The organism is Cryobacterium sp. TMT2-18-2, assembly GCF_004402245.1.
In the GTDB taxonomy this organism is placed as follows: Bacteria; Actinomycetota; Actinomycetes; order Actinomycetales; family Microbacteriaceae; genus Cryobacterium; species Cryobacterium sandaracinum.
Genome location: NZ_SOFU01000037.1, coordinates 57481 through 114150, shown reverse-complemented (window position 1 = coordinate 114150; position 56670 = coordinate 57481). Strand labels below are relative to the sequence as shown.

Genomic DNA, 56670 nt, shown 5'->3' with positions numbered 1-56670 from the left:
CGAAAGAATGTACGTGAAGTTGTAACAGCCGGCAGATTTGCGATGGAGGCCCCCTTATTAGGGCAACTCTAACAGGGCATTCTCGGGTGCGAACGACGAGGAACGGGTCAACGCCCTTCGTTCACGCCTCTGACCCGGTCAATAAGATCTTTCCACGGCCCAGAGACCTGCTGCTCGCCGAGCACGACCTCGTGGGGTGCGCAACGGATGCGGTAGACGTAGCGGTCCGGCTGCGGAGCAGTCGCGGACACCTCGTCCCAGGGCAGCCCACGGAGAAGTTCCGTCCAGGCGGACCGATCGGGTTGTTCCTCCACCTGGACCTCCCAGGTGGTGCGGATGCCGGCGAAGCCACCGCTGCGCGAAACGACGACCTTCATGGGGCCGACATTACTCCGGCCGAGGGGCAGGAACGACGGTGGCGCGACGGACGCCGGTTCCTGGTCTCGTGCCGGACCGGGGCCGGGATCCGGTGCCGAGCCCGCCGCCGAGGCCGACGGCGGTCCAGCCGGCGATCACGGCCTCGTGTTCTCGGGACCCGGCGCCGTGGCGCGTGACCGCCGCCCGCGAGGTCGCCCGCGCGAACCCGGCGAAGTCCACGGTGCGGCCCAGCGTGCCAGAGGTGAGGGTGTCGAACCAGATCTGGCCGGCCGTCTCCCAGGCGTTTCCGCCGAGAGCTGTGGCCACGAGGTAGAACGCCCGGTTCGGAATGCCCGAATTCAGGTGCACCCCGCCGTTGTCGTCCTCGGTTTCGATGTAGCCGGTCATGTCCGCGGGCTGGGGGTCCTTGCCGAGTACATCGTCGTTGTAGGCGGTGCCGGGAGCCTTCAGCGAGCGCAGCGCGACCCCCTGCACCTGGTCGGTGAAGAGACCTTCGCCGATCAGCCAGCCGGCCTCGGCAGTTGACTGGCCCAGGGAGTGCTGCTCCACCAGTGAGCCGAACACGTCCGACAGGGACTCGTTGATCGCACCTGATTGCCCCTCGTAGGTGAGGTTGGCCGTGAATTGGGTCACTCCGTGCGTGAGCTCATGCCCGATCACCGTCAGCGACGAGGTGAAACGGTTGAAGACCAGGCCGTCGCCATCGCCGAACACCATACGCTCGCCGTCCCAGAACGCGTTGTCGTAGTTGCGGCCGTAGTGCACGGTCGCCTCCAGCGACACACCGCGGTCATCGATCGAGTCGCGCTCGAACACGTTCCAGAACAGGGAATGCGTGTCTCCGAGCCCCGCCCAGGCCTCATTGACCGCGAGATCGGCCCCGGCGGGCTGGCCCTCGCGGCGGACCAGCCGGCCCGGCAGTCGTTCCAGGCCGCCGGCATCCGACACGGCCCGGTCCACGTGCCCGCGAACCCGAGCGGCCGCACCGCCGCGCACACCGGAGTGGACCGACGACGAGGGCGTCGGATGCGCCGCCGCGCGCAATTCCCGGATCGGCACGTCCCGCATCAGAGACCGTCTGGCTGCCTCGGCCGCGGTCGCGAGCCGGGGATCGTCGACCCGCGCCAGCCGCACCAGCAGATACGGCGGCACGATAGTGCACCGGGAGAAGCCGTGCGATGAGCCTGTCATGGGTCGAGTGTGGCACTCGGCGGTGACGCGCACCACAGAAATTCTTGATCAGCCCGTGTGCCGCGACCCTGAGACCCGAGCGAAGGCCCGCGGCGGCATCCGGAACGTGGGCCGGGTGCCGCCGCGGGGGTCTGGTGTCATCAGCAGCCGACCCGCTGCCTGAAAATTGAGGAACGCCGGTCGAGCACCATTAATAGCACCGTGCGCGCCGAGCGAGAAGGTGCCGGTGAGAGGGCTTCCGTAGACTCTCAGCATGCGCTTCGGAATCGTCATACTCCCGCAGGATTCGTGGCCGGAGGCCCGCCGTCGCTGGCAGGGCGCTGAGCAGCTCGGCTTCGACCACGCCTGGACCTACGACCACCTGTCCTGGCGGTCGTTGGCCGACCAGCCCTGGCATGCGACCGTCCCGACGCTGACTGCCGCGGCGGTCGTCACCACGCGGATCCGGCTGGGTACCTTCGTCTCGTCACCGAACTTCCGGCATCCGGTGACCTTCGCCAAGGAGATCGCCACCCTCGACGACATTGCCGGCGGGCGATTCCTGCTCGGGGTGGGCTCCGGCGGAACCGGGTTCGACGCCACCGTGCTCGGGCAGCCCGAGTACACCCCGAAGCAGCGGTCCGAGCGCTTCGCCGCGTTCGTCACGGCCCTCGACCGGCTGCTGCGCCATGAGGAACCGGGCAGCGGCGGCATCAGCTTCGAGGGGGAGTGGGCGAGGGCGGTCGGCGCGCGAATGGTCGGTGTGCCTGCCCAGAAGCCGCGGGTTCCGTTCGTCATCGCCGCGAACGGGCCCAAAGGGCTGCGCCTCGTCACGACGTTCGGTTCCGGCTGGGTGACGACGGGAGCGGACGGCGTCGTGGGCGAGGACTGGTGGGCGGCGGTAGCCGGCCTGACGCACCGGCTGGAGGACACGGCAGTCGTCGCGGGCAGGGAGCCGGCCACCATCGACCGGTACCTGTCCCTCGACAGCGGCGGCAGCTACTCCCTGCAGAGCATCGGAGCGTTCGAGGATGCCGTAGGTCGGGCCGGCGAACTCGGCTTCACCGACGTGATCAGCCACTGGCCGCGAGCGGCCGGCATCTACGCCGGAACGGAAGCCGTTCTGCACCGGGCCGCGGCCGTGATCAGCCGGCAGCGCGTCTAGTTCGGAAACTAATCTGAGAAGAACCGACCCCGCAGAGCCGGCCCAAATGAGCTAAAATAAACGATCCGCACCGGGCATCCCCCCTCCATTCTGGAACCGGGTCCCGGTCTCGCTTCAGGCCTCGTCGGCGAGGTGCTGACACAATCTCCGATCCGCGCCTGCCCAATCACGATGGCGGCGGTCCATGCTCCCGATTCAGAAGGCACGACGTGACCGCACCATTCTCCCCACCGGGCCGCCCCGACGCTCGAGTCCCGGACCATTCCCGCCACCGCATCGGCGGCAAGATCGTTCCGGCCCCCCGGGTCTTCTTCCCGGCCCTGATCATCATCCTGGCCATCGTCGTGATCGCCATTGCCTTCCCCACCCGCACGGGCGACACCCTCGCCCTGCTGCAGGGCTGGGTCGTGGCCGGCCTGGGCCCGTATTACATCATCATCGTCGCCGCGTTCGTGGTTTTCGCCACATGGATGGGCATGAGCCGGTTCGGTGACATCAAGCTCGGCCAGGACGACGACGTGCCCGAGTTCGGGCTGATGTCCTGGTTCTCGATGCTCTTCGCCGCCGGCATGGGCATCGGCCTCGTATTCTGGGGCACTGCCGAGCCGCTCACCCACTTCACCAGCCCGAAGCCCGGCGTCACGGGCAGCAGCCAGGACCTGGCCGCGGCGGCCATGTCGCAGACGTTTCTGCACTGGGGCTTTCACGCCTGGGCCATCTACGCCGTGGTCGGGCTGTCGCTGGCCTACGCCATCCACCGCAAGGGACGCCCCGTCTCGATCCGCTGGGCCCTGGAACCGCTCCTGGGCGACCGGGTGCGCGGTCGCCTCGGCGACGCCATCGACGTGATCGCGATCGTCGGTACCCTCTTCGGTGTCGCCACCTCCCTCGGGCTGGGCGTCAAGCAGATCGCCGCCGGCCTCCGCCACCTGGGCGTTGTAAAAGAGGTCGACAACACCTTGCTCGTGGTGCTTATCGTCCTGATCACCCTGATCGCAACGGCCTCCGTCGTCAGCGGAGTGGGCAAGGGCATCAAGTGGCTGTCGAATATCAACCTCGGCATGGCCGGGCTATTGCTCGTGGCCGTGCTGCTTCTCGGCCCCACGCTCTACCTGCTGCGCGTCTTCGTCGAATCGATCGGGGGCTACCTGCAGGGCGTCGTCGGGCTCACGTTCGATGCGGGTTCTTTCACCGGCCAGGCCGGCCTCGACTGGCAGGGTGCGTGGACCGTCTTCTACTGGGGCTGGTGGATCTCGTGGGCGCCGTTCGTCGGCGTCTTCATCGCCCGGATCTCCCGCGGCCGCACGGTGCGCGAGTTCGTGGCGGGCGTCCTGCTGGTGCCGACCCTGGTGACCTTCGCCTGGTTCGCGGTCATGGGCGGTAGCGCCATCAAGCAGGCCTTCGGCGGCGATGGTGGCGGACTGTTCGACCCGGAGGTCGGCATCATCCCCGAGAATGTGCTCTTCGACTTCCTCTCCGGCCTGCCGGGCGGCGGCATTCTGTCGGTGATCGCCGTGATCGTGGTGGCCATCTTCTTTATCACCTCGGCGGACTCCGGTTCGCTTGTCATCGACATGCTCGCCTCCGGCGGAGACACCAACCCGCCCAAGTGGAGCCGCATCCTCTGGGCCGGTCTCGGCGGACTCGTCGCGATCGCACTCCTGCTGGCCGGTGGGCTCGCGGCCCTGCAGACCGGAGCCATCCTGACTGCCATCCCGGTCAGCGTGGTCATGATCGGCATGTGTGTGGCCACCTACAAGGCGTTCCAGGAGGAGCATCAGGTGCTGGTGCGCCTCGAACGCCGCCAGCGCCGGGAAGAGCTGTCCCGGCGGATCAAGAAGAACGTCACCGAGCACCTGGAAGAGAACTTCGACGATCACTTCGGCGACCAGATGGACGAGCGGATCACCGCCGCCCTCTCCGAGGGAGAGCAGCGCCGGTGGAAGCTGTGGCGTCGCAAGCATCCGGTGGAGCACGCCCGCGCGGAGTCGGACGACGCCGCGCAGGCGGAGCGGCCCGAGCCGACGCCGGTCGTGCTGGTCGATCCGGCGGCTGCCGACCCGATCGGTACCGACCCGACGGCGCCATAGACCCTGGACGTCGATGCGGAAGCCGTGCTTGATAACGGTATCGATCATGCCCAGAGTGCGCAGGGAGATCACCGTGCCGACCCCGAGCATGGCCGCTCCGTGAAGACGGTGACGCGGGACGGCATCCTCAACGGGTTGGTCAGCGTCGGGATGCCGCGCACGGCCGCCGAGCTGACCCTGCTCGACCAGCGCGGCAGCGAACTGCGCATGGACCGCTCTCTGCTGCTGCGCTGCGACAAACCCGACTTTGAACCGGCTGCGGCGGATGAAAGGGCCGGAGTACCGGCCGAATCGGTTGAGAGGCACTCGGCCTGGACGGCCCGTATACCGATGCTGCACAGGTGCCTATGGTGTCAGCATGCGCGCCGACGACCCCTCATCCCCGTCCCTGCAAACCCTACTGACCAGTCGGCTCGGCCGGTGGGCCATCCGCTCCACCCAGATCATCGTCGTGGTCGTGCTGGCCGCCGGCGCCGTCTCCGCTCTGGTGCAGGTGAAACTCGTGGTCATCCCCGTTCTCGTGGCGCTCATCCTGGCATCGGCGCTGGCACCGCTGGTCGGCTGGCTGCGCACGCGGGGCCTCCCGGTCATTCTCGCGACCTGGATCACCCTGCTGGCAGGGGCACTCATCCTCGGCGGCATCGTCACGCTCATCGTCTTCGCGGTGCGCAACCAGTGGGGTGCGCTGGTGGTGGCGGCCAGCGACGGGCTCGACGAACTCCAGGGGCTGCTGGTCGAGGGCCCGATTGCGCTCGACTCTGAGCAGTTCAACGCGGTGCGTGATGCGATCGTGGGTTTCGTCACGAGCGCACAATTCGGCACGGGGGCGCTCGCCGGGGTGTCCGCCGCGGTGGAGCTGGTCACCGGAGCCCTGCTCGTGCTGGTGATCCTGTTCTTCTTCCTCAAAGACGGCGGCCAGATCTGGAACTTTTTCCTACGTTTCCTGCACGGCGAGAGCCTCGAGCGCGCCCACCGGATCGGAGACGTCACCCCGACGGTTCTCGGCCAGTACGTGCGGGGAACGGCGATCATCGCCCTCTTCGACGCCGTTCTGATCGGCGTCGGGCTGGCCATCCTGCAAGTTCCGCTGGCCCTGCCGCTGGCTGTGATCGTGTTCCTCACCGCGTTCATCCCGCTGATCGGGGCGACCATCGCGGGCATCCTGGCTGCCCTCGTGGCGTTGGTGGCCAATGGGCCGCTCGTGGCGCTGATCGTTGTGGCCATCGTGATCGTGGTCAACCAGATCGAGGGTGACCTGCTCAACCCCGTGGTGATGGCGGGGGCGTTGAAACTGCATCCGTTGGTGATCCTCGTCGCTTTGACCGCGGGCACCATCCTCGGTGGTCTCGCCGGGGCCGTTCTGGCGGTCCCGCTCGTCGCGGTGGGCTGGGCGATGATCAAGGTTTGGGACAGGCCGGATCAGTCGATCACCCAGCGGGCGAAGTTCTCCATCCGGCACCGGCCTCAGCCGGCGAAGCCCGCCTAGGCCGGCCCCATTGTCGGCTCGGGGTGGCGAGCCTACGATAATCGGCATCTGACCGGGGAGGCACAGGTGGCGATTTCACCGCTGAGAGCAGCCGACGACCGAGCCTTCGCCGCCATCGTCAACGCGAGGAAGGCCTGAGGCGATGCCCGCTCTCATCTTCGACTGCGACGGCGTGCTGGCTGACACCGAACGCGCCGGCCACCTGCCGGCCTTCAACCAGACCTTCGAGGAATTCTCGGTGCCCGTGCAGTGGAGCGACTCCGATTACGTCCAAAAGGTGACGATCGGGGGAGGAAAGGAGCGGATGCGCAGCATCCTCACCCCGGAGGTCGCCGGCGTGCTCGGTCTGCCGGCGGACGACCCCGCGGCCCTCGACTCGGCCGTCGCCGGCTGGCACCGGCGCAAGAGCGCGATCTACACCGAGCGGGTGGCGAGCGGCGCGCTGACGGCCCGCCCGGGCATCCGTCGACTCGCCGCCCAGGCCGCGGGCGCCGGCTGGATCCTCGCCGTGGCCTCCACCTCGCCCGAGAAATCCGTGCGTGCCGTGCTCACGCACACAATCGGGCCCGAGCTGGCCGCGCAGTTCCGGGTCTTCGCCGGCGACATCGTGGACCGGAAGAAGCCGGCCCCGGACATCTACCTGCATGCCCTACGGGAACTCGGGATCGCCGCCGCCGACGCCGTGGTCGTCGAGGACAGTGCGAACGGCCTCCGGTCGGCGCTCGCCGCGGGCCTCCGCACCGTGATCACGATCAGCGGTTACACCGCGGACGAGGATTTCACCGGGGCGGCCCTGGTGGTGTCGTCGCTCGGGGACCCCGGCGGCCCCACCACCGTGACGCTGCGCGACCCGCTGGGTCTGGAGCCGGAATTCTTCGTCGACCTGTCCGATTTCGCCACCATCCTCAGTACCCCCGACCACCCGGCCCCCGACCCGGAGAGCTGATGACCCGCTCAGCCCTGTTCGACACCGAATGCGGTGTCTACAGCATCGCCCGCACGGCCGCCGCGGTGTCGGGCACGGAGGAGCGGACCGGTGCCGATGTGGTGGCGATGCTCCGGGCCGCAACCGAGGGGATCAAGGCCCGCGGCCAGTCCGACCTCGGAGACAAGACCCTACTCGACGCCGCGCGAAGCTGACCACCGCGAATGGATGAGCGACGAGATGCGCGACGGGGTCGTGCTGCTCCGACCGACCTCCCGGACTCTGCTAAACTCGGACGGTTGCCGTTTGACGGCCGCGGATCAAGAGAGCCCAGGCATTCGGCCCCGGGCACCGCGCAGTGAGAGAAAGGGGATCCCATCTATGGCACTCGAAGCTAATGCAAAGAAGGCGATCATCGAAAAGTACGCTACCCACCCAGGCGACACCGGGTCCCCCGAAGTTCAGATTGCCATGCTCACGCAGCGCATCCTGGACCTCACGGAGCACCTGAAAGAGCACAAGCACGACCACCACTCGCGTCGTGGTCTGCTTCTCATGGTTGGTCAGCGCCGTCGTCTGCTCGGTTACCTGTCGGATGTCGACATCACTCGGTACCGCACGCTGATCGGCAGCCTCGGACTGCGCCGCTAAGGCATTTTTCGAAGACACCGCGATCTTCTTACAAACGGGCCGTCACCTTCCGGGTGGCGGCCCGTTTCGTGTGTCCGGGGCGGGGGACCGGGAATATCTCCGGACCCGGCGCGGTTTTCCCCACCGATGTCTACCTCCGCGCTGAGCCTGTCCGTGCTCGATTTGATCCCCGTCCGCACCTCGCAGAGCTCCGCTGAGGCGGTCGCGGCAGCCGTGCACCTCGCCCAGAGCGCGGACCGGCTCGGCTACACCCGATACTGGGTCGCGGAGCACCACAACATGCAGGCGGTCGCGTCGACGAACCCACCCGTGCTGATCGGTATCCTCGCGGCGCAGACCGAACGCATCCGGGTCGGCTCCGGGGGCGTCATGCTGCCCAACCACTCTCCGCTCGTGATCGCCGAGCAGTTCGGCATCCTCGAGGCGGCCTTCCCCGGGCGCATCGACCTGGGGCTGGGCCGTGCGCCCGGCAGCGACCCGATGATCACCGCACTGCTGCGTTCGAGCGGAGCCGTGAGCGAGGTCGACGCGTTTCCGCGCAACATCGCCGACATCGCGGCGCTGCTGCACCCCGACGGAGCCTCGCTCAGCCTCACCTCCGGTCAGGACTACACCCTGCACGCGACTCCCGCCGCCACCGGGATGCCCGAAATCTGGCTGCTTGGCTCCAGCGACTACTCGGCCCGGCTCGCCGCCCGGCAGGGCATGCCCTACGTGTTCGCCAACCACTTCGCCGGCGACGGCACCACAGCGGCCCTCGAGCTGTACCGTCGCGGGTTCACCCCCAGCGAGACCCTCGACGCCCCCCGCACCATCCTCACCCTGAACGTGTCGGTCGCCGAGACCGGGGACGAGGCCCTCGCGCTTGCCCTGCCGCAGATGCAGCAGATGGCGCGCCTGCGCTCGGGCCTGCCGCTCGGCCCGCTCGCGACGGTCGAAGAGGCCGCCGCCGCACCGATGGCGCCGGCGCTGCTCCAGATGATCGAACGGATGGCCGCGGCCTGGATCATCGACGAGCCCGGCGCCGCGGCCGCGCGCATCCGTGTCCTCGCGGCACAGTTCGGGGTCGATGAGGTCATGCTGCAGCCGATCGCCTCCGCTCACACGGGCGCCGACGCGGCGACCTCACCCGGACGTGCGCGCACGCTGGAACTGCTCGCCGCCGAGCTCTTCACCGGAGAGCAACTCGCGACCGAGGAACTCGCGGCGGTCTAGACGAGTGCGCCCTCACAGCCGTGGGCGGGATGGCGTCGCGGGCGGGGGTTCGGGGACTCACTCGGCAGAGGCGAGGCCCGTTCAGGCGTCCGGTTCCGTCATGTCGACCACGTGCGACTTGACGTGGGCCTTCAGCGCCTCGATGCCCTTGAGGGCCTCCGCCTTGGAATGATAGCTTTCGGAGGTCGCGATCACTTCGCCGTTGTTGGCCTTCAGCCGAAACTGATATCCGCCGGATCGTTCCGCGTAGAGTTCATATTTCCCGGACATCACACACTCTTTTCTTCTTCATCGAAAAACGTCGACGGACGCATTGCCGTTGGAAAAACCCTACCGCCCCCGTTGGCGCCCGAAACCCTCAACCCAGACCGAGCAGCCGGAGCCCGGCGGCCGTTGCCGCGCCCACGATGACCACCGCCAGGAACGGGGCCTTGAACCAGAGCGCAATCGCCGCGGCGACGAGAGCCCCGAGCCGGGCGTCGACGACGAGGTCCTGGCCGGTGGCCACGGTGTTCGCGACCGTCAGGGAAGCCAGCAGGCCGATCGTGAGGCTGCCGGCGACGCGGGCGATGCGCGCGTTGGTGACCCACTTCTGCGGCACGAGATAGCCGAGCAGCTTCGTGAGGAACGCCGCCGCGCAGGCCACGAGGATCCAGAACCAGACGCTCATCGGGGAGCCTGCGCATCCGTCGAACCGGGTGCGTCGGGTGGACCGGGATAGGGGTCGACGTCGGGCTCGAGACCCTCGCCGGCCGGCCCGTGCCGAAAACCGAACCAGCCGATGGCCCCGGCGACGACAGCCGCCACGAGGATGGGCGCGCCCGGAAAAACGAACGGCACGGTCAGTACGGTGGCCAGCGCGCAGACCGCGGCGATCGCCCCGGCCTCCTTCGACCGCAGCCGCGGCCAGAGCAGCCCGAGGAACGCCGCGACCGCCGCACCGTCGAGGCCCCACTGTTTCGGGTCGCCCACGGCGTCGCCCGCGAGCGCCCCGATCAGGGTGAATATGTTCCACAGCACGAAGATGCCGAGACCGGCGACCCAGAACCCCCGCTTCTGCTCCACGAGCACGGTCTGTCCGGTGCTCGTGGCAAGCGATTCGTCGATGGTGACCTGGGCGGCGGCGAAGCGGCGCCAGCCACGAGGGTGCAGCAGGGCGTTCAACTGCATCCCATACACCGCGTTACGGATGCCGAGGAGCGCCGCCGCGCCGGCGGCTGCCGCACCGCTGCCGCCGCCGGCGATCACCCCGATGAACGCGAACTGGGAGCCTCCGGAGAACAGGAGCAGACTCAGCGCCGAGGTCTGCCAGATGTCGAGCCCCGACGACACCGACAGGGCGCCGAACGAGATGCCGTAGAGGCCGGTGGCCACCGCGATCGACAGGCCGACCCGCGCCCCGGGGGAGTGGCGGAGGGCGGTGGGCACCGTCCAATGCTAGGGGGTGCGGCCCCTGGGTCTGCGGGGTCCGGCGTCGGGAAAGCCCGGCGGGGGCCTAGCATTGACCGGTACCCAACGGAACGGAAGCACCCAGTTATGAGCGTCTGGCGCACCAAAAGCATTGAGGCCTCCATGGCCGACTCCCTCGAGAAGGGGCACAGCCTCAAGCGCACGCTGGGCACCTGGGACCTCATGATCATGGGCGTCGCGGTTGCCGTCGGTGCCGGGATCTTCTCGGTCGGTGCGAAGGCGGCCGGCAGCTACGCCGGGCCATCCGTCACCCTGGCGTTCCTCCTCGCCGCGGTCACCTGCGCGCTCGCCATCATGTGTTACGCGGAGTTCGCCTCGGCGGTTCCCGTGGCCGGCTCGGCGTACACCTTCACCTATGCGACCCTCGGCGAGCTGCTCGCCTGGATCATCGGCTGGGACCTGATCCTCGAGATGCTGACCGCCGCGGCCGTGATCGCCAAGTACTGGGGCATCTACCTGAGCGAGGTCTTCGAACTCTGGAACTGGGATGTCCCGGCCACGATCGCGGTCTTCGGACTGCAGGTCAGCTGGGGCGCATTCGTGATCGTCGCGATCTTCACCACTCTGCTGGTGCTGGGCACCAAGCTGTCGGCGCGAGTCGCCAGCATCTTCACCATCCTCAAGGTGGCGATCGTGGTGTTCGTGATCGTCGTGGGTGCCTTCTTCATCAACCCGAAGAACTACACGCCGTTCATCCCCGAGGCCGTGCCCTCCGCGGGCGGCGACGGCGACGTCTGGATGCAGTCCCTTTTCTCGTTCATGACCGGCGCCCAGCCGGCCCAGTACGGACTGTTCGGCCTGCTCGCCGGCGCCTCGTTGGTCTTCTTCGCGTTCATCGGCTTCGACGTGGTTGCCACCAGCGCCGAGGAGGTCAAAAACCCGCAGACGACCCTGCCGCGCGGCATCTTCGCCGGCCTGGCCATCGTCACGGTGCTGTACCTCGGCGTCAGCCTCGTGCTCACCGGCATGGTGCCGTACACCGTTCTCGCCGACGACCCCAATGCCTCACTCGCGACGGCGTTCATCTCGGTCGGCGCCGGCTGGGCTGCCCAGGTCATCTCGGTCGGCATCCTGGTGGGGCTCACCACCGTGATCATGGTGCTGCTCCTCGGCCTCTCCCGCGTGCTCTTCGCCATGAGCCGGGACGGCCTGCTGCCGCGCGGCCTGAGTGTCACCTCGTCCAAGCGCGGCACCCCCGCCCGGGTGCAGATCATCTCCGGCGCCGCGGTCGCCCTGATCGCCGGGTTCACCGACGTGGGCGTGCTCGAGGAAATGATCAACATCGGCACGCTGTCGGCCTTCGTGCTGGTCAGCATCGCCGTGGTCGTGCTGCGCAAGAAGCGCCCCGACCTGCCCCGGGCCTTCAAGGTGCCGTTCTCGCCCTTCCTGCCGATCCTGTCGGCCGCGCTCTGCTTCTGGCTGATGCTCAACCTCACAACGCTCACCTGGGTGCGCTTCGCGGTCTGGCTCGCGATCGGCATCGCGGTGTATTTCCTCTACGGCCGCCGTCACTCCGTCGTCGGTATCGAGGCCAAGCGCGTCTTCGACGAAACCCTCCGCGACGAGCTCCTCGCCGAGGAGAAGGCAGCGCTGGGCAAGTAGCGCGCTTTCGCGGTCCGGGGGCCGTCACTGGGGTGACCCCCAGCATCCATCGGGAAGGATGGAGCCATGCTGCACCGCCATCCCGTCCTGTCCCTGGTCACGCTCGCCTATCTGGCGTTCGTGGGCTGGGTGACGCTCGGGCCGCAGCCGCTCGACAGTGGGAACAATGAGCTGCTGCTCCGGGCGCTCCGATTCTTCGACCGGCACGACTCCACCGACTGGATCACCTACGGGCGGGTCGAATTCGCGGCCAACATCGCCATGTTCATCCCGATCGGCGTGTTTCTGCTGCTCCTGTTCGGACGCCGGTTCTGGTGGCTGGCGATCGTCGTGGCCGTCCTGCTCACCGGGTCAATCGAGTTTACGCAGCAGTTCCTGCCGACCCGGGTCCCGGATGCGCGCGATCTGGTCGCGAACGGGAGCGGCGCCGTGCTCGGTGTCATCGTCGGCCTCGTCCTCACGGCGTTCACACTGGTGCGCCGTGAGGAGCCCCGGTCGAAGCGGGTTGCGCCGACCTACAGCCGGTAGAGGCGCGCCTCCCAGGGACGCAGCCCCGGGTTCGACGACGGTGCGGCGGCATCCGTTGTGGCCGGATAGTTGGCCAGAATCAGATCGGCGCCGGAGACGTCCAACGGAAGCAGATCGGTGAATGGGGCATCGGATGCGTTCGCGACGACGAGCAGCGTCTCGTCACCCCGGCTGCGAGTGAAGGCGTAGAGCGCGTCGTGGTCGGGTTCGAGCAGGGTGAAATCGCCGAGGGCGACCACCTCGCTCTCATGCCGCAGCGCAATCAGACGCTGGTAGAAGCGGAACACACTCCGCTCGCTGGCGAGGTCGGCGGCCACGTTCACCGTGACGCTGTTCGGGTTCACGGCCAACCACGGGGTGCCGGTGCTGAAACCGGCCTGCGGCGAGGCATCCCACTGCATGGGCGTGCGCGCGTTGTCGCGGCCCATGGTCTGCACTCCGGCGAGCACGGTGCCGGGGTCCAAATCGAACTCCCCCACGGCCTCTCGGTAGTGATTGAGGGATTCGAGGTCACGGTAGTCGTCGATGGAGTCGAACCGCACGTTGGTCATGCCGATCTCCTCGCCCTGGTAGATGTAGGGCGTGCCGCGGTGCAGGTGCAACACCAGGGCCCACAGCGTCGCCGACTCGTAGCGCAAGGAGGTGTCGTTGCCGAAGCGCGACACCAATCGGGGCTGGTCGTGGTTGTTCAGGTAGAGGCTGTTCCAACCGGTCTCGGCCAGACCCTCCTGCCAGCGGGACAGGCTCTTCTTCAGCGCCGTCAGGCTGCGAGGCAGCACGTCGAACTTGTGCTCGCCCTGGTCGAGGCCCACATGCTCGAACTGGAAGATCATGTCAACCTCGCGCCGGGCCGGGTCGGTGAACAGCAGGGCGTCGTCGGTGCTCACGCCCGGCATCTCGCCGACGGTGAGGTGCCGCCCTCCGCGGCCGTCGAAGACCTCGCGGTGCATCTCCTGCAGGAACTCATGGATCTGCGCCCCCATCGGCGAGCCGCCGCCGGTGGCCGGAGCCGGTCCGTCGATCAGCTCGACCCTTTTGGCGATGAAGTTGATCACGTCCATCCGGAAGCCGTCGACGCCGCGGTCCAGCCACCAGTTCATCATCGCGTAGACGGCCTGACGCACCTCGGGGTTCTCCCAGTTGAGGTCGGGCTGCTGCTTGGCGAACAGGTGCAGGTAGTACTCGTCGGTGGCGGGATCGAGCGTCCAGGCCGGGCCGCTGAAGGCGCTGCCCCAGCCGTTCGGCGGGCCGCCGTCGGCCTGGGGCTGCCGCCACCAGTACCAGTCGCGCTTCGGGTTCGTCAGCGACGAGCGTGATTCCTGGAACCAGGCGTGCTCGTCGCTGGTGTGGTTCACCACCAGGTCCATCACGATCTTTATGCCGCGCTCGTGGGCCTCGGCCAGCAGCAGGTCGAACTCCGCCAAGCTGCCGAAGACCGGTTCGATGTCCTGGTAGTCGCTGATGTCGTAACCGTTGTCATGCTGTGGTGACGGGTAGATGGGGGAGAGCCAGACCGCGTCCACGCCGAGCTCGGCGAGGTAGTCGAGCTTCGAACGGATGCCGCCGAGGTCGCCGATCCCGTCGCCGTCCGAGTCCGCGAAGCTGCGCGGATACACCTGATAGACGACGGCACTGGTCCACCAGGAGGCGCCCGTCGCGGGGGTGGTCGTCCCAGACGTGGGTGCGGGTGTCGTCATTTGATCGATCCTCTCATTACGCCGGAGATAACCCAGCGCTGGGCAAAAATGTACACAATCAGCAGCGGGGCCATGGCCATCAGGTATGAGGCGAACGCGGCCGAGTAGTTGGTGTTGAACTGGCCCTGGAACACGAATTGGGAGAGTTGCAGGGTGCGTGCCGCCGGGTCGGAGAGCACGACGAGAGGCAGGATGAAGTCATTCCACGCCCAGACGCAGGTAAGGATGCCGACGGTCGCGTTCATCGGGGTCAACAAGGGGAAGATGATCTGCCAGTACACCCGCCAGGTGGTCGCCCCGTCGGTGTAGGCCGCCTCCTCCAGCTCGATCGGGATCGATTTGATGAACGCGACGTAAATGAAGACGTTGAGCGAGAGCCCGAACACCGCGTAGAGCAAGATCAACCCGACCTGGTTGTCCAGACCGAACAGGGCTGTCTCTTTCACGACCGGGAGCATGATGATCGGGAACGGGATGAAAATGGCGGACAGCAGGTAGAAGTAGACGCCCGTGAAGAACGGCTTGTGCAGGTTGCGGGCGATGGCGTACGCCACCAGCGAGTTCGTCAGCAGGGTGAGGATGACGGCGCCGACGGTGATCAGGGCCGTGTTCATCAGCGCTTGCGGGAATTTGGTCAGCGTCCAGGCATCGGCGAAGTTCTCCCAGTGGACGCTGGTGGGGAGCGCGAACCCGGTGCCGCCGAGCTGGTCGGGGGACTTCAGCGCGGTGATCACGGCGAAGTAGAGCGGCACCAGTACGGTGATCGCGCAGACCGCGATCAGCGCGGTGGCCCACCAGTTGATCCGGGTGCGGTTGGTGTTGATGCGCGGGACACCGCGCGGGTCACGGGCCGCCCGGGGGGATGCGGGTTCGATCGTGGCGGGGGAGTCGATGGTGATAGCCATTAGAAGTCGGCCTCCTTGCGCTGAAGAACTCGGAACTGCAGGAACGAGACGAGCATGATCACGATGACGAACAGCACCGCGTTGGCGGACTGGTAGGCGAACTCGCCGCCTTGGAAACCGCCCCGGAAGATGAGTAGGGTGATCGATTCGGTCGAGGTGCCCGGCCCGCCGGCGGTGAGGGCGACGATGTGGTCGAAGGTCTGCAGGAACCCCTTCAGGCTCAGCACCATGTTGATGGTGAAAAAGGCGCTGATCATGGGGAACGTGATCGACCGGAATTGCCGTCCCGGCGTGGCCCCGTCGATGGCGGATGCCTCGTAGAGCTCTTGAGGGATCGTCTGCAGACCGGCCAGGTAGAGGATGATCGCGAACGCGCAGGCCTGCCAGACCGCGAGGGCGACGATGGCCGTCCACGCCCAGTCCGGGTTGGTGAGGATGTTGTCACGGAACACCGGGACGTTCGACAGGATCCGGGGGAGCGAGTTGGCGAAGAAATACTGGAAGACGTACCCGACGACCAGGATCGCCAGCACGTAGGGGATGAAGAAGATGCCGCGAAAGGTGGACTGGAACGCGATCTTCGCGTTGAGTCCGACCGCGATGGCCAGCGAGATCACGTTGGTGAGGATGGTGGCGACGATGGCGAAGCCGAAGGTGAAGCCATATGCCTTCAGGACCCGGTCGTCCTGGAACAGGGCGATGAAGTTGCCGAACCCGACGAAGTCCCACGCGCCGAAGCCTGCGTAGTTGGTGAAGGAGAAGAAGATGCCGATGAGTACCGGGACGGTGTGCAGCAGCGCGAAGACGGCGACCGCGGGGACGACCATCCAGTAGAAGGCGCGCGGAGTGGCGCCGACGCGTCGCCGCGCCGTGCTCGGCCGCGACGCTCGGGGCGTCTGCTTCGGCCGGGGCCGGGTCAGGACGGAAGTAGCCATCAGTTAGTCTCCGCTTCGTGTCGAGGTGGTGCGTGACGCGACCTTGCGCCATTCGTTGTCGAGGGTGGCCAGCGCTTTCGCGCTGTTCTCGTCGGTCAGGAACTGCTGAACGATGGGCCCGAGCGGGATGCTCGCCGGGATCTGGTGATCGACGAAACCGGTGATCCGGCCGGCCTGGAAGTACGGTTGCAGTTCCGCCAGGGCCGGGTTGGTGTTCTCGGCCGCGTCCCGGGCCGTCGAGAACATGTTCTGTGAGGCTGCGAAGGAGTTGAGCACCTCCTCCTGAAAGAGGAAGTCCACGAAAAGTCGGGCTTCGGCAAGGCGCGGTGTGTCGCGGCCGATGGCAATGGCCACGTCGACACCGGAGACAAGCTCGATGTCGGCCGGGTCATCCGTCACCGGGTAGGGGAAACCGCCGACGCTGATGTCGGGGTTGTTGGCCAGGATCGGGCTGAGGGCCCAGATCCCCTGCATCAGCATGGCCGATTCGCCGTTCGCGAAAGCCAGGTTGCCGTCTTCGTACGTGCGGCCGAGGTAGCCGTCCTGCGCGTAGGAATACAGCGTCTGCAGCTTCTCGAACGTCTCGTCGTAGTTCTTCGCGAACGAGACGGCCGAGTCGGGACCCACCTCCTCACCCTCCGCGCGGAGATCGGAGAAGAAATCGTCGCCGCCGAGTTGGGCGCCGATACCGTTCAGGGAGGATTGCACCGTCCATGCGTCGGCCGCGGTGCCGAAGAACGGGGCGATACCGGCCGCCTGGAGCGTCTCGCAGGCGGCGACCAGCTCGTCCCAGGTGGTGGGAATCTCGATGCCCTGCGCGGCGAAGATGTCACGGTTGTAGAGCACGCCGTTGCCGTTGTTCGCGAAGCCGAGGGCATTCACCTCGTTCTCGTAGGAGCCGAGAGCGCCGACGATGTCCTGAACGGCCGGGTTGATCCGGTCGAGAACGGGGTCGCCGCTGAAGTCGTGGAAGACACCGGCCCGCGCCAGCTGGCCGAAGTTCCCCGATCCGTTCAGACTGATCACATCGGGCACCTTGTTCTTGACCAGCAGGGTGCGGATGGCGGTGTCCGCATCGGGGACGGCGTTCTGGGTCACCCGGATGCCGGGATTCTCGGCCTCGAAATCGGCGATGATGCCGTCGAAGTCCGCGATGGCCTCGGACTTGAACTGGAAGAAATCGAGGGTGACGACGTCGCTCTGATCCGGGGCGCAGCCGCTGAGGGCGCCGAGCCCGAGCGTACCGGCCAGGAGAAGTGCCGCGGATCGCCGGAGCGTCCGCACCCTCCTCGACCGGTGGCGTCGCCGGGCGGGTGTCTGGTACGTCGTCGTATCCGTCATTGCGGGACTCCTTAGGCCGTCATGTCGCTGCATAAATCTTTCTACGGCAAAAAGAATAGGACGTCAACTCAGGGAATCTACCGCTGTCGTGGGGTGAAGAGTTCGCCAGGGCCAGAGCATTCATGCCACTATGGAATAAATGGCACCTCAGGGGGCGGATATGACCACGGATGCGGCGTCGACAGTGAGCGAGACCTCCCGGGAACTCGCGCGAGCCGTGCTCATCCACGGCCCGATCTCCCGCAGCGACCTCGGCCGTCGCCTGGGACTGTCACCGGCCAGCCTGACGCGGTTGAGCAAACCGTTCCTCGATTGTGGCCTGTTCGTCGAGGGCAGCGAAGACCGCGACGGGACCGTCGGGCGCCCGGCCCGGCCCTTGGACGTCCGGGTGGATGCCAGTCGGTTCGTCGGCGTGAAACTCACCGGCGACGACGTCTTCGCCGTGCTCACCGACCTGCGAGCCAACGAGGTGGGTTCGGCCCGGCGGGAGCTCGCCGATCACACTGTCGGGCACGTTGTGGCCCGGATCGACGAGGTCGTGCGCGAGCTCGGCGGCCCGGACGGGCTGTCGGCGCTCGGCGTCTGCGTGGGTGGGCATGTCACCGACGCCCGGGTCGTGACCCGGGCGCCGTTCCTGGGCTGGCACGACGTGGACCTGGCCACGCGGCTCGAGCGACTGCTCGGAATTCCGGTCACGATCGAGAACGATGTCGTCGCGCTCACCTCAGCCGAGCAGTGGTTCGGAGCGGTCCGGGGTGCCCCGACCTTCGCGGTTCTGACCATCGGCGTCGGCGTCGGCTACGGACTGGTCGTCAACGACCAGGTGATCGTGACGGCCGACAGCGGCCTGGGCCTCGGTGGGCACATCCCGCTCGACCCGAACGGGCCGCTCTGCCCGGAAGGACACCGCGGCTGCTCGCAGGCAATGCTCACGAGCCAGAGCGTTTCTGCCCAGGTCAGCGTGGCCCTCGGCCGCGAGGTCGACTACGACGAGGTGCTCCGGCTCGCGGTGGAGGGGAACCGGGCTGCGGCATCCGTCGTCACCACCACCGGTCGCGGACTGGGCCGGTTGATCGCGGTGATCGCCAATATCGGGATGCTCGACACGATCGTGCTCTCCGGGGAGGGGATCGCACTGTGGGCGCTGGCATCCGAGGAGGTCATCGCCGCTGCCCGAGCCGACCGCGACCCGGATGCGACACCGCTGACAATCGTCGTCGACGACAGCGGGGTCTCCTCCTGGGCCCGCGGGGCCGCGGCTGTTGCCATCCAGCGCTCGCTCGGCCGATTGGCCGCTGCCGCCAGCGAATAGAATCGTCCATGCGCGCTGCGCGCTACGCGCCGCGCGAGTGGGAGGCTGCACATGCAATTCGGGATCTTCACCGTCGGTGACCTGACGGTCAACCCCACGACGGGCCACACCCCCACCGAGCACGAGCGGATCACGGCCATGGTCGCCATCGCCGAGAAGGCCGAAGAGGTCGGCCTCGACGTCTTCGCCGCCGGCGAGCACCACAACCCGCCCTTCGTGCCCTCGTCGCCGACGACGCTGCTCGGCTACATCGCCGCGAAGACCGAGCGCATCACCCTCTCCACGGCCACGACATTGATCACGACGAACGACCCGGTCAAGATCGCCGAAGACTTCGCCATGCTCCAGCACCTCTCCGGCGGGCGGGTCGACCTGATGCTCGGTCGCGGCAACACCGGCCCGGTCTACCCGTGGTTCGGCCAGGACGTGCGCCAGGGCATCCCGCTGGCGCTGGAGAACTACGCGTTGCTGCGCCGGTTGTGGCGCGAGGACGTCGTGGACTGGGAGGGCCAGTTCCGCACCCCGCTGCAGGGGTTCCAGTCGACGCCGCGCCCGCTCGACGAGGTGCCGCCGTTCGTCTGGCACGCCAGCATCCGCAGCCCGGAGATCGCCGAGCAGGCCGCGTTCTACGGTGACGGCTTCTTCGCCAACAACATCTTTTGGCCCAGGGAGCACTACCTCAAGCTGATCGGGCTCTACCGGGCCCGGTTCGAGCACTACGGCCACGGTCGAGCCGACCAGGCCATCGTGGGCCTCGGCGGGCAGGTCTTCATGCGCACGAACTCGCAGGACGCCGTCGACGAATTCCGGCCCTACTTCGACAACGCCCCGGTCTACGGCCACGGCCCGAGCCTTGAGGAGTTCACCGAGCAGACGCCGCTGACCGTCGGCAGCCCGCAGCAGATCATCGACCGCTACGCCGGTATGCGCGACTACTTCGGCGACTATCAGCGTCAGCTCTTCCTGATCGACCACGCCGGACTGCCGTTGAAAACCGTGCTCGATCAGCTCGACATCCTCGGCGGCGAGGTGGTGCCCGTGCTCCGCACGGAGCTGGCCGTGGACCGGCCCGCCCACGTTCCCGACGCACCCACGCACGCGTCGCTGAAGGCCGACGCCGCGATAGGTCGGCTCGCGGCATCCGTCGCCCGCCCGTGACCTCTCCCCGGGAAGCAGGCACCATGGCCATCGCGCCGCCTCAGCCATCAATGGATGCCCGCCGCGCCTTTTTCGACGCCCGTCCCGCCGCGTCCGTGGCGGTCGACCTCTCGGTGCGAATCGGAAGCCTCACCCTCGCCAACCCGGTCATGCCGGCCTCGGGCTGCTTCGGGCCCTCGCTGGGACGCTTGATCCCGGTCGCCGAGCTTGGCGCCGTGGTCACCAAGACCGTGTTCGGCACCCCGCGCGGCGGCAACGCGGCGCACCGGGTGACCGAGCTCCGGGCCGGGATGGTCAACAGCGTCGGCATCCCGAGCCGCGGGGCCGCCGGCTACCTGGCGTCGCAACATCCGCTCTACCTGGCGCTCGGCGTGCCCGTGATTGTCAGCGTCGGCGGCCACCGTTCGAGCGAGTACGCCCCCGTCGTGCAGGGCCTGCGGGGCGCGGGCGACGCCTACGAGCTCAACGTTTCCTGTCCGAACCTCGACCGCCACGGCACCGACATCGGCTCCGATCCGGACGCCATCGGGAAGGTCGTGCATGCTGTGCGCCTGGAGACCGACAAGCCCCTGATCGTCAAGCTGCCGGTGCTCGTCTCCTCGATCGCGGACTGTGCCCAGGCCGCTGAGGCGGCCGGCGCCGATGCCGTCTGCGTGGCCAACTCGATCCCGGCGCTGCCGCTCACGGCCGCTACGCGAAGCCCCATTCTCGGCAACGTGATCGGCGGTCTGTCCGGCCCGAATATTCGCCCGATCGTGCTGCGCTTGGTCTGGGTGGCCTCCCGAGCGGTCGACATCCCGGTGGTCGCCTGCGGCGGGATCGAAACCGCGGACGACGCCCTCGACTACTTCTCGGTCGGCGCCCGGGCCGTGCAGGTCGGCACGGCCAGCTTCGGACGCCCGTTCGCCATGGTCGAAATCGTTCGCGCCCTGCAGGAGCGATGCGAGGGCGTCGCCGCGGCCGACATCACCGAACTGATCGAATTGTGGAGCGCCCGATGACCGTCACGACCGCCCTCGCCGCCCTCGCCGCCCTGCGCCGCCAGCAGGAGTTCGCCGCGGCCGACGAGGCCGCGCTGGACGGCCTCATCGCGGTGCGCCCGCCCGAACGGATGCCTCGGCCCGACCCGGTCTGGGACGACGCCCGCGTTCTCGTGCACGAGGTCGTGGGAGAGCGGTACCGCCGGCTCGTGCTGGCCACCGACACCATTGCGACGACCGCCCTTGCCGGACAGTTCCTGATGATCACCGTGCCCCCCACCGGCGGGGAGCGCATCCTGCTCCCACGCCCGATGGCCATCCACCGCCGCCACCCCGACGAGGGCACCGTGGAGGTCATCTACGGCTCAGCCGGCCGCGGCACCACCGCGCTCACCGACGTACTCGTGGGCCAGAGCCTCCTGGTCACCGGCCCGCTGGGCCGCGGCTTCGAGTTCCCGGATGCCGCCCTCCCGACGAAGACTCGTCCAGAGGCGCCCCGCACGGCCCTGATGATCGGCCGCGGTGTCGGCGTCTGCGCCATCATGGGCTCGGTCGAAGACGCCGCCCGGCTCGGCATCGCCGCCACCGTCGTGCTCAGCGGGAGGTCGCCGGCCAACCTGATCGGCCTGGCCGACTGCGCCGAGCTGGGCGCCACGGTCATCCCCGTCACCGACGACGACGGCTCGAGCGCGCTGCCGGCGCTTGGCGAACGGCTGCGTGGGTTTTTCGACTGGGCCCCGCCCGACGTCATCCTCGTCTGCGGCGCCGGCGTTCTCGCCCGCCTCGCCGCCGATCTCGGCGCCGAGTGGGGCGCGCCGGTGCAGGTCTCGCTGGAGGCTCACATGGCCTGCGGCCTCGGCTACTGCCACGGATGCGCCGCGCCCGTCGCCACGGATCCCGCCGTCGAGGGCCCGCTGGTGTGCGTCGATGGCCCGGTGTTCGACGCCGTGCTGCCGGGCCGGGCCGCGGCCGGGCGCGGGAAACCAGCAGGCTGAACGTCTTCTGTTAGGCTTGAGGAGGCTCATCTTCGGACTGGCCACGCAGAATCACGCTCAGTACGGAGCAGACCGGCAGCGCGCTGGTCCTCGGTGGTGGTTTCCCAACTTGCCGGCAACATCCGCAGTTGGTGAATTTCTACTGGTGGCCAGCTCTCGCGCCCTTCTTCTCCGCGTCCAGCTCGCGCGCCATACGGGCAACCGAGTCTTCATCGCCAGAATGGCGAGAAGCAAAAACCAAAGGAGAGAACCCCCATATGGAGGGTCCAGAAATCACGTTCGCCGAAACCGTCATCGATAACGGTAAGTACGGCACACGCACCATCCGTTTCGAAACCGGGCGTCTCGCCCAGCAGGCGCAGGGCTCTGCTGCCGCCTACATCGACGAAGAGACCATGCTTCTCTCCGCCACGAGCGCCAGCAAGCAGCCGAAGGAGAACTTCGACTTCTTCCCCCTCACCATTGACGTCGAAGAGCGCATGTACGCCGCCGGACGCATCCCGGGCAGCTTCTTCCGTCGCGAAGGTCGCCCGTCGACCGAGGCCATCCTCACCTGCCGTCTGATCGACCGGCCGCTGCGCCCGTCCTTCGTCGACGGACTCCGCAACGAGATCCAGGTTGTCGTCACCGTTCTGGCCATCGCGCCGGATGAGTACTACGACGTGCTCGCGATCAACGCGGCCTCGATGTCGACCCAGCTCGCCGGCCTCCCCTTCTCGGGCCCGATCGGTGGCGTTCGCGTCGCCCTCATCCCCGACGAGAACGGCTCCGGCCAGTGGGTTGCCTTCCCGAAGCACTCGCAGATCGTCGACGCCGTGTTCAGCATGGTCGTCGCCGGTCGCGTGGTGACCGACGCCAACGGCGCGCAGGACGTCGCGATCATGATGATCGAGGCCGAAGCCACCGACAACGCCTGGGACCTCATCACGGGCGGCGCCATCAAGCCGAACGAAGAGGTCATCGCCGAGGGCATCGAAGCCTCGAAGCCCTTCATCAAGCAGCTCATCGAGGCACAGCAGAAGGTTGCCGCCTCGGCCGCCAAGCCGACCGGCGCCTACCCGGTGTTCCCGTCCTACCAGCCGGCCACCTACGACGCCGTCGCCGCTCTCGCGTACGACCAGTTGAAGGCCGTCTACCAGATCGCCGACAAGATCGAGCGCCAGAATGCGGATGACGCGCTCAAAGCATCCGTCAAGGAGGCCATCGCGGCCAAGGTCGCCGCCGGCGAACTCGACGCCAGCGCGAACAACCAGGTTTCCGCCGCGTACAAGTCGGTCACCAAGCTCGTCGTGCGCTCACGCGTTCTCAACGAGGGCATCCGCATCGACGGCCGTGGGCTCGCGGACATCCGCCCGCTCGACGCCGAGGTTGCCATCATCCCGCGCGTGCACGGTTCCGCGATCTTCCAGCGCGGCGAGACCCAGATCCTGGGTGTCACCACGCTGAACATGCTCAAGCTCGAGCAGACGATCGACTCCTTGAGCCCGGTCACCAAGAAGCGCTACATGCACAACTACAACTTCCCGCCCTACTCGACCGGCGAAACCGGCCGCGTCGGAACGCCGAAGCGCCGCGAGATCGGCCACGGAGCGCTCGCTGAGCGTGCCCTGGTCCCCGTGCTGCCGACGCGCGAGGAATTCCCCTACGCCATCCGTCAGGTCTCCGAGGCGCTCAGCTCCAACGGATCCACCTCGATGGGTTCCGTCTGTGCCTCGACCCTGTCACTGCTCAACGCCGGTGTGCCGCTGCGCGCACCCGTCGCCGGCATCGCCATGGGCCTCATCTCCGACACCGTTGACGGCAAGACCCGCTACGCGGCTCTCACCGACATCCTCGGCGCCGAAGATGCCCTCGGTGACATGGACTTCAAGGTCGCCGGCACGAGCGAGTTCGTCACCGCGATCCAGCTCGACACGAAGCTCGACGGCATCCCGGCATCCGTTCTCGCCGGCGCGCTCACCCAGGCCAAGGACGCTCGCGCGACCATCCTGGCCGTACTGAACGCCGCCATCGACCGTCCCGACGAGATGGCACCGACCGCGCCCCGCGTGATCAGCGTCCAGATCCCGGTCGACAAGATCGGCGAGCTGATCGGCCCGAAGGGCAAGATGATCAACTCGATCCAGGACCAGACCGGTGCCGACATTTCCATCGAGGAAGACGGCACGGTGTACATCGGCGCCGTTGACGGACCGTCGGCCGAGGCCGCTCGCGCCATGGTCAACGCCGTCGCGAACCCGACCAACCCGGAGATCGGCGAGCAGTTCCTCGGAACCGTCGTCAAGATCGCCGCGTTCGGCGCATTCGTCTCCCTGCTCCCCGGCAAGGACGGCCTGCTGCACATCAGTGAGGTGCGCAAGCTCGCCGGTGGCAAGCGGGTTGAGAACGTCGAAGACGTGCTCGGCGTGGGCCAGAAGGTCCTCGTGGAGATCACCAAGATTGACGACCGTGGCAAGCTCTCGCTCGCCCCGGTCCTCGACGAGTCGGCTGAGGCCGGCACCGAGGACGCACCGGTTCCGACCGAGGCGTAGTCCGCTGGGTCTACCGACAACCTCTCGCCAGGTTAGTCGGCTAGACGGAAAGCCCGTCCTGCTCCGGCAGGGCGGGCTTTTTGCAACCCGCGGTGCCGGCGGTCGAGCGTTCGGTGGTCGAGCGTTCGGTGGTCGAGCCGGTCGAGACCCGGTGCGCCAATCTCGAGAGTCGCTGCGGCATCCGCCCCCGTCGCTGACTGCGCAGAATCCCGTGAAACGCCGTTCGAACGGCCACCGGATGCGGCGTTTCGTGAATTCCTCCGACGATACGTAGCCGACGGAGTCCTCCGGGCGGGCCTCGCGCGACTCCGGTTCCTCCGCGGTGACTCCTAGCCCGCCGCGCAGCTGTCTCCGGCACCGTGCACGGTGGTGTGGTGTGGTGTGGTGTGGCGTGTCGGTCAGACCCGTTTGCCACAGAAACGCATCTATTTGAAAGTATTACAAGTTAGCGATATGATCAAACTGTGTCAGCGACCGGACTACCCATGGCCCAATTGAAGTCTGACCTCTTCAAAGCTCTCGGGCATCCGTTGCGGGTGCAGGTTCTGGAACAGCTGGTCGGCGGGGAACGCTCGGTCGGCAGCCTCGCCGAGGTGCTCGGCGCCGAACTGTCGAACCTGTCCCAGCAGCTGGGGGTCCTGCGCCGCGCCGGCGTAGTCGCCACCCGACGAGAGGGCAACACCATCTTCTATGGACTGCGGGACCCGGGTGTCGCCGAGCTCCTGGCCATCTCCAAACGGATGCTCGTCACCAGCCTTGAGGACTCCCACGCCCTGCTCCGCACCATCGAGCAGGGCTCGCCGTAGTCCGAGCCCTGGGCCCTGCTCCGGCCCCGACGACACCGGGCGCTAGCGTACGCGCCGCTAGAGGTCGTTGCCGGCGTAGGACTGGTTGAAGCTCTTGTTCACGAGGGGGAAGTCCGGCACGATCGTCTCGGACAGGGCCACCGGCAGCGCGGGCCAATTGAAGTAGGACGGGTCGACGACCTTCAGCCGCGTGACGGTGCCGTCTGGCCCCAGTTCGACCCGGTGGCAGATGGTTCCGCGCCAGCCCTCGACGAGGGCAAGGCCGCTCGCCGCATCCGTCGTCGCCGCATCCGTCGTCGTCACCGCCGGAGACGACGCCGCGGCCGCACCGCCACGGTGTGCGCCCAGTCGGGCGATGAGGTCGATCGCCACCGCAATGGACACCTCGAACTCGCCCGCGCGCACCCGGTAGCGGCTGAGCACGTCGCCGCCGGTGTCGGTGACCACATGGAAGTGCTCACCCAGATCGACGAAGGGATGGTCGCGGCGGGCGTCGGCGTCGACGCCGGATGCCCGCGCCACATAGCCCAGCGTGCCCATGGCCTCGGCCTGGCTGGTGGGCAGCGGGGCCGTGCCAGTGAACCGGTCCCGCACGATCGCGTGCCCGAGGGTGATCGCGATGATCTCCTGAACGTCGGCTGCGACGCCGCGGAGGGCGGCGGAATCCGGCAGAGCGAGAACCCGTACCCCGCCCACGGACAGCGCCCCGCGCAGGAAGCGGTGGCCGGTGACGGTCTTGTTGATACGCAGTAGTGTTTCGCGGAGCCGCTGAGTGTGCGAGTTCACGACGCCGAACCCCACGTCGTTGGCCAGCGAACCGAGGTCGGAGACGTGGTTGTAGAGGCGTTCGAGTTCGAGCAGCAGGGCGCGCAGCAGGCGGTCGGGCTCGGAGATCTCGATGCCGGAGGCCGCCTCGATCGCCATCGTGTAGGCCAGCGTGTGGCCGATGACGGTGTCGCCGGCGATCTGCTCGGCCATCTCGATGCCATCCGCAGGCAGACGACCCTCGAAGAGCCGCTCGACGCCGCGGTGCATGTACCACTGGCGGGCTTCCATCCGCACGATAGTCTCGCCGACCACGGAGAAACGGAAGTGGCCGGGGTCGATGATTCCGGCGTGGATGGGGCCTACGGCGATCTCGTAGACCCCGGGGCCCTCGACCTCCACGAACGGGAACGACTCGACGTCGGGTTCGAATTCGGGGGTGGCCGTGGCGTCCTTCCGCATCGGGTACCAGCCGCGGGGCCAGTGGCCGTGGCGCACCAACCGGTGGGGTTGAGGGTGGTTCGCCGGCCGCACGCCGAACAGGTCGCGGGTGCCGCGCTCGAAGTTGCCGGCCGGGAACGAGAGGTCGGCCAGACTCGGAATCCAGGCGTCGTCATAGGGGACGGGCACGATGAGGTCGATCTGGCGCCGGGGGAAGACGGCGACGAAGGAGTAGACCACGCGCAGCCGGTCGCCGTCGTCGTGGCATGCGACCAGCGCGAGCCGGTTTCCATCGGTCAGCAAGGCGGCGGCTTCGCCCCGGAGTTCGTCGCGGGTGAGCGTGCGCACCTCCGGGGTTGCGGCTCGAACCGGATTCGGGGTCGTCATTGGATTCCTCCCAGAACCTCGGCTGCACGCGTCAGGAGTGTGCCGACCGGGTCCGCTATGAAGGCCACCACCGCGGTGGTGCCCAGGGCGAGGATCAGCGGCAGCATCGGCCCGTGCCCCGATCGGTCCGGCACGAGGGGGTCGTCCGGGTGCGGCGCGGCGTCCGCCAGGGTGACGGATGCGCTCGGAATGGAGACCGGGACGGCTCCGGTGACGGATGCCGCGGCCCCCGCAGCCGGGACGGCCGCAGCCGGGACAGCCGGGACGGCCGGGACGGCCGTGGCCGCAGGCGCCCCGATCGTCATGGCCACCGTCAACCGGGTGAGGCTGGCGAAGATGACGAGCAGCAGTACCAGGGCGATGCCGACCACCACGCCCAGGCCGGTGGAAAAGCCGGCCACGATGATGCCGACCTCGGAAAAGAAGATGCTGAACGGGGGGAACCCGATCAGAGCGGCCATAGCGATCAGCCAGGGCACGGCCAGCCCCGGCCGCCGCACGAGCAGGGCGCGCACGTCGTCGATCTTCGGGGTGCCCTCGACCTCGAGGATGCGGCCCGAGATCACGAACAGGGTGGCCTTGGTCAGCCCGTGGCCGAGCACGTACAGCAGCACGGCCGGCAGGGCCGCCGCGCCGATGGCCGCGCCGATGGCCATCATTCCCATGTGCTCGATGCTGGAGTAGGCCAGCATCCGTTTGAAGTCGCGCTGGCGGATCAGGAGTGCCGCCGCTACGAAGAGGGAGAGCAACCCGCCGACGCTGAGCATGATGCGCAGGAAGTCCGGCCCGATCACGGCGTCGGTGATGGTCTGGATGCGCAGGATCGCGTAGAGGGCGACCGCGAGCAGGACGCCGGACATGAGCCCGGAGACGGGTGCCGGCGCCTGGCTGTGCGCGTCGGGCAGCCAGCTATGCATGGGGGCGAGCCCGGCCTTGGTGGCGAAGCCGAGCACGGCGAGGGCGCCGCCGGCGCGGATCAGCGCGGGGTCGAGTGGCAGGCCGGCCTGGCTGAGCACGAGCCAGGACAGGGTTGCCTCGCCCGTGCCGCGCGAGGCGGCATAGATGAGCACGATGCCGAGCAGGGCGATGGCCACGCCGACGGAGCCGAGGATGACGTACTTCCAGGCGGCTTCCAGCGATCGAGGGGTGCGGTGGTGGCCGACCAGGAAGGCCGTGGCGATGGTGGTGGCCTCGACGGCGGCCCACATCAGGCCGATGTTGTCGGCGAGCACCGCGAGGCTCATCGCGGCCAGGAAGATCGAGATCAGGGCGTCGTAGGAGCCGGCGAACCGCGCGGGCTCGGCCGTGGCGTGGCCGAGCCCTCCCCAGGTGGAGACGAGCCCGACGGCGCCGACCACGGTGAGCATGTAGGCGCTCAGCGCGTCCGCGCGGAGCAGCCCGCCGCCCAGTGTGGGAACTTCGTCCGCGAGCACGACGCTCACCAGGAGCAGGCCCGAGATGAGCACGGCGACGCTGGAGGCGATGGGGCTGAGCCGGCGCAGCGCGGGGGAGGGCACGCCGAGGCTCAGTACGGCGAGGAGGGCCGGAATGGCCAGAGGGGTCCAGAGGGCGAATGACATCAGTCGTGCAACTTTCTGAGCTGATCGATCTCGGTGTTGCCGAACTTGGTGCGCATACGGCCGGCGAAGACGTAGAGGATGACGACGACCAGTAGCACGTCGAGGGAGATGCCGAGCTCGAGGAACAGCGGCACACCACCCGAGGTCAGGAACGCAACGGTGGCGATGCCGTTGTCGAGCACGAGGAAGCCGATCAGCTGTGACCCGGCCTGCCGGCGGGTGACCAGCAGCAGGAAACCGATCAGCACCATGGCCAGGCCGATCGGAGCCGCGTGGGCCGAGATGCTGATGTCGCCGGCGAGCACCCGACTGGCCACGACGTAGCTGAGGATGGTCAGAAGAGCCACGGTCAGCAGGGCCGCCGTCGGGTTGAGGCGCGGCGCCTCATCCGTTCGCGTGGTGGCGTGGGTCTCGCGGGCGAGCACCCACGGCAGGCCCATACCCTTGACCAGCAGCACGAGCAACGAGACCAGGATCACCTCGACCTCGCCCTCCTCCAGGCCGATCACGGCGACCAGCGCGGCCAGCGCGAAGCCCTGCACGCTGAGCAGCCGGATCGACGCCAGCAGCGAGTGCCGCCAGACCATCAGGGCGCTGGTGAGCAGCAGGGTCCCGGTGCAGAGACCGATCAGCTGCGGGTAAATGGTGGTGAACACGGATGCTCCTAAGCGACCAGGTAGGAAGCGGTGACGGCCAGCAGGCCCAGGGCGAACGACCCCGCCAGCAGCTCGGGAACGCGGAACAGGCGCGCCTTGGCCAGGAAGACCTCACCCACGCTGAGCACAACGCCCAGCAGCAGGATTTTCACGGTGACGGTGCCCACGCCGACTATCACGCCGGGCACCGAGAAGTCGGTCATGATTCCCCACGGCACGATCAGGTTGCTGAGCAGGCCGAGCAGGGCGGCCAGCTTGAGCCAGGAGCCGAGTTCGAGCCAGACCAGATCGCGGCCGGAGGCCTCGAGCACCATGGCCTCGTGCAGCATGGTCACTTCGAGGTGGGTCGACGGGTTGTCGACCGGCAGACGGCTGGTCTCGGCCATGATGGCGATGGCCAGGGCGACCATGGCCAGCAGGCTGACCGGGGAGATGATCACGGCCGGATTCAGGAGCCGGGTCTCCACGATCAGCGAGAGGGTGGAGGTGCCGGCCGGGATGGAGAGCGCGTAGACCGCGAGCAGCAGGGTCGGCTCGACCAGAGCGGCGACGGTCATGTGACGGCTGGAACCCATTCCGCCGAACGCGGTGCCGGCGTCGAGGCCGACCAGGGCCAGAGCCACCACGCCGATCAGCATGATGGAGACGATCACGAACAGGTCGCTGGGGATGAGCGGCAGCGGCAGGGTGCCGACCAGCGGCAGGAGTGCGCAGAGCAGCAGGCTGGAGACCAGGAGGGTGACCGGACCGGCCGCGAGCATCCAGCTGCTGTCGGCGGCGCGGACCGGGTTCTTCGCCAGGAGCTTGCGCACATCGCGCCACGGCTGCCAGATGCCGGAACCGGCCCGGCCCTCGAGGAGGGCCCGCACCTGGCGGATCACGCCGATCAGGAGGGGGGCGAGGAACACGAACAGCGCCAGCTGGACCAGGGCGATGATGATCGCCGCGGCGCCGGTCACAGGGACACCACGATCAGAACGCAAAGCAGGGCGACGAAGGAATAGGACAGGTAGCGATGGATGCTGCCGTTCTGCGCCCGTCGGGCCAGAATGCCGAAGCGTTGCATGAGGTTCAGCACCGGGCGGTAGAGCCGGGTCTCGACCACGTCGGACACGGTCTGTTCCACGTGCACGCGTTCCACCAGGTAGCGGGATTCACCCACGTGGGTGACCTCCACGTCGCGGGTGGGCCGGAGCACGTCGTCGAAGACGCGCACCAGCGGCTCGGCATACGAGGTGGCCGTGTACTGCATCCGCGGCCGCAGCCGTGACCCGCCGCCGGCCCAGGGGAGCGGCGAGGTGCGGGTGGGGTGTCGCCGGGCGGAAACGAACAGCGTGATCAGCACGGGCACGAGCAGCAGGGCGGCCAGCACGACGAAGGTGGTGGGGTCGAGTACGGCGTCGATGCCGCGGGCGTCCACGCCGGCGAGGCCGATGGTGCGCACGTCGGGGGTGAACGCCGGGCCCACAGCCGAGCCGATGGCCACGGCGAGCGGGCCGGGTATCAGGCCGAGCCCGACCACGAGGAGGGCGCCGAGCACGAGCGGGATGCGCATGATGACGGGCACCTCGACGGCCAGTGCGGCCTTCCGGGAGCGCGGGCGGGCCAGGAAGGCGATCCCGTAGGCCTTGACGAAGGTGAGCAGGGCCAGCCCGGCGGTCAGGGCGATCACGGCGACCGCGAGTGGCATGGCCACGGATGCCGCGACGGAGACGACCTCCCCGTCGACCCGAGAACCGTGGATCAGAGCCTGCAGCAGCATCCACTCGGCGACGAACCCGCTCGTGACGGGCAGGGCTGCGGCGCCCATGGCGGCCCCGCCGAACGCGGCGGCGGTCCAGGGCATCCGGCTGCCGAGGCCGCCGAGCCGGTCGAGGTTCATCTCGCCGGCCGCGCGGGCCACGGCCCCGGCCCCGAGGAACAGGGTGGACTTGAACGCGGCGTGGCTGAGCATCAGCAGCAGGGCGGCGACAAGGGCCGCGTCGGCCGCGGCCGCGGCGTTGTCGGCGCGCAGCAAAACGGATGCCCCGAGCCCCAGGAACACCAGCCCCATGTTCTCGGTCGTGGAGTAGGCCAGCAGCACCTTGAGGTTGCTCGCCACGGAGGCCTGCAGAATCCCGTAGAGCGCGGACACCCCGCCGAGCACCATGATCAGCACTCCCCACCAGGCCGGGCCGTTCGGCAGCAGCCGCACGACGACGAGGAGGGCGCCGTAGACGCCGATGTTGACCATCGCGCCGCTCATCGCGGCGGCGACGTGGCCGGGGGCCTCGGGCAGCACCCGCGGAACCCAGACGTGCAGGGGCACGAGCTCCGCCTTGCCACCGAAGCCGAGCAGCAGCAGCAGGAACGCCACGCTGGCCTGCCAGGTGAAGGGATCGATGGTGGCGAGGTCGGCGAAGCCGGTGCCGCCGGCCAGACCGGCGAGCATGGCGAAGCCGGCCAGCACGAAGAAGAAGCTCAGCTGCGACATCGCCGAGTACCAGACCAGGGCGGAGGCGACCGTGCCGCGGGTGGCGTGGTGGGCCAGCAGCAGCGCCGTGGAGCCGAGCGTCATGATCTCCCAGAACAGCAGGAACGACACCACATCGGTTGCGGCCGGCACCAGCTGCATGCCGGAGAGGAACACGGCCATCGACAGCCACGAGGTGCGCGAGGCCGAGGCCACGCGGGCGGAGCCGATCCCGAACAGGGAGGCGAGCACGCCGACGACGGAGACGACCACCATCACCAGTCCGCCGAGGCGGTCGGGGGAGAGCACGAGCGGGTCCATCGGCAGGGCGGTGGGGATGCTCAGCGACCCGGTGCCGCCGGAGAGCGCGATCGCACCGGTGACGACGCCGGCCACGGCGAGCAGGGTGCAGACGGATCCGCTGACCCGCGAGCGCCAGGACGTGGGTGTGAGCAGGGCCGCGGCGACGGCGACCACGAGCAGCAGGGCTTGGCCGATCATGCCGGCTTCGAGGGCGGTCATCGACCGGTCATCCGGCGCAGTGCTTCGACGATGACGGCCGGCTCGGGCGGGTTGCCCGGCACGGACAGGTCGACGTGCACGAAGTCCGACACCGGCCCGGCCACGCCGTAACCTTCGGCGAAGACACCGCCGGTGATGGCGCAGTCGCCGACCGCGATCACGAAGCGGGGGGTCGGCGTGGCGTCAATGGTTCGGCGCATCGGCTCGATCAGGTTGCGGGTCACGGCGCCCGTGATCACGAGCAGGTCGGCGTGACGCGGCGACGCGACCAGACGGATGCCGTATCGTTCGACGTCGTAGACCGGGCCGAACGCGCTCTGCACCTCCATCGCGCAGTCGTTGCAGCTGCCGGCGTTGATGAAGCGCACCTGCACGCTGCCGCCGAAGACCTCGGCGCCGGGGAACAGGGCCGGGGCCGGTGGGGCCGCCTCGGCGATGCGGCCACCGGTTCGGATGAGGTTCAGGAGTCGTGTGACGCTCAACTCAGGCTCCGCGTGGCACGATACATCATTACTTCTTTATATACCTATATAATGAATTTATCAAATAGATTCGGGTCATTCTTCGGGCCAGGGCGCGCTCAAGGAGTCCACGGCTTCCTGGGTGTACTCGATCACCGCGGTGAGGAGCTGCTCCATCGAGGTGGACCGCAGCAGCTCGATCTGGTCCAGCGGGCCCAGCGGGGCGATACCGGCGATCTGCCAGGCGGCCGCCGTCGGATCCCGGGACAGCTCCACCGTCGAGGGCCAGAGCTGGTCGGCGAATTCGCTCGCGAGGGCCAGGGCGCGTCGTACGGCCTGCTCGGCCCGTTCCCGCAGCGGCAGCAGGTCGTCGTCCCAGTCCAGCTCGGCAAGGTCGCGCACCGTGGCCTGGGGGTGCGGGTCCTCGGTCAGCCAGTCGATGACCTCGACCCGGCGTTCGCCCTGGGCGGTCACCCCGACGAATCCCTCGGCGGCCTCGAGTTCGGTGATCTGGGCCACGGTCCCGTAGTGGAACCGCCGCTCGCCGCCGCCGACCTCCTGGCCGCGTTCGATCAGCACCACGCCGAACTCGGCCGGCTCCTCCTTGAGGATGCGCGACAGCATGACCAGGTAGCGGTCCTCGAACACCCGCAGCTGCAGCGGCATATAGGGGAACAGCACCGACCCGAGCGGGAACATCGGCAGGGACGTCACCGGCAGCGCGGTCATGGGCGGGGGTGCTCCAGCAGTGGGGTGACCCGGTAGGGGATCAGCTCGCCCATGGCCAGGGACGTCTCGGTGCGATCGACACCCTCGCAGGCGAGGATGGTGCCGTCGATGCGGAACAGGTCGTCGGCATCCGCGCAGACCACGCGCACCAGAATGTCGGTCGCCCCGCTCATGCCGTGCGCCTGCACGATTTCCGGAATGCGGGCGAGCTCGGCCACGATCTGGGCGAGGCGTTTCTGCTGCACGTGCACCTCGATGAAGGCCGTCAGCGGATAGCCCAGCGCGACCGGGTTGATGCGGCGGTCGAAGGAGAGGAACGCGTTCGACTCCTCGAGCCTGGCCATGCGCGCCTGCACCGTGTTGCGGGAGAGGCGCAGCTGCTGGGCGAGCGCCACGAACGTGCTGCGCGGATCGGCGCACAGAGCGCGGAGCAACTGTAAGTCGACTTTGTCCAGACTGTGCATACTGCTCGACGGTAGCAGGCAGGGTGCCCCATGAATAGGGCAAATTGCTCAAAATTTATTGTCATGGTTGTGCTCCATGTCGCGGAATCGTACGCTCTCAACAACTTCGGCAACGACGCTGGGAGCGCATCTGATGCACACTGTCCACACCGGGGAGACCCCCGACACTCTTCTGCAGCTGCTGAGCCCCGAGGGGATGCGGCTGGCCGACGCCGATCTGGATCCCTGGGTCGCGGAGGTGACCGGGGCCGACCTCGCGGCGCTGTACCAGGACATGGTGGTGGTGCGCCGCATCGACGCCGAGGCCACGGCGCTGCAGCGTCAGGGAGAGCTGGGGCTCTGGCCGCCGTTGCTCGGCCAGGAGGCCGCGCAGATCGGCTCGGGCCGCGCGCTCCGCGCCGACGACTTCGTCTTCTCCAGTTACCGTGAGAACGCCGTCGCCTGGTGCCGGGGCGTAGCGCCCACCGACATCCTCCGGGTGTGGCGCGGCACCGCGCAATCCGGCTGGGATCCGCTGGTGTACCGAATGGCGACGCCCAGCATCATCATCGGGGCGCAGACCCTGCACGCCACGGGCTGGGCGATGGGAGCCCGGTTCGACGGCGCGGACTCGGTGGCCGTGGCCTACTTCGGCGACGGCGCGACCAGCGAGGGCGACGTCAGCGAGGCGCTCGTGTTCGCGGCGAGCTTTCAGGCACCGGTGGTCTTCTTCTGCCAGAACAACCACTGGGCCATCTCCGAGCCGGTCGGACTGCAGACCCGCTTCGGCATCGCCGGCCGGGCCCCCGGGTTCGGCATTCCCAGCCTCCGAATCGACGGCAACGACATCCTGGCCGTGATGGCCGCGACCCGGCTGGCCCTGAACCGCGCCCGCACCGGGGGAGGCCCCACCTTCATCGAAGCCGTCACCTACCGGATGGGCCCGCACACGACCGCGGACGACCCCACTCGCTACCGGCCCGCGGCCGAACTCGAGGAGTGGGCGAAGAAAGACCCGATCCTGCGACTGCGACGGCTGCTCGACTCTCTCGGCCTGTTCACCCCCGAGCTGGAGTCCGAGACCCAGGCTCTGGCCGAGGCCACGGCCGCCGAGCTGCGCGCCGGCTGTATCGGCCTGCCTGACCCGGAGCCGTTGACCGTGCTCGCCAACGTCTACGCCACCCCGCATGCCGGGGTCGACCGCCAGCGCGCGGAGTACGCGGCCTACCTGGCGAGCTTCGAGCCGACCGGAGGGAAGGTCTGATGTCAATCGAAACCATCCGGAGTGCACCGGCTGCACCCGCGAACGGCGCGACGCCGGTGCCTGTGACGCCCGTTCCTGTGACGCCGGTGCCGCCGATCGAGGCGGCGCTGACGGAGACGAAGACCCTGACCCTGGCCAAGGCGATCAACGCCGGGCTGCGCCAATCCATGCTCGACGACCCGAAGGTGGTGCTCCTCGGCGAGGATATCGGCGCCCTCGGCGGCGTGTTCCGGGTGACCAGCGACCTGCTCGCCGAGTTCGGGCCGAACCGGGTCGTCGACACCCCGCTGGCCGAGTCCGCCATCATCGGCACCGCGGTGGGGCTGGCGTACCGCGGCTACCGCCCGGTCTGCGAGATCCAGTTCGACGGCTTCATCTTCCCCGGATTCGACCAGATCGTCAGCCAGGTGGCCCGGTTCCACTACCGCACCCAGGGGGCCCTGCGCATGCCCATCACCATCCGGGTGCCGTTCGGCGGCGGCATCGGCGCCGCCGAACACCACTCCGAATCGCCCGAGGCCTACTTCACGCACACCTCGGGCCTGCGCGTGATCGCGGTCTCGAACCCGCAGGACGCCTACAGCCTGATCCGCCAGGCGATCGCCTCCGACGACCCGGTCCTCTTCTTCGAGCCCAAACGCCGCTACCACGCTGCCGGCCCGGTGACCCCGCAACTCGGCGAGCCCTTCGAGAGTGCCCGGGTCGTGGCCGCCGGCACCGACGTCACGCTGATTGCCTACGGAGCGCTGGTGACCACGGCGACGGATGCCGCGCTCGCCGCCTCCGACGAGGGCATCTCGGTCGAGGTCATCGACCTGCGCTCGCTCTCGCCCATCGACTACGCCGCCGTCGAGGCATCCGTTCGCAAAACGGGCCGGCTCGTCGTCACTCACGAGGCCTCCCGCTCGGGTGGGCTGGGTGGCGAGATCATCGCCGAGGTCACCGAGCGCTGCTTCGACTACCTTGAGGCTTCACCGGTGCGGGTCACGGGCTTCGACATCCCGTACCCGGCGGCGAAGTTGGAGAGCCACCACCTGCCCGACCTCGACCGCATGCTCGATGGCGTCGACCGAGTGCTGGGACGACGACGATGATCAAGGTTTTCAGGTTGCCCGACCTCGGCGAGGGGCTGACCGAATCGGAGATCGTTGCCTGGCGGGTCGCGCCCGGCGACACGGTGACGCTCAACCAGCTCATCGCCGAGGTCGAGACGGCCAAGGCCGTCGTCGAGTTGCCGTCGCCCTTCGCGGGTGTGGTCGCCGAACTCCACCAGCAGCCCGGCACCACCGTGCACGTGGGCGACCCGATCGTCTCCTTCGAGGTCGCCGGCGCCGCGCCTCCCTCAATTCCTTCAACCGCTCCTCCCGCCGATGCGGCTCCCTCTGCTCCCTCTGCTCCTGCTGCTCCTTCGGCTCCTGCCGGCGAGCCCGAACGGCTGGCCGTGCTCGTGGGGTACGGCGCCGCGGTCGAGCGTGGCGGGCGGCCGCAGCGACGAGCCCGCGCGGGGGCGACGGATGCGCCGGGCCGGGCCGGGGTCTCTACTCCGGCAGCAACGTCGACGCCGGCAGCAACGTCGACGCCGGCCGCAACGTCGACGCCGGCCGCAACGTCCACGCCGGCCGCAACTTCGGCCGCGTCACCCGCGACTCGGGAGATGCCGGCTACCGGGGAGCGCCCGCGGTCCACGCCGCCGGTGCGCGCGCTGGCTCGCACACTGGGCGTCGACCTGACCCAGGTGACCGGGACCGGTCCGACGGGCCTCATCATTCGGGAGGACGTGGCGGCGTACGCCGCCCCCGCAGCCCTCGGCGTCTGCCTCACACCGCACGAGCCGGGACTCGAGCTCGGACGCGCCGAACCGGAGGACCGGCCCCCGGCATCCGTGCCCCGTGCCCGGGAAACCCGCAGCCCGATCCGGAGCGTGCGCAAGCAGACCGCCGCCGCCATGGTGCAGAGCGCCTTCACCGCGCCGCACGCCACGGAGTTCCTGACCGTGGATGTGACGCCGACGATCGAGTTGATCGACGCGCTGAAACGCGACCGGGGGTTCGCCGACGCGCGCATCGGCGTCCTTGCCGTGGTCGCGAAGGCGCTCTGCCTCGCCGTCGCCCGCACGCCCGAGGTCAACACCCGCTGGGACGAGGCGGCCGGCGAGATCGTTCAGTTCCACTACGTGAACCTCGGCATCGCCGCCGCCACGCCGCGCGGGCTGATCGTGCCCAGCATCCCGGATGCCGACCGGCTGGCTCTCGCCGACCTCGCCGCGGCGCTCGCCGCACTGACCAGCACCGCCCGGGCGGGAGCGACCAGCCCGGCCGCCCTGCACGGCGGCACGATCTCGATCACCAACATTGGCTCGTTCGGCATCGATGCGGGCACGCCGATCCTGCCTCCGGGGGAGGCCGTGATCCTCGCGCTGGGAGCGATCGCGCCGCGGCCGTGGGAGTATCGCGGCGAGGTCGCGCTGCGGCAGGTGGTCACTCTCAGCGTCGCCTTCGACCACCGTCTCGTCGACGGCGAGCAGGCGGCCCGGTTCCTGACCGACGTCGCCGGCATTCTCGCCAACCCCGCGCGCGCCCTCGCCCTCCTGTAGGAGTCAGTGGTCAGTCCCTGACGAATTCGACGGAGATCGTGCTCCCACACCCCGAAATGCGGGTAAACCGGGCATTTTTCCAAAAATCTCCGTCGAATTGGTTCGCAGCCTGCGGGAGCCGGCCGGCAACGGATGCTCCCGAGCGAGCCTTGACGGGGTTCGGACCGCGCAGCAGAGTGGGGGGATGAAATCACCGGGCACCCTCCTCACCCCTCTCGACACCGAGTCCGTTCTCTCCGGCGGTGCCTTCGTCCACCTCGACGGCGCCCTGCACGGCTCGTTCACGACCCGGGACTTCGCCTCGGCTGTGCGCCTGGTCGACCAGGTTGCCGAGGCGGCGGATGCGATGAATCACCACCCCGACGTGCGGCTCGGCTACGGCCGCGTCGGCTTCCGCCTTTCGTCCCACGACGCCGGCGGCGTGACCGACCGTGACCTGCGGCTTGCGCTGCGCATCCAGGAACTCGCGGCTGCGCAGGGCGCCGACCGTGCGCCGGTGCGGCCGGCCCGCTACGACGTGGCGATCGACTGCACCGACGCCGAAGCGATCCGGCCGTTCTGGCGGGTGGGTCTCGGCTACGTGGAGGTCGACAGCGAGGGCGAGATCGAACTCGTCGATCCACACGACCAGGGACCGCGGGTCTGGTTCCAGACGATGGCTATCGCGCGCACCGAGCGCAACCGCATCCACCTCGACGTGTATCTGCCCACGATCGACGCCGAGTCCCGGGTGCAGGACGTCATCGCCGCCGGCGGCGATCTCCTCACCGACGAGCACGCCCCCGACTGGTGGGTCCTGGCCGACCCCGAGGGCAACGAGCTCTGCGTCTGCACCACCGTCTCCTGAGCCGGTGACGGATTCGTCTGATGGCTCGTCGACGGATGCCCGGCTCACGCCGGCGCGAGCCCGCCGCCCGCGAGCCCGCCGCCCGCGAGCCCCCCGGCCCCGAGCGCCGCGAGCGCCATCTCCTCGAGCAGCGGCCGCACCTTGCCGCTCGGCGACGCCGGCAGCGTGTGCGGGGTCGAGTTCAGTAGTCCGAACGTCGCCTGGGCACGGATGCGCAGCAGCGGCGCATCAACCTCGGGGTGCACCTGCCCGAGCACGCGCACCCACAGCTCCACGTAGGTGCGTTGCAGGGCGCGCACCTGGTGCCGGTCTGGGGCGGCGAGGCTGTCCAGGTCCCGGTCCTGCACACGGATGACGTTCGGATGCGAGAGGGCGAAGTCCGTGTGGAAGCGCACCAGCGCGTGGAGTGCGCCCGCGGCATCCGGAGCGCCGGCGACCACGGCCTGCCCGCCCGCCACCAGCGTCTCGCTGACCTCCACCAGCAGCGCGGCCAGCACGGCCGGCTTACCGCTGAAGTGCCGGTAGACGGCCGGCCCGCTCACGCCGACGGCCGCGCCGAGGTCCTCGATCGAGACCCCGTTGTAGCCCGACCGGGCGAACAGCGTGGCGGCGGCCCCGAGCAGGGCCTGCCGCCGGTCGGCCTTGGCCTGGCTCCGAGCCGTCGGCGACGACGGGAGGACTCCCATTCGATGCTCCGTTCACGCGGAAACTCTGGACAACTCAGTTAGGAACCGCTAACGTGATTTTCGGTTAGTGCACGCTAACTGTACCGGCTGAACACTCAAGCGGGAAAGCGGGAAGTCGTCGATGGAGACACTCGCGAGTCTGATCGACTCGACCAGTCCGGCCTTCGACGCGAACGCCACCGCCCACCGCGAGCTCGTCGCCGATCTGCGCCGCCGTCTCGCCGTCGTCGCCCTCGGCGGTCCCGAGGCCTCCCGCCAGCGCCACCTCGCCCGTGGCAAACTGCTGCCGCGCGAACGCATCGACCGGCTGCTGGATGCCGGCAGCCCCTTCCTCGAGATCGCACCCCTGGCCGCCACCGGCCTCTACGGCGACGACAGCCCCGGTGCCGGCCTGATCGCCGGGATCGGGCTGATCCACGGCCGCCACGTGCTCGTCATCTCCAACGACGCCACCGTCAAGGGCGGAACCTACTATCCGATGACGGTCAAGAAGCACCTCCGGGCGCAGGAGATCGCATTCGAGAACCGGCTCCCGTGCGTCTACCTGGTCGATTCGGGCGGGGCCTTCCTGCCGCTGCAGGACGAGGTCTTCCCCGACCGTGACCACTTCGGCCGCATCTTCTACAACCAGGCCCGGATGTCGGCGGCCAAGATCCCGCAGATCGCCGCCGTGCTGGGATCCTGCACCGCGGGCGGCGCCTACGTGCCGGCGATGAGCGACGAAACCGTGATCGTACGGAATCAGGGAACCATCTTCCTCGGCGGCCCGCCGCTGGTGAAGGCGGCGATCGGCGAAATCGTCACGGCCGAGGAGCTCGGCGGCGGTGACCTTCATGCCCGCACCTCCGGGGTGACCGACCACCTCGCCGAGGACGACGAGCACGCACTCCAGATCGTGCGGGACATCGTGCGCTACCTGCCCGCGCCTCCGCCGCCGGCCTGGCCGAGGATGCCGGCCGTCGACCCCGTCGCCGACCCGGCCGAGCTCTACGGCGCGGTGCCGACCGACCCGCAGGGCCGCTACGACGTGCACGAGGTGATCATGCGGCTGGTTGACGGCAGCGAGTTCCATGAGTTCAAGAAGGAGTACGGTACGACCCTGGTCACCGGCTTCGCGCATCTGCATGGCCATCCGGTCGGCATCATCGCCAACAACGGTGTGCTGTTCTCCGAATCCGCCCTCAAAGGTGCACACTTCATCGAGCTGTGCGACCAGCGCGGCATCCCGCTGCTGTTCCTGCAGAACATCTCCGGTTTTATGGTCGGCCGCGACTATGAGGCCGGCGGCATCGCCAAGAACGGCGCGAAAATGGTCACCGCCGTCGCCACCGCGCGCGTGCCCAAGCTCACGGTCGTGATCGGCGGGTCGTTCGGCGCCGGCAACTATTCGATGTGCGGCCGCGCCTACTCGCCCCGCTTCCTCTGGATGTGGCCGAACAGCCGCATCTCCGTGATGGGCGGCCCGCAGGCCGCATCCGTTCTCGTCACCGTCAAACGCGAGCAGCGGGAGAAGGCCGGCCTGCCCTGGTCGACGGATGCCGCGGAGGAGGTCACCGCGCCCGTCACCGCCCAGTACGAGCGGCAGGGCAGCCCCTACTATTCGACCGCCCGGCTCTGGGACGACGGGGTGATCGACCCGGCCGACACCCGCACCGTGCTGGGCCTGGCCCTCGACGTTGTTTCCGGGCCACCCCTGCCCGACACCGCCTTCGGCCTCTTCCGGATGTGAGGCGCATCATGACACCGAACGCACCGACACCGAACGCACCGACACCGAACGCACCGACACCGAACGCACCGACACCGAACGCATCGACACCGTCCTCGACACCCTTCGAGACCGTGCTGGTCGCCAATCGCGGCGAGATCGCCTGCCGCATCATCCGCACCCTGCGCACGATGGGCATCCGTTCGGTGGCCGTCTACAGCGATGCCGACCGTGATGCGCTGCACGTGAGTCTCGCGGATGCCGCGGTGCGCCTCGGCCCGGCCGCGCCTCAGGCGAGCTACCTGAACATCGACGCGATCCTGGCGGCCGCGGCGGCCACCGGCGCCGACGCCGTGCATCCCGGCTACGGATTCCTCAGTGAGAACGAGGCCTTCGCCCGCGCCTGCGCCCCCGCCGGCCTCGTCTTCGTCGGACCGGGTCTGAACGCCCTTGCCGTGATGGGCGACAAGATCCGCGGCAAGAACCATGTCGCCGACAGCGGTGTGCCCGTCATTCCCGGGTTCTCCCGGCCCGGCCAGACCGACGAGCAGCTCATCGCCGCCGCGGAGGAGGTGGGCTACCCGCTCCTGATCAAACCGTCCGCGGGCGGCGGCGGCAAGGGGATGCTGCGGGTCGACGCCGCGGGCGAGCTCGCCGCCGCGCTCGTCACGGCCCGGCGCGTGGCGCAGGGTGCGTTCGGCGACGACACCCTGCTGCTCGAGCGCTTCATCGATCAGCCCCGGCACATCGAGGTGCAGGTGCTCGCCGACGCCTCGGGCGCCGTGATCCACCTCGGTGAGCGCGAGTGCTCCCTGCAGCGCCGCCACCAGAAGGTGATCGAGGAGGCTCCCTCTCCGCTGCTCGACCCGGCCACGCGGGCACGCATCGGCGAGGCAGCCTGCCAGGCCGCCCGGAGCGTCGGCTACACCGGCGCCGGCACGGTGGAGTTCCTGGTCTCCGATGCGGCCCCGGACCAGTTCTTCTTCATGGAGATGAACACCCGGCTGCAGGTGGAGCACCCGGTGACCGAGCTGGTCACCGGCCTCGATCTGGTCGAGTGGCAGCTGCGCATCGCCGCGGGGGAACCGCTGCCGCTCACCCAGGCGGAGGTGGTGCTCACCGGGCACGCGATCGAGGCGCGCCTCTACGCCGAGAACCCGGCGCGTGGTTTTCTCCCCAGCCAGGGCACCGTGCGCAGCCTGTCCGAACCGGTCGGCGCGGGCATCCGGGTCGACAGCTCGCTGCGTCCGGGCCTGCCGATCTCGGGGGTCTACGACCCGATGCTCGCCAAGGTGATCGCCTGGGGTGCTGACCGCGCCGAGGCCCTCTCCCGCCTCGACCGGGCGCTCGCCGACACCGTGGTGCTCGGGGTGCACACCAACGTGGAGTTCCTCCGGTTGCTGCTGCACAACCCCGACGTGCGCGCCGGCCGCCTCGACACCGGCCTGATCGAGCGCAGCCTGCCCGGTCTCGGACTCCGGGGGATGCCCGGGCAACCGCTGCCCGACCACCTGCCGGCCGCCGCGGCCCTGTTCCTGCACGCGCGCGCCACCGCCACCACGACGAGCGCCACCGCCGGCCTGTGGGCACAGCCGAGCGGCTGGCGGCTCGGTCCGGCCCGGCCGGTGCACTACAGCCTGCGGGTCAGCGCCACCGAAACCGTCGACGTTGCCGTGCTGACCGGTCCGGACGGCCTGAGCGTGGCCATCGACGAACGGACGCCCGTTCCCGGCCGACTCGCGCCCGTCACCGGCCGCGCCGACACCTTCGCCTGTGAACTGGGCGACCGCCTTGAGGTGCTGCAGCTTGTGGCCGACGGTCCGCGCCTCTGGCTCGGCCAGAGCGGTTTCGGCACCGAGCTGGTGCACCGCTCCCGGGCCGAGCAGCTCGCCGACCGCCTCGCCGGCCTCGACCGGGCCGGAGGAGAGGCCGGGGCGGCCCGGCCGGAGGTGCGCTCGCCGATGCCCGGGACAGTGGTTGCCGTGCACCTCGCCACGGGCGACCTGATCGTCGCCGGCCAGCGCATCCTCACCGTGGAGGCCATGAAAATGGAGCACCATCTGCTGGCCGAGACGGATGGCCGGCTCACCATCGGCGTGCGCCCGGGTGACCTCGTGCGCCTCGACCAGATCGTCGCCACAGTCACCGCCGCCGCCACCGCCGCCACCGCCGCCGCCGCCGTGACCACCGGGACGGAAGCCACACCACCAGCCACGCCAGTCAAGGGAGACCCAACGTGAAACAGGAACTGACCGAGCAGCAGCAGCAGCTCAGCGACACCGTGCGCGACTTCGCCGACACGGTCGTGGCGCCGGCCGCCTACGAGTACGACACCAAGCGCAGCCTGCCCTACGACATCATCGCCCAGATGGGGGAGCTGGGACTGTTCGGCCTGCCGTTCCCGAAGGAGTACGGCGGCCAGGGCCAGGACTACTTCGCGCTCTGCCTCGCCGTCGAGCAGCTCGCCCGGGTCGACCAGTCCATCGCCGTCACCCTCGAGGCCGGCGTGGGGCTCGGCATCATGCCGGTCTACCGGCGTGGCACCGAGGAGCAGAAGCAGGAGTGGGTGCCGCTGCTGACCAGTGGGCGCGCGCTCGCCGCATTCGGGCTGACCGAGGCCGATGCCGGCTCCGACGCCGCCGGCACCAGAACCACGGCCGAGCTCACCGGCGGCGAATGGGTCATCAACGGCACGAAGCAGTTCATCACCAACTCCGGCTCCGAAATCACCCGGCTGGTCACCGTGACAGCCGTCACCGGCGAGTCCCAGCGCCCCGACGGCTCGGTCAAGAAGGAGCTCACGGCCATCCTGGTGCCCACCCCGACGCCCGGGTTCACGGCGCTGCCGGCCTACGACAAGGTGGGCTGGCACACCTCCGACACGCATCCGCTGCTCTTCGACAACGTGCGCGTGCCAGAGGCCAACCTGCTCGGCGAACGCGGACGCGGCTTCGCCAACTTCGTGCAGACCCTCGACGAGGGGCGGATCGCCTTCGCCGCGCTGTGCACGGGCGCGGCGCAGGGCTGCCTCGAGGAGGCCATCCGTTACGCCAACGAGCGCAACGTGTTCGGCCGGTCGATCGGCTCCAACCAGCACATCGCGTTCAAGATCGCACGGATGCAGGCGCGCGTGCACACGGCCCGCCTCGCCTACTACGACGCGGCCATGAAAATGGTGCACGGACACCCCTTCAAAATGGAGGCCTCGATTGCCAAAATGGTGGGAAGCGAAGCCGCCATGGACAACGCTCGCGACGCGACCCAGATCTTTGGCGGATACGGGTTCCTGAACGAGAACCCGGTGGCGAGGCACTACCGCGACTCGAAGGTGCTCGAGCTCGGTGAAGGCACTACCGAGGTTCAGCTGATGGTCATCTCGCGGGCGCTTGGGTTCACCGGTTAGGCGGGAGGAAAATGAACGACGAACGACGCACGATCGAGCAGCGCGGACTGTATTACGAGGAATTCGACCTCGAGGCCCGCTACCGGCACAGCCCCGGTCGCACGGTGACCGAGGCCGACAACGTGCTCTTCAGCACGCTGACCATGAACTCGCAGGCACTGCACCTTGACGCGGCGTGGGCGGCCACCCAGCCGTTCGGGCAGCGCCTGGTCAACTCGATGTTCACGTTGGCGACGCTGGTGGGCAGTTCGGTCGCGCAGCTGACGCAGGGCACGATCGTGGCGAACCTCGGCTTCGGGGAGGTGACGTTCCCGCATCCGCTCTTCCACGGCGACACCCTCTACTCCGACACGATCGTCACCGCCCGCCGGCTGTCGGCGTCCCGGCCGGGCCAGGGGCTGGTCACGCTCCGGCACACCGGTCGGAACCAGAAGGGCGACGTGGTGGCCACGGCCGAGCGCACGGTGCTGGTCTGGTGCCGGGAGGCCGTCCAATGAGCTTCGACCTTGGACCCGCGCTGCTGTTCTGCCCGGCCGACCGCCCCGACCGGTATCGCAAGGCGGCGGAGCGGGCGGATGCCGTGATCCTCGACCTGGAGGATGCGCTCCTGCCCGGCAACCGGGCACGCGCTCGAGGCCTGCTGGTCAGCCATCCGCTCGACCCCGAACGCACCGTCGTGCGCGTCAACCCGGCCGACACGCCCGACTTCCAGCTTGACCTCGCCGCCCTCGACGACACCCTGTACCGCTACGTGATGCTGCCGAAGACCGTGAGCGCCACCCACCTCGCCGCTCTGGCCCGGTTCGAGGTGATCGCACTCTGCGAGACCGCCGCGGGGGTGCTCGCCGCCCCCTCGATTGCGGCCGAGCCCAATGTGGTGGCGCTGATGTGGGGCGCCGACGACCTGGTGGCCTCGCTCGGTGGCAGCTCGAGCCGGTTCCCCGACGGCAGCTACCGCGCCATCGCCCGCCACGCTCGGTCCGCTGTGCTCCTGGCGGCCGGGGCCAACGACAAGGCGGCCGTGGACGGCGTGTTCCTGGCCATCCCCGACCTCGAGGGTCTGCAGGCCGAGGTGGTGGATGCGGTCGCGAGCGGATTTCGCGCCACCGCCTGCATCCACCCCAGCCAGGTGCCCGTCATCCGGGCCGCCTACCGGCCCACGCCTGCCGAGGTCACGGCGGCGTGGCAGATCCTGGAGGCGGCCGCGGGAGAGGGGGGCGTGTTCGCCTACCAGGGGCGCATGATCGACGCACCCCTGCTGCGCCACGCCGAGGCCGTGCTGCGGCGGGCGGCGGCCGTTCCGCCGGAACCGGGATTTCCGACGGGACCGGCTCCGGCCGACTCGGTGGAGCACTAGCTGCCTCTGGCACAGCGCGGGGCGGAGCGACCGCTGATTGCCCGAACCGCGTAAGCCCTGCGGCATACCCGAGGCGCCGTGTGGCTTAATCAGGAGATACGTCTGGCCACGCCGGGCATCCGCGCCTATTCCGCACTGGTCCGCGGCGGCAGGTTCAGCCGGGCGACGGATGTCCTGAGTTGACCACACGCGCGAGCGCGGCCGGGGCCGACCCACCCCGGGGGAGCCGGGGGCTCCAACCGGCTCGGTGGGGTCTTAGGCGGCGTTGGCCGCGAGGGTCTTCTCGATCGCCTGTACGATCTCGTCGGACTCCGGCTCGACCGTGGACGCGAAGCGGTTGACGATCTCGCCCCCGGGACTCACCAGGAACTTCTCGAAGTTCCACTTGATCAGACCGGGCAGCAGGCCCGACTTGAACTTGGTCAGCTGAGCGTAAAGCGGGTGCTGGTGCCTGCCGCGCACGTCGACCTTCACGCTCAGCGGGAAGGTGACGCCGTAGTTCATCTGGCAGAACGACTCAATGTCCGCCTCGGCCCCTGGCTCCTGTCCCATGAACTGGTTGCAGGGAAGGCCGAGCACGACGAGTCCCTCGTCCTGGTACTTCTGGTAGAGCGCTTCGAGACCGGCGTACTGCGGGGTGAACCCACATTTCGAGGCGACGTTCACGACCAGGACGGCCTTGCCACCGAACTGGCCGAAGGTCGTCTCCGTGCCGTCGATAAGGGTGAGCGGGGTCGAATAGAGCTCTGAGGCAGACATACGTCGGACGCTACCGGTGCTGCCTTCGAGAAGGCTGGGCAGGGGAGCGGTGAAGGGGCTGACCAGGCTGCGGTAGAATGGGGCGTCATGAGCATCATCCGTGCCCTCTCGACTGCCGTGTCGATGACTTCACGGACCTGACGCCACCGCCTTCGGACTCAGCCTCGACTCCGACCCGATCGGACACCAGCGTCCGCCCCGGGCGCGGCCGCCCGAATCCAGACTTTGCACGATCTGTGCACCAGAACATCCGTTCACCAGGACCCGACAACGGTCCACTACGCGAGACACGCCCGCGACGCGCGCGTTTTCACACTGAGAAATGAGTTTTTTTGACCAAGCACCCGCTCGACCTGTCCACGCCGCCGCAGCTGCCCAGGCGCGGCCTCCGCGTCACCCCGCTCGGCGGTCTCGGCGAGATCGGCCGCAACATGACGGTCTTCGAACACAAGGGCAAGCTCCTGATCGTGGACTGCGGCGTTCTCTTCCCCGAAGAGACCCAACCCGGCATCAACGTGATCCTGCCCGATTTTTCGTCGCTGCGCGACCGCCTCCAGGACATCGAGGCCATCGTGCTCACCCACGGCCACGAAGACCACATCGGCGGCGTGCCGTACCTGCTGCGCGAGCGCAAGGACATCCCCGTCATCGGATCGCAGCTGACCCTGGCCTTCGTCACAGCGAAGCTCGAAGAGCACCGCATCACGCCGCGCCTGATCGAGGTCAAGGAGGGTCAGCGCCGCAAGGCCGGCCCGTTCGATCTCGAGTTCCTCGCCGTGAACCACTCGATCCCCGACGGACTCGCCGTCGCGATCCGCACCGAGGCCGGCCTCGTGCTCGTCACCGGTGACTTCAAGATGGACCAGTTCCCCCTCGACAACCGCCTCACCGACCTCCCCGGCTTCGCCCGGCTCGGAGAGGAGGGCGTCGACCTGTTCCTGACCGACTCGACCAACGCCGAGGTTCCCGGGTTCACGGTGACCGAGGAAGACATCCGCCCGGCCATCGACGCCGTCTTCCGCACCGCTCCGCGCCGGATCATCGTTTCCAGCTTCGCCAGCCACGTGCACCGTATCCAGCAGGTCATCGACGCCGCCGCCCGCCACAACCGCAAGGTGGCCTTCGTCGGACGCTCGATGGTGCGCAACATGGGCATCGCCGAGAAACTGGGCTTCCTTCAGGTGCCCAAGGGCCTCCTGGTTGACGTCAAGGCCTTCGACCGGATGAAGGACGACAAGGTCGTCCTCATCTGCACCGGTTCGCAGGGTGAGCCCATGGCCGCGCTGGCCCGCATGGCCAACCGCGAGCACACCATCAAGATCGGCGAGGGCGACACCGTTCTGCTGGCCAGTTCGCTGATCCCCGGCAACGAGAACTCGATCTACCGGGTCATCAACGGCCTCACCCGCTGGGGTGCCAACGTCGTGCACAAGGGCAATGCCAAGGTGCACGTCTCCGGCCATGCGTCGGCCGGCGAACTTGTCTACGTCTACAACATCGTCAAACCCAAGAACGTCATCCCGTACCACGGCGAATGGCGCCACCTCAAGTCCAATGCCGATCTCGCTATCCGCACGGGCGTCCCCGAGGACCAGGTCCTCGTCGTCGAAGACGGCGTGGTTGTCGACCTCGTCGACGGTGTCGCGAAGGTCACCGGCCGCGTGGCTGCCGAGCTCGTCTTCGTGCACGGTATGACGGTCGGCGGCGGCGGCTCCGAGGAGGCTCTCGCCGACCGCGTGCAGCTCTCCAACGACGGCGCCGTCACGATCCTCGGCATCCTCGACACCCGCACCGGGCTTCTCACCGAGCCGGTCGAGTTCATCGCCCGTGGCTTCGTGCAGGACAACGAGTGGATCCAGGGCGCGACCAAGTCCATCGATGACGCCCTGCGCGCCGCGAACAAGGTCAAGATCGTCAACGGCGCAGAGCTCGAAGACATCTTCACGCAGAGTCTGACGCGCTGGATGCAGCGCAAGTACCGCCGCATCCCGGTCATCACCTCGGTCGTCGTCGACGCCTGATTGTAGTCGCCGGGCCGCCGGGCCGTTCGGCCCGGCGGCCCTCCCGCTTCCTTCGCGACCAGAAACGACTCGGCGCCCATGCCCTCTGAATTGTCCGGTAGAAGAAACGCCCGTCGGTCCCGGCGGCGTTCGCGTGTGCTGATCGCGCTCGGTGTCGTCGTGGCCCTGCTGGCGACGACGGCGATCGCGGTCGTGGTCAATCTGCCCGACGACCTGTCGATCGGCCGGTTGTCGCAGAAGAGCAACATCTACGCCACAGCGAGTGACGGTTCGCCCTATCTGCTCGCCTCCTTCTATGACCAGAACCGGGTCGAAGTGAGTTCGGATGCGATCAGCCGGTACGTGAAGGATGCGGCGACCTCCGGCGAGGATCCCGGATTCTACGAGCACGGCGGCGTGAACATCTGGGGCAGCCTCACCGGCGCCGTCACCACGCTGTTCACCGGCGACGTCCGCGGCGGATCCTCGATCACCCAGCAGTACGTGAAAAATGTGCTCGTGCAGCAGTGCGAGGCCCTTTCCGACGACGCCGAGCGCATGACCTGCTACGACGCGGCCACGGAGACCAGCCCGTGGCGCAAACTCAAGGAGATGAGCCTCGCCGTCGGTCTGGAGAAGAAGTCCTCCAAGGACGACATCCTGCGGCAGTACCTGAACATCACCGGCTTCGGTGGATCCGTCTACGGCATCGAGGCGGCCGCCAACTACTACTTCAACACGACTGCGGCCGCGCTGACGCTGCCGCAGGCCGCGAGCCTCGTCGCGATCGTGAACAACCCGGTCAAGTTCCAGCTCGACGAACCCGACAGCCCGACCAACGGCGCCGCCAACGGGTACGCGGCCAACAAGGAACGCCGTGATTACATCCTCGACGAGATGCAGGAGAACCAGAAGATCAGCACGGCCGACCACGACGCCGCGATCAGCGCTCCGATCGAACCGACCATCACCGAACCGAGCACGGGGTGCCGCACCGCGGGCGGAAGCGCCTACTTCTGCGACCTGGTACTCCAGACCCTCCGGAACGATCCGGCCTTCGGGGCGGATGCCGATGCCCGCCTGGCCAACTTCCGGCTCGGCGGCTACAACGTGTACACGACCCTCGACCCGGAACTGCAGAGCGCGGCAGAGAGCACCATGGCCGAGAACGTGCCCAAGACCTTCGAGGACTGGGATCTCGGCGGCGTGATCACGAGCGTGGGCGTCGGTACAGGGCGTGTTCTGGCCATGACCCAGAACAAGGACTATAGCCAGGACCCGGCCGACACCGGAGCGAACTTCACCGGCATCAACTACAACACCGATCTCGACCAGGGCGGCTCCAACGGATTCCAGACCGGGTCGACCTACAAGGTCTTCACCCTCGCCGAATGGCTCACTCAGGGTAATTCGCTCGCCGACTCGGTCAGCGCCTGGGAACGCGACGAGTGGGGAACCTTCGAGGACAGTTGCAACGGTCCCCAGGACTACGGCGAGAGCTTCGCGCCCGGCAACGACTCCTCCTCGGATGACGATTCTTCCTATTCCGCCCTGGAATCGACCATCGACTCGATCAATACCGGCTTCATCGGAATGGCCAAGGAACTCGACCTTTGCGGCATCCGCAAGACGGCCGAAGCCTTCGGCGTGCACCGCGCCGATGGTGGCGCTCTGGAACAGGGCGCGTCCGCGGTGCTGGGCACCAATGAGATCGCGCCGCTGACGATGGCCGCCGCCTACGCGGGGATCGCCAACAACGGCGTCACCTGCACCCCGATCGTGATCGACCGGATCACCGGCCCCGACGGAGCCGAACTTCCCGCCCCGCAGTCGAATTGCACGCAGTCCGTCACCCCCGAGGTGGCCGCGGCCATGAGCTACGCGATGGAGCGCGTGATGACCAGAGGCTCGGGTAGCCCGTCGTACTACGACACCGACCCGCAGGTGCCGATGATCGGCAAGACCGGCACCACCGATGAGAACAGGGACACCTGGATGGCTGGGGCGAGCACGAAGGTCGCCACCATCGTGGGCGTCATGAACGTGTCCGGGGTCGGCGAGGACCAGCGGGAGACATATTTCGAGAGCGGGCAGGCGGCCACGGCCCGGCACCGGATGTGGCCCGAGATGATGGGCGTCGCCAACGAAAAGTACGGCGGAGACGAGTTCACGGAGCCGCCGCGCGATCTGACCCGCTGACCCCGTCCGACGGCATCCGCCTGGCCGCGGCCCTCGTGCTGGCCGCTGCCCTCGCGGTTCGGGCTGCTTGCCTGCGAATCAGGACCGACGCGCCTAATACGCGGCGGGAACCTCGTTGCTGCCCGTGGCGAGGTCTTCCAGCATCAGCTCGGGGTGGTCGCGCACGGTGTTTCGCAGCCGCCACGGAGTGCTGAACAGGGCGAGCAGCGTGCCGTCGGAGCGCATCAGCACCTCGACCTGGCGGTCGTGGCCGAGGATCTCGGCGCTCGCGCGGTCGGTGCGCCGGGCCAGCTGGTACGGCAGAGCCTCGGTGCGAATGGCGGCGCCGAAGTCGTGCGTCATCCGTTCCTCGACAACCTCGAACTGCATCGGCCCGACCGCGCCGAGCACCGGCGCCTGGTCGCCGCGCAGCTCCGACCGCAGCACCTGAATGACACCCTCGTGGTCAAGCTGGTCTATGCCGCGACGGAACTGCTTGTGCTTGCTGGAGTCCGCGGACCGCACCACCCGGAAGTGCTCGGGCGCGAACATCGGCAGCGGCGGGTATTCCACCGGTTCGATCTCGAAGATCGAGTCGCCCACCCGCAGGGCGGAGGCATTGACCAGGCCGACGATGTCGCCGGGCCAGGCCTCGTCGGCCACCTCTCGCTCGCGCCCGAACAGGTGCTGGGCGTACTTGGTGGCGAACGGCCGCCCGCTGGCCGCGTGGGTCACGATCATCCCGCGCCGGAACTGACCCGAACAGACCCGCACGAACGCGACGTGGTCGCGGTGTGAGGCGTTCATACCGGACTGCACCTTGAACACGAAACCGGAGAAGGCGCTGTCCACGGGGCGGTGGCCACCGGATGCGTTCTCCCGGGCTTCCGCGGCCGGCGCGAAGTCCACGAGGGTGTCCAGAATGTGCTGCACGCCGAAATTGAGCACGGCCGCGGCGAACAGCACCGGGGTGGTCTCGTTCGCGAGGAAGCGGGCCTCATCGTGGTCCTGGCTCTCCTCGGCGAGCAGCTCGGACTCCTCGGCCGCGGTGACCCAGGCTGCGCCCTCCTCAGCGGCCGCGACGGCCACACTCAAGCGTTCGGGTTCGGCGGCTTTCGTTCCGCCGGCGGTGCGGTGAAAGCGGATGAATTCGTGTGAGGACCGGTCGATCACGCCGCGGAAGTCACCGGCGATCCCGACGGGCCAGGTCAGGGGAGTGGGCAGGAGTCCCGTGCGCTCCCGGATCTCGTCCATCAGGTCCAGCGCCTCGGCACCGGGACGGTCCCACTTGTTGATGACCGTGATCACCGGTAGGCCGCGCTGCTTGCACACCTCGAAGAGCTTCATGGTCTGCACCTCGAGACCCTTGCTGGCGTCGACGAGCATGACTGCGGCGTCGACGGCGGAGAGCACGCGGAAGGTGTCCTCGGAGAAGTCGGCGTGCCCGGGGGTGTCCACCAGATTGATCACGGCGTCGCGGTACTCGAACTGGATCGCCGCGCTGGTCACGGAGATGCCGCGGGCCTGCTCCATCGCCATCCAGTCGGAGACGGTGCCGCGCCGGCCGGCCTTGCCGTGCGTGGCGCCGGCCGTGGTGATGGCCCGCGCGTGCAGCAGCAGGGCCTCGGTGAGCGTCGACTTCCCCGCGTCGGGGTGCGAAATCACGGCGAACGTGCGTCGCCTGCGCGCTTCTTTCAATACCTCGGGCGTGGACACGCCGGCGAGCTGCGTCATGGATCCTTCTTTCGCGGATGATTCGGGCAGGCGGGGGGCGTTGCCTGGGCGGCCGCTACTCAGGAATCGGTTCTCCCCAATTCTAACTTCACACTCTGGGAACTGGTTCTCCGCTTCCGGTGGCGGGGTTCAGGCCCGATGCGCGCACGGTTTGGTAACGGTCCAGGCGTGTCCTGTGCAACGTTCGGCCTCGGGGATAACCTCGGCTCAACCGAAGGGAGACGACGGATGCCGCGTCCGAGCATGCACGGTTCCCGCCATACGACCACCAGCATGCCCGCTCATCCGACCGGACAGGGCCCGGCTCCGATCTCGACGTCCATCCCGACCGCCCCGCAGGCGGCTTTGCCGCCCCCGCTCGCGATCCCGGATCCGTACGTCCCGCGGGCCGCCCCCGCGACCGGGGCGTCCCCCCTGGCGCTCCGCCGCACGATTGCCGACACCGACCTCACCGTGCACCCGCTGGCACTCGGCACGAGCGTGTTCGGGTGGACGGCAGACGGCGCCACGAGCCACCGCATCCTCGACCGTCACCGCGACCTGGCCGGCAACTTCCTCGACACGGCCGACAGCTACACCTCCGGCCGCAGCGAGGTGATCATCGGGTCGTGGCTGCGCTCGCGCCGAACGCGCGACAGCACCGTCATCGCCACCAAGATCGGCAAGAACCTCGACAACCCCGGGCTCTCCTCCCGCAGCATCATCGGCGCAGTGCACGCCTCCCTCGACCGACTGGGGACGGACTACATCGACCTGCTGCACTTCCACTTCGACGACCCGACCGTGCCGCTGGAAGAGAGCCTCGGCGCCGTCGATGTGCTCATGCGCCGCGGCCAGGTGCGCTACCTCGCCGCCTCCAACTTCTCCGCCGAACGTCTGATGGAGGCCCGCGTTCTCGCGGCGAACGGCCTGCCCCGCTTTGTCGCCCTGCAAACGCAGTACAACCTCCTGCACCGCACCGCATTCGAATCCTCCCTCGCCCTCGTCACCCGCGCCCAGGGAATGGCGGTGCTCCCCTATTTCGCGCTCGCCCACGGATTTCTGGCCGGCCGGTACCGGTCGAAGGCCGATTTGGAGAAGACCACTCGCAGCTCCCGCGGCGCCCAATACCGCAACCGCAGCGGATTCCGCGTGCTTGCGGTGCTGGACCGCATCGCCGAGGAGCACGAGGCGCCGCCGGCGGCGATCGCGATCGCGTGGCTGCTCGCACGGGGGCCGGTCGTGGCGCCGGTGGCCAGTGCCAGCCAGCCCGAACAGGTCGACGCCCTCGTGACGGCGGCCGGCATCCGTCTGACCCGCAGCGACATGGTAGACCTCGACCGGATCTCGGCCTAACGCACCGGTGCCGGCACCCGGGCCGTGCCGGCGCCGTGACGTAAGGTGGTCTAGTCATGAACGGTGCCGTCGAATTCTCTCTGGATCTGCCCGAACTCTCGTTTCGCGCGGCAGGTGATTCCCTGGTGCGCCGCAGCGTGTTGCCGAGCGGTGTGCGCATCGTGTCGGAACACGTTCCCGGCAGCCGCAGCCTGACCATCGGCTACTGGGTCGCGGTCGGCTCCCGCGACGAGGAGCCCGGCCACTTCGGGTCCACCCACTTTCTGGAACACCTCCTGTTCAAGGGCACCGCCAAGCGCACCGCCCTCGACATCGCGATCGCCTTCGACTCGGTCGGCGGTGAGCACAACGCGATGACGGCCAAGGAATACACCTGCTACTACGCCAAGGTGCAAGACCGAGACCTGCCGATGGCGGTCGAGGTGCTCACCGACATGCTCACGTCGTCACTGCTCGACCCGGTTGAGTTCGAGAACGAGCGGGGCGTCATCCTCGAAGAGCTGGCCATGGCCGACGACGACCCGGCCGACGTCGCCAACGAGCGCTTCTTCGAGGCGGTCATGGGCGATCACGCGCTCGGGCGCCCGATCGGCGGTAGTCCCGACACGATCCGTGCGGCCACGCACGCCGCCGTTCTGGAACACTACCGGGCGAACTACCGCCCGCAGGACCTGGTCGTCACCGTGGCCGGCGCGGTCGACCACGACGTGCTGGTCGCCGCAGTCACCAGGTCCCTCGCCCTCGCCGGCTGGGACCTCAGCGTTGTCGCGCCCCCGGTCGGCCGCCGGGCCGGTGCCCCTGCCGCGCTCAGCCAGGGTGATGCGGTCACCATCGTGCGCCGCCCGCTCGAACAGGCGAACATCCTGATGGGCTTCCCCGGCCTCCTGGCCACCGACGATCGGCGCGTCACCATGAGCGTGCTCACCTCGATCTTCGGCGGGGGCATGTCCTCGCGCCTGTTCCAGGAGATCCGCGAGAAGCGCGGTCTGGCCTATTCGGTCTACTCCTTCGCGCCCGGCTACTCGGATGCGGGACTGTTCGGCATGTACGCGGGCTGCACCCCGGCGAAGTCCGGCCAGGTGGCCGAGCTGATGCTGGGCGAGCTGCACCGACTCGCCGACCACGGCGTCACGGCCGACGAGATGACGCGGGCCGCGGGGCAGTTGTCCGGCGCATCCGCTCTCGCCCTGGAAGACTCCGATACCCGGATGTCCCGGTTGGGCCGCGCCGAGATCACCCTCGGCGAGTTCATCGACCTCGACGAGGCCCTCCGCCGGCTCGCGCGCGTCACGGCCGACGACGTCCAGAACCTCGCCGCCGAGCTGGCCGCCGGCTCGCTCTCCATCTCCGCGGTCGGCGCGCTCGACGACGACGTCTTCGCCGGGATCCTGCCGACCGCAGTGCCCTCCTGAGCAAAACTGTCGGGCCCAGAAACTCGGAGCCCAGAAAACTCGGAGTCCAAAAACTCAGTGCCCGGATGCTGAATGCCCAGAACCACCGAGACCCAAAGCCGGGGCCACACGCTGATGTGCGCTCCTGACTGAGAGAGATCCCCTTGCACCATTACATTTACCTCGTTCGTCACGGTGAACAGCAGGATGCCGAGCACGGCATGCCCGACGGGCCTCTGTCCGCGCGCGGCACCCGGCAGGCTCAGCTGATCGCCGAGCGTCTCGGCGGCGTGCCGTTCACGGACGCTTGGCATTCCCCGCTGCAGCGCGCTGCCGACACGGCGAAAATCATCGCGCAGCGACTGCCGGCCCTGACCTCGGTGCCCAGCCCGCTGCTCTTCGACTGCATCCCCTCCGGCAGGGCGCCGGAGACGCCGTCGGCCTATGCGCCGTTCTTCGGTGGGGTCACCGAGGCCGACATCGAGGCCGGCAGCGCGCAGATGGGCGACGCCGTGGCCGAGTTCCTCCAGCCACGCCGCGGCGAACGCCACGACCTGCTGATCACCCACAACTTCGTCATCGCCTGGTTCGTTCGGGAGGTGCTCGGCGCCCCGGACTGGCGGTGGATCAGCATCAACCAGGCGAACTGCGGCCTCACCGTGCTGCACCAAAAACCGGGCCGCCCCTGGACGTTACTGACCCACAACGACACCGGGCACCTCCCCGTGGAGCTGCGCACCGGTCTGCCGGACCCGCTCCTGTTCTAGGTGGATAGGCGGGTTCCGGGCGGCCGATTCTCGGCTGGCCCGGCTTTGTCCGTCTTCCGGGTGAGGCTCTTGTGATACCAGGTCGTGGCATTCGGGTTGTCGTTATACGGCGCGACGGACTCGTAGCCCGACCGCGCGTAGAGCGCTCCGGCCGCGGTCAGGCTCGCGTTGGTGTCGAGCACGACGTCGTCGGCGCCGAACCCCCGGGCGCGTCGTTCGAGCTCGGTCAGCAGCGACTGCCCCCAGCCGCGCCCCCGCACCTGCGGCTGTAGCCAGAGATGTTTGATCTCGAACCGCACAGTTCCGGCCGGGGAATCCTCGAGACGACGGATGCCGCCACACCCCACAAACGCACGTTCGGCCGGTCCCATTTCCTCGCTGACCAACAGGAACACCCCGGACGGCGGCAGGAACTGGACCGGATCGGGGAACGTGGTGCGGTACCGGCCCTGCGCGGCCGGGAAGCCCGACTCCCGATCGCTGAAGTACTGGGTGAGCAGCACGATGGAGCCGGAATCCGTCACCGACACGGCGGTGAAGGCAAGGGCGGGAGTGTCAGGCATGGCCCAAGGCTAACTCGATGCCCCGCGATTGATAGATTGGACCCATGAAAACACGGGTGGCCATCGTCGGCGTATCGGGAACGATGGGCCGCCTGGTCTCGGGTCTCGTCGAGCAGTCCGAGGAGTACGATCTCGTCGCCGGCCTGAACTCGAAGAGCGACCTGTCCGAGATGATCGGCGCGGAGATCGTGATCGATCTGACCCTGCCCGGGGTCAGTCAAAGCGTGGTCGAGTTCGCGGTGGACCACGGCCTGCGCGTGCTCGTGGGCACCTCCGGCTGGTCGCAGTACCGCATCGACGCCCTCTCCG

51 protein-coding genes (1 of these 51 only partly in view) are annotated in these 56670 nt (G+C 68.5%); 30 read left to right on the top strand and 21 right to left on the bottom strand.

From position 1 onward, the window contains the following. Positions 1-107 precede the first annotated feature (107 nt). Positions 108-377 carry a protealysin inhibitor emfourin gene (locus tag E3O22_RS13590; protein ID WP_134394726.1) on the bottom strand — a complete coding sequence of 90 codons (270 nt, stop codon included), beginning with the start codon at positions 375-377 and terminating at the stop codon, positions 108-110. A gap of 10 nt (positions 378-387) precedes the next feature. After that, positions 388-1569: a M4 family metallopeptidase gene (locus tag E3O22_RS13585; RefSeq protein ID WP_134394724.1), complete on the bottom strand. Its 1182-nt coding sequence runs from the start codon at positions 1567-1569 to the stop codon at positions 388-390. 253 nt (positions 1570-1822) lie between these two features. On the opposite strand from E3O22_RS13585, the gene E3O22_RS13580 reads away from it, so the two are divergent. From E3O22_RS13580 to E3O22_RS13545, 7 genes are all read left to right on the top strand, one after another. Further along, positions 1823-2713: an LLM class flavin-dependent oxidoreductase gene (locus E3O22_RS13580; protein ID WP_134394722.1), complete on the top strand. Its 891-nt coding sequence runs from the start codon at positions 1823-1825 to the stop codon at positions 2711-2713. A 209-nt stretch (positions 2714-2922) separates the two neighbouring features. Further along, positions 2923-4803 carry a BCCT family transporter gene (locus E3O22_RS13575; protein WP_134394720.1) on the top strand — a complete coding sequence of 627 codons (1881 nt, stop codon included), beginning with the start codon at positions 2923-2925 and terminating at the stop codon, positions 4801-4803. 358 nt (positions 4804-5161) lie between these two features. Further along, positions 5162-6289: an AI-2E family transporter gene (locus E3O22_RS13565; protein WP_134394718.1), complete on the top strand. Its 1128-nt coding sequence runs from the start codon at positions 5162-5164 to the stop codon at positions 6287-6289. 142 nt (positions 6290-6431) lie between these two features. Beyond that, positions 6432-7235 (top strand): HAD-IA family hydrolase, encoded by an 804-nt coding sequence (locus E3O22_RS13560; RefSeq protein ID WP_134394716.1) that lies wholly within the window; start codon positions 6432-6434, stop codon positions 7233-7235. Next, on the top strand, positions 7235-7429 hold the full coding sequence (locus E3O22_RS16135; RefSeq protein ID WP_198410616.1) for a DAK2 domain-containing protein: 195 nt from the start codon (positions 7235-7237) through the stop codon (positions 7427-7429). The genes E3O22_RS13560 and E3O22_RS16135 overlap by 1 nt, the downstream gene beginning before the upstream one ends. A 166-nt stretch (positions 7430-7595) precedes the next feature. After that, on the top strand, positions 7596-7865 hold the full coding sequence (rpsO, locus tag E3O22_RS13550; protein ID WP_104101100.1) for a 30S ribosomal protein S15: 270 nt from the start codon (positions 7596-7598) through the stop codon (positions 7863-7865). A gap of 126 nt (positions 7866-7991) precedes the next feature. Further along, positions 7992-9080, top strand: a complete 1089-nt coding sequence (locus E3O22_RS13545) for an LLM class flavin-dependent oxidoreductase (RefSeq protein ID WP_134394714.1) — start codon at positions 7992-7994, stop codon at positions 9078-9080. Between the two features lie 81 nt (positions 9081-9161). On the opposite strand, the gene E3O22_RS13540 is transcribed toward E3O22_RS13545, so the two are convergent. The 3 genes from E3O22_RS13540 to E3O22_RS13530 form a co-directional block, all read right to left on the bottom strand. Next, complete coding sequence (locus E3O22_RS13540) at positions 9162-9350, bottom strand: DUF1508 domain-containing protein (protein WP_104101102.1); 189 nt, start codon at positions 9348-9350, stop codon at positions 9162-9164. Between the two features lie 88 nt (positions 9351-9438). Then, positions 9439-9750: an AzlD domain-containing protein gene (locus tag E3O22_RS13535; protein ID WP_134394712.1), complete on the bottom strand. Its 312-nt coding sequence runs from the start codon at positions 9748-9750 to the stop codon at positions 9439-9441. Beyond that, positions 9747-10508 (bottom strand): AzlC family ABC transporter permease, encoded by a 762-nt coding sequence (locus E3O22_RS13530; protein WP_134394711.1) that lies wholly within the window; start codon positions 10506-10508, stop codon positions 9747-9749. Before E3O22_RS13530 ends, E3O22_RS13535 begins: the two co-directional genes overlap by 4 nt. A 108-nt stretch (positions 10509-10616) precedes the next feature. Here E3O22_RS13530 and E3O22_RS13525 point away from each other — a divergent pair, with 108 nt between their 5' ends. Further along, the gene (locus E3O22_RS13525) at positions 10617-12152 is read left to right on the top strand and encodes an amino acid permease (RefSeq protein WP_134394709.1); all 1536 of its coding nucleotides are present in this window, start codon (positions 10617-10619) and stop codon (positions 12150-12152) included. A 66-nt stretch (positions 12153-12218) separates the two neighbouring features. Beyond that, on the top strand, positions 12219-12680 hold the full coding sequence (locus E3O22_RS13520) for a VanZ family protein (RefSeq protein WP_134394707.1): 462 nt from the start codon (positions 12219-12221) through the stop codon (positions 12678-12680). Here E3O22_RS13520 and E3O22_RS13515 read toward each other — a convergent pair. Genes E3O22_RS13515 through E3O22_RS13500 form a run of 4 tightly spaced genes read right to left on the bottom strand, consistent with a single transcriptional unit; the run spans position 12668 to position 17558 of the window. Continuing rightward, complete coding sequence (locus tag E3O22_RS13515; protein WP_134394705.1) at positions 12668-14377, bottom strand: alpha-glucosidase; 1710 nt, start codon at positions 14375-14377, stop codon at positions 12668-12670. The two genes, E3O22_RS13520 and E3O22_RS13515, sit on opposite strands and share 13 nt — an antisense overlap. Further along, a complete protein-coding gene (locus E3O22_RS13510; RefSeq protein WP_134394703.1) occupies positions 14374-15282 on the bottom strand; it encodes a carbohydrate ABC transporter permease in 909 nt (302 codons plus the stop codon). Before E3O22_RS13510 ends, E3O22_RS13515 begins: the two co-directional genes overlap by 4 nt. After that, positions 15282-16217, bottom strand: coding sequence for a carbohydrate ABC transporter permease (locus E3O22_RS13505; protein ID WP_134394701.1), 936 nt, complete (start codon positions 16215-16217; stop codon positions 15282-15284). Before E3O22_RS13505 ends, E3O22_RS13510 begins: the two co-directional genes overlap by 1 nt. A 3-nt stretch (positions 16218-16220) precedes the next feature. Then, positions 16221-17558, bottom strand: coding sequence for an ABC transporter substrate-binding protein (locus E3O22_RS13500; protein ID WP_134394699.1), 1338 nt, complete (start codon positions 17556-17558; stop codon positions 16221-16223). A gap of 139 nt (positions 17559-17697) precedes the next feature. Here E3O22_RS13500 and E3O22_RS13495 point away from each other — a divergent pair, with 139 nt between their 5' ends. The 6 genes from E3O22_RS13495 to E3O22_RS13470 all read left to right on the top strand — a co-directional run bounded on the left by E3O22_RS13495 (position 17698) and on the right by E3O22_RS13470 (position 25340). Beyond that, positions 17698-18870, top strand: coding sequence for an ROK family transcriptional regulator (locus tag E3O22_RS13495; protein WP_241973282.1), 1173 nt, complete (start codon positions 17698-17700; stop codon positions 18868-18870). A gap of 51 nt (positions 18871-18921) precedes the next feature. Continuing rightward, a complete protein-coding gene (locus E3O22_RS13490) occupies positions 18922-20028 on the top strand; it encodes an LLM class flavin-dependent oxidoreductase (protein WP_134394697.1) in 1107 nt (368 codons plus the stop codon). Positions 20029-20051: 23 nt separating this feature from the next. Then, positions 20052-21029, top strand: coding sequence for a dihydroorotate dehydrogenase (locus E3O22_RS13485; RefSeq protein WP_134394696.1), 978 nt, complete (start codon positions 20052-20054; stop codon positions 21027-21029). Continuing rightward, the gene (locus tag E3O22_RS13480) at positions 21026-22003 is read left to right on the top strand and encodes a dihydroorotate oxidase electron transfer subunit (RefSeq protein ID WP_241976652.1); all 978 of its coding nucleotides are present in this window, start codon (positions 21026-21028) and stop codon (positions 22001-22003) included. The genes E3O22_RS13485 and E3O22_RS13480 overlap by 4 nt, the downstream gene beginning before the upstream one ends. Before the next feature lie 257 nt (positions 22004-22260). Next, positions 22261-24534: a polyribonucleotide nucleotidyltransferase gene (locus tag E3O22_RS13475; RefSeq protein ID WP_134394694.1), complete on the top strand. Its 2274-nt coding sequence runs from the start codon at positions 22261-22263 to the stop codon at positions 24532-24534. 464 nt (positions 24535-24998) lie between these two features. Then, complete coding sequence (locus E3O22_RS13470) at positions 24999-25340, top strand: metalloregulator ArsR/SmtB family transcription factor (protein WP_241973284.1); 342 nt, start codon at positions 24999-25001, stop codon at positions 25338-25340. Between the two features lie 57 nt (positions 25341-25397). Here E3O22_RS13470 and E3O22_RS13465 read toward each other — a convergent pair whose 3' ends face one another. From E3O22_RS13465 to E3O22_RS13430, 8 genes are all read right to left on the bottom strand, one after another. Further along, positions 25398-26933, bottom strand: coding sequence for an NADH-quinone oxidoreductase subunit C (locus E3O22_RS13465; protein ID WP_134394692.1), 1536 nt, complete (start codon positions 26931-26933; stop codon positions 25398-25400). Continuing rightward, positions 26930-28513, bottom strand: coding sequence for a proton-conducting transporter membrane subunit (locus tag E3O22_RS13460; protein ID WP_134394690.1), 1584 nt, complete (start codon positions 28511-28513; stop codon positions 26930-26932). Before E3O22_RS13460 ends, E3O22_RS13465 begins: the two co-directional genes overlap by 4 nt. Further along, positions 28513-29169: a hypothetical protein gene (locus tag E3O22_RS13455; RefSeq protein WP_104101117.1), complete on the bottom strand. Its 657-nt coding sequence runs from the start codon at positions 29167-29169 to the stop codon at positions 28513-28515. The genes E3O22_RS13460 and E3O22_RS13455 overlap by 1 nt, the downstream gene beginning before the upstream one ends. 8 nt (positions 29170-29177) lie before the next feature. Beyond that, positions 29178-30128, bottom strand: a complete 951-nt coding sequence (locus E3O22_RS13450; RefSeq protein WP_134394688.1) for a respiratory chain complex I subunit 1 family protein — start codon at positions 30126-30128, stop codon at positions 29178-29180. Next, complete coding sequence (locus tag E3O22_RS13445; protein WP_134394687.1) at positions 30125-32143, bottom strand: proton-conducting transporter membrane subunit; 2019 nt, start codon at positions 32141-32143, stop codon at positions 30125-30127. The genes E3O22_RS13450 and E3O22_RS13445 overlap by 4 nt, the downstream gene beginning before the upstream one ends. Beyond that, positions 32140-32625: an NADH-quinone oxidoreductase subunit B family protein gene (locus tag E3O22_RS13440; RefSeq protein WP_134394685.1), complete on the bottom strand. Its 486-nt coding sequence runs from the start codon at positions 32623-32625 to the stop codon at positions 32140-32142. Before E3O22_RS13440 ends, E3O22_RS13445 begins: the two co-directional genes overlap by 4 nt. Positions 32626-32700: 75 nt before the next feature. Then, positions 32701-33333, bottom strand: coding sequence for an LON peptidase substrate-binding domain-containing protein (locus E3O22_RS13435; protein ID WP_241973285.1), 633 nt, complete (start codon positions 33331-33333; stop codon positions 32701-32703). Continuing rightward, the gene (locus E3O22_RS13430) at positions 33330-33797 is read right to left on the bottom strand and encodes an Lrp/AsnC family transcriptional regulator (RefSeq protein ID WP_134394683.1); all 468 of its coding nucleotides are present in this window, start codon (positions 33795-33797) and stop codon (positions 33330-33332) included. Before E3O22_RS13430 ends, E3O22_RS13435 begins: the two co-directional genes overlap by 4 nt. A gap of 133 nt (positions 33798-33930) precedes the next feature. Between E3O22_RS13430 and pdhA the strand changes: the two genes are divergently transcribed. The 4 genes from pdhA to E3O22_RS13410 all read left to right on the top strand — a co-directional run bounded on the left by pdhA (position 33931) and on the right by E3O22_RS13410 (position 38480). After that, entirely contained in the window at positions 33931-35040 is a 1110-nt protein-coding gene (gene pdhA, locus E3O22_RS13425) for a pyruvate dehydrogenase (acetyl-transferring) E1 component subunit alpha (RefSeq protein WP_134394681.1), read from the top strand. Further along, complete coding sequence (locus E3O22_RS13420) at positions 35040-36134, top strand: alpha-ketoacid dehydrogenase subunit beta (protein ID WP_134394680.1); 1095 nt, start codon at positions 35040-35042, stop codon at positions 36132-36134. The genes pdhA and E3O22_RS13420 overlap by 1 nt, the downstream gene beginning before the upstream one ends. Next, the gene (locus tag E3O22_RS13415) at positions 36131-37633 is read left to right on the top strand and encodes a dihydrolipoamide acetyltransferase family protein (protein ID WP_134394678.1); all 1503 of its coding nucleotides are present in this window, start codon (positions 36131-36133) and stop codon (positions 37631-37633) included. The genes E3O22_RS13420 and E3O22_RS13415 overlap by 4 nt, the downstream gene beginning before the upstream one ends. Before the next feature lie 184 nt (positions 37634-37817). Then, positions 37818-38480 carry a VOC family protein gene (locus tag E3O22_RS13410; RefSeq protein WP_134394676.1) on the top strand — a complete coding sequence of 221 codons (663 nt, stop codon included), beginning with the start codon at positions 37818-37820 and terminating at the stop codon, positions 38478-38480. A 44-nt stretch (positions 38481-38524) separates the two neighbouring features. Here E3O22_RS13410 and E3O22_RS13405 read toward each other — a convergent pair whose 3' ends face one another. Beyond that, on the bottom strand, positions 38525-39166 hold the full coding sequence (locus tag E3O22_RS13405) for a TetR/AcrR family transcriptional regulator (protein ID WP_134394674.1): 642 nt from the start codon (positions 39164-39166) through the stop codon (positions 38525-38527). 121 nt (positions 39167-39287) lie between these two features. Here E3O22_RS13405 and E3O22_RS13400 point away from each other — a divergent pair, with 121 nt between their 5' ends. The 5 genes from E3O22_RS13400 to E3O22_RS13380 are packed head-to-tail and all read left to right on the top strand — an operon-like array spanning position 39288 to position 45634. Beyond that, the gene (locus E3O22_RS13400; protein ID WP_134394672.1) at positions 39288-40895 is read left to right on the top strand and encodes a carboxyl transferase domain-containing protein; all 1608 of its coding nucleotides are present in this window, start codon (positions 39288-39290) and stop codon (positions 40893-40895) included. Between the two features lie 8 nt (positions 40896-40903). Beyond that, entirely contained in the window at positions 40904-43114 is a 2211-nt protein-coding gene (locus E3O22_RS13395; RefSeq protein ID WP_134394670.1) for a biotin carboxylase N-terminal domain-containing protein, read from the top strand. Further along, the gene (locus tag E3O22_RS13390) at positions 43111-44277 is read left to right on the top strand and encodes an acyl-CoA dehydrogenase family protein (protein ID WP_134394668.1); all 1167 of its coding nucleotides are present in this window, start codon (positions 43111-43113) and stop codon (positions 44275-44277) included. Before E3O22_RS13395 ends, E3O22_RS13390 begins: the two co-directional genes overlap by 4 nt. A gap of 11 nt (positions 44278-44288) precedes the next feature. After that, positions 44289-44774 carry a MaoC family dehydratase gene (locus E3O22_RS13385; protein ID WP_134394666.1) on the top strand — a complete coding sequence of 162 codons (486 nt, stop codon included), beginning with the start codon at positions 44289-44291 and terminating at the stop codon, positions 44772-44774. Then, positions 44771-45634, top strand: a complete 864-nt coding sequence (locus tag E3O22_RS13380) for a CoA ester lyase (protein ID WP_134394664.1) — start codon at positions 44771-44773, stop codon at positions 45632-45634. Before E3O22_RS13385 ends, E3O22_RS13380 begins: the two co-directional genes overlap by 4 nt. 255 nt (positions 45635-45889) lie before the next feature. Here the strand turns inward: E3O22_RS13380 and E3O22_RS13375 are convergent, their stop codons facing one another. After that, positions 45890-46393: a glutathione peroxidase gene (locus tag E3O22_RS13375; protein WP_134394663.1), complete on the bottom strand. Its 504-nt coding sequence runs from the start codon at positions 46391-46393 to the stop codon at positions 45890-45892. A gap of 332 nt (positions 46394-46725) precedes the next feature. Between E3O22_RS13375 and E3O22_RS13370 the strand changes: the two genes are divergently transcribed. Continuing rightward, a complete protein-coding gene (locus tag E3O22_RS13370) occupies positions 46726-48414 on the top strand; it encodes a ribonuclease J (RefSeq protein WP_233191417.1) in 1689 nt (562 codons plus the stop codon). A gap of 135 nt (positions 48415-48549) precedes the next feature. Beyond that, complete coding sequence (locus E3O22_RS13365) at positions 48550-50592, top strand: transglycosylase domain-containing protein (RefSeq protein ID WP_166784653.1); 2043 nt, start codon at positions 48550-48552, stop codon at positions 50590-50592. Between the two features lie 93 nt (positions 50593-50685). Here E3O22_RS13365 and E3O22_RS13360 read toward each other — a convergent pair whose 3' ends face one another. Next, entirely contained in the window at positions 50686-52305 is a 1620-nt protein-coding gene (locus E3O22_RS13360; protein WP_134394660.1) for a peptide chain release factor 3, read from the bottom strand. Between the two features lie 273 nt (positions 52306-52578). Here E3O22_RS13360 and E3O22_RS13355 point away from each other — a divergent pair, with 273 nt between their 5' ends. The 3 genes from E3O22_RS13355 (at position 52579) to E3O22_RS13345 (ending at position 55798) form a co-directional block, all read left to right on the top strand. Beyond that, on the top strand, positions 52579-53640 hold the full coding sequence (locus E3O22_RS13355) for an aldo/keto reductase (RefSeq protein WP_134394659.1): 1062 nt from the start codon (positions 52579-52581) through the stop codon (positions 53638-53640). Between the two features lie 56 nt (positions 53641-53696). After that, positions 53697-55052 (top strand): pitrilysin family protein, encoded by a 1356-nt coding sequence (locus E3O22_RS13350; protein ID WP_134394657.1) that lies wholly within the window; start codon positions 53697-53699, stop codon positions 55050-55052. A gap of 143 nt (positions 55053-55195) precedes the next feature. After that, a complete protein-coding gene (locus E3O22_RS13345) occupies positions 55196-55798 on the top strand; it encodes a histidine phosphatase family protein (protein WP_134394655.1) in 603 nt (200 codons plus the stop codon). Here the strand turns inward: E3O22_RS13345 and E3O22_RS13340 are convergent. Further along, positions 55795-56361, bottom strand: coding sequence for a GNAT family N-acetyltransferase (locus tag E3O22_RS13340; protein ID WP_134394653.1), 567 nt, complete (start codon positions 56359-56361; stop codon positions 55795-55797). The two genes, E3O22_RS13345 and E3O22_RS13340, sit on opposite strands and share 4 nt — an antisense overlap. 44 nt (positions 56362-56405) lie before the next feature. On the opposite strand from E3O22_RS13340, the gene dapB reads away from it, so the two are divergent. Further along, positions 56406-56670: the start of a 4-hydroxy-tetrahydrodipicolinate reductase gene (gene dapB, locus E3O22_RS13335; RefSeq protein ID WP_134394651.1), read on the top strand. It continues 518 nt past the right edge of the window; the window shows 265 of its 783 coding nt (coding positions 1-265); its start codon is at positions 56406-56408; its stop codon lies beyond the right edge, outside the window.

Excerpts from the sequence above, each read along its gene's own strand:
- E3O22_RS13395 (WP_134394670.1), top strand. The coding sequence starts at position 40,904 with ATGACACCGAACGCACCGACACCGAACGCACCGACACCGAACGCACCG.
- E3O22_RS13490 (WP_134394697.1), top strand. The coding sequence starts at position 18,922 with ATGCAATTCGGGATCTTCACCGTCGGTGACCTGACGGTCAACCCCACG.
- E3O22_RS13435 (WP_241973285.1), bottom strand. The coding sequence starts at position 33,333 with ATGACCGCGCTGCCGGTGACGTCCCTGCCGATGTTCCCGCTCGGGTCG.
- E3O22_RS13565 (WP_134394718.1), top strand. The coding sequence starts at position 5,162 with ATGCGCGCCGACGACCCCTCATCCCCGTCCCTGCAAACCCTACTGACC.
- E3O22_RS13375 (WP_134394663.1), bottom strand. The coding sequence starts at position 46,393 with ATGTCTGCCTCAGAGCTCTATTCGACCCCGCTCACCCTTATCGACGGC.
- E3O22_RS13355 (WP_134394659.1), top strand. The coding sequence starts at position 52,579 with ATGCCCGCTCATCCGACCGGACAGGGCCCGGCTCCGATCTCGACGTCC.
- E3O22_RS13485 (WP_134394696.1), top strand. The coding sequence starts at position 20,052 with ATGGCCATCGCGCCGCCTCAGCCATCAATGGATGCCCGCCGCGCCTTT.
- E3O22_RS13495 (WP_241973282.1), top strand. The coding sequence starts at position 17,698 with ATGGCACCTCAGGGGGCGGATATGACCACGGATGCGGCGTCGACAGTG.
- E3O22_RS13360 (WP_134394660.1), bottom strand. The coding sequence starts at position 52,305 with ATGACGCAGCTCGCCGGCGTGTCCACGCCCGAGGTATTGAAAGAAGCG.
- E3O22_RS13430 (WP_134394683.1), bottom strand. The coding sequence starts at position 33,797 with ATGCACAGTCTGGACAAAGTCGACTTACAGTTGCTCCGCGCTCTGTGC.
- E3O22_RS13400 (WP_134394672.1), top strand. The coding sequence starts at position 39,288 with ATGGAGACACTCGCGAGTCTGATCGACTCGACCAGTCCGGCCTTCGAC.
- E3O22_RS13475 (WP_134394694.1), top strand. The coding sequence starts at position 22,261 with ATGGAGGGTCCAGAAATCACGTTCGCCGAAACCGTCATCGATAACGGT.
- E3O22_RS13560 (WP_134394716.1), top strand. The coding sequence starts at position 6,432 with ATGCCCGCTCTCATCTTCGACTGCGACGGCGTGCTGGCTGACACCGAA.
- E3O22_RS13420 (WP_134394680.1), top strand. The coding sequence starts at position 35,040 with ATGTCAATCGAAACCATCCGGAGTGCACCGGCTGCACCCGCGAACGGC.
- E3O22_RS13480 (WP_241976652.1), top strand. The coding sequence starts at position 21,026 with ATGACCGTCACGACCGCCCTCGCCGCCCTCGCCGCCCTGCGCCGCCAG.
- E3O22_RS13545 (WP_134394714.1), top strand. The coding sequence starts at position 7,992 with ATGTCTACCTCCGCGCTGAGCCTGTCCGTGCTCGATTTGATCCCCGTC.
- E3O22_RS13460 (WP_134394690.1), bottom strand. The coding sequence starts at position 28,513 with ATGTCATTCGCCCTCTGGACCCCTCTGGCCATTCCGGCCCTCCTCGCC.
- E3O22_RS13520 (WP_134394707.1), top strand. The coding sequence starts at position 12,219 with ATGCTGCACCGCCATCCCGTCCTGTCCCTGGTCACGCTCGCCTATCTG.
- E3O22_RS13380 (WP_134394664.1), top strand. The coding sequence starts at position 44,771 with ATGAGCTTCGACCTTGGACCCGCGCTGCTGTTCTGCCCGGCCGACCGC.
- E3O22_RS13405 (WP_134394674.1), bottom strand. The coding sequence starts at position 39,166 with ATGGGAGTCCTCCCGTCGTCGCCGACGGCTCGGAGCCAGGCCAAGGCC.
- E3O22_RS13525 (WP_134394709.1), top strand. The coding sequence starts at position 10,617 with ATGAGCGTCTGGCGCACCAAAAGCATTGAGGCCTCCATGGCCGACTCC.
- E3O22_RS13445 (WP_134394687.1), bottom strand. The coding sequence starts at position 32,143 with ATGACCGCCCTCGAAGCCGGCATGATCGGCCAAGCCCTGCTGCTCGTG.
- E3O22_RS13350 (WP_134394657.1), top strand. The coding sequence starts at position 53,697 with ATGAACGGTGCCGTCGAATTCTCTCTGGATCTGCCCGAACTCTCGTTT.
- E3O22_RS16135 (WP_198410616.1), top strand. The coding sequence starts at position 7,235 with ATGACCCGCTCAGCCCTGTTCGACACCGAATGCGGTGTCTACAGCATC.
- E3O22_RS13535 (WP_134394712.1), bottom strand. The coding sequence starts at position 9,750 with ATGAGCGTCTGGTTCTGGATCCTCGTGGCCTGCGCGGCGGCGTTCCTC.
- E3O22_RS13540 (WP_104101102.1), bottom strand. The coding sequence starts at position 9,350 with ATGTCCGGGAAATATGAACTCTACGCGGAACGATCCGGCGGATATCAG.
- E3O22_RS13505 (WP_134394701.1), bottom strand. The coding sequence starts at position 16,217 with ATGGCTACTTCCGTCCTGACCCGGCCCCGGCCGAAGCAGACGCCCCGA.
- E3O22_RS13415 (WP_134394678.1), top strand. The coding sequence starts at position 36,131 with ATGATCAAGGTTTTCAGGTTGCCCGACCTCGGCGAGGGGCTGACCGAA.
- rpsO (WP_104101100.1), top strand. The coding sequence starts at position 7,596 with ATGGCACTCGAAGCTAATGCAAAGAAGGCGATCATCGAAAAGTACGCT.
- E3O22_RS13385 (WP_134394666.1), top strand. The coding sequence starts at position 44,289 with ATGAACGACGAACGACGCACGATCGAGCAGCGCGGACTGTATTACGAG.
- E3O22_RS13410 (WP_134394676.1), top strand. The coding sequence starts at position 37,818 with ATGAAATCACCGGGCACCCTCCTCACCCCTCTCGACACCGAGTCCGTT.
- E3O22_RS13340 (WP_134394653.1), bottom strand. The coding sequence starts at position 56,361 with ATGCCTGACACTCCCGCCCTTGCCTTCACCGCCGTGTCGGTGACGGAT.
- pdhA (WP_134394681.1), top strand. The coding sequence starts at position 33,931 with ATGCACACTGTCCACACCGGGGAGACCCCCGACACTCTTCTGCAGCTG.
- E3O22_RS13590 (WP_134394726.1), bottom strand. The coding sequence starts at position 377 with ATGAAGGTCGTCGTTTCGCGCAGCGGTGGCTTCGCCGGCATCCGCACC.
- E3O22_RS13510 (WP_134394703.1), bottom strand. The coding sequence starts at position 15,282 with ATGGCTATCACCATCGACTCCCCCGCCACGATCGAACCCGCATCCCCC.
- E3O22_RS13465 (WP_134394692.1), bottom strand. The coding sequence starts at position 26,933 with ATGACGACCCCGAATCCGGTTCGAGCCGCAACCCCGGAGGTGCGCACG.
- E3O22_RS13515 (WP_134394705.1), bottom strand. The coding sequence starts at position 14,377 with ATGACGACACCCGCACCCACGTCTGGGACGACCACCCCCGCGACGGGC.
- E3O22_RS13585 (WP_134394724.1), bottom strand. The coding sequence starts at position 1,569 with ATGACAGGCTCATCGCACGGCTTCTCCCGGTGCACTATCGTGCCGCCG.
- E3O22_RS13580 (WP_134394722.1), top strand. The coding sequence starts at position 1,823 with ATGCGCTTCGGAATCGTCATACTCCCGCAGGATTCGTGGCCGGAGGCC.
- E3O22_RS13500 (WP_134394699.1), bottom strand. The coding sequence starts at position 17,558 with ATGACGGATACGACGACGTACCAGACACCCGCCCGGCGACGCCACCGG.